The organism is Rhodococcus sp. KRD197, from assembly GCF_017168235.1.
GTDB lineage: Bacteria > Actinomycetota > Actinomycetes > Mycobacteriales > Mycobacteriaceae > Rhodococcoides.
On the sequence record NZ_JABFAO010000011.1, the window covers coordinates 814,796 to 872,466 of the forward strand.

Below are 57,671 nucleotides of genomic sequence, written 5' to 3' on the forward strand. Positions count from 1 at the left end.
GGGGTCAGCGGGAATACCCGGCGATGATCGACCCCAACGCATCGAGTTGCGGGGTGTTCACGAGCCCGAGGTGATAGAGGTGCAGCTCGTCGGCGCCCGCTCCGACGGCGGCGGCGACGTGATCGCCGATCTCGTCGAGCTTCTTGGGCGGCAGTACCGAAACGTAGGCACCCACCGCGACCCCGCCGCCGACCTTCGCACGTGTGCGCTCGATGACGGACACGGTTTCGGCGGTACTGGGCCACGCCGAGACGAGAACCGCGTCGACCTGGTCCGCAGCACTGTCCGTGAGCGCCGGGGACGGGCCTGTCTTCCACGGGTCCGGGTGTCCGTGCAGGGTGACGCGGGCCGAGGGCGCCTCGAGCCGCACTGCCGTCAGGACCTCCCGACGCAGGTGGTCGGCATCGCGGTGGCGCGTGGCGAGCACCGCGCTGGCCTCCTCGGAACTGAGCACGTCCTCGATCGTCGACCCTGGGTCCATACTGCCCCCGGTCAACGCGTCGACACCGTCGCGCAGCTTGGATACGACCTTCTCCGCGTCGACCCCACGTTCGGACCAGGCAGCGAGCTGCCGGGGCGCACAGTCGATCGACATCAGAGTGTCGCCGATTCCCGGGTAGGCGCCGTCGGTCTTTTCGTGGGGGCCGACATGGGCGATCCCGAGTTGACCGCAGGCTTCGATGGACACACCGCGCACCTCGACGCCGCGGACGGCCTCGGCTGCGAGCGTGCGGGCGTAGGCGATGATGTCGGGATGGCCGGGCGCCAACGCATACGGGTAGCGATCTCCGAAACAGTTGACGACGGTGGCACCTGGATGCGCGTGTCCGAGGATCGTGCTGTGCGAGAGCACGATCCACGCATGAACATCGATTCCCGCCGCCACGAGCACACGAGCTGCGTCCCCGAAGGCGTCCTCGGACCCAGCCCAGGTCGCGGTTCGGGCAGTGATCGGGAGTCCGGTCCACGCCTCGTCGCGGAGGGGCCGATACAGCGCCGCATGGTGAGCATCGACAACCTTGTGCCGTGGGTGCAGCGGCGTTGCAGCTCGGGTGGAGTGGTAGCTGGCGGCGAGCGCGATTTCGCGAACCCCCAGCTCACGCGCTCGCTCGACGAACTGCGGATCACCGAGCACGTCCCACGGATAGGCGTGCGCGACGATGCGCTGAACGGGATTCTCGGACATGGGCGCCCTCTCGGAGTAAATTCAACCGGCAGAATGGAGTTCACACATGGGAACACATGAGCTGTCGAACTGTCCACGGTCGACCCTTCGCGACCGTGCGAGCCGGGCCCTCGGCGTGCGCCCCGAGATCGGCATCCAACCCCCCGGTGTCACGCACGGACGTACGTGGAACCGCGGCGCAGTGGACGGCGTCGAGCTCTCCTGGGGGACTCCAAGAACGCAGGCCTGGCTGCTCCGCCCCGCCGGGCACACCGGACCCGATCTGCCCGCCGTCCTCCTGCTCCACGGGCACGACGGGGTGAAGTTCTACGGCAAGGAGAAGGTGGCCGACGGCCCGGACGGCATCGCATCAGGGACAGCCGCGTTGCGCAGACGTGGCTACGACGGACGATCCGTCGCCGAGGGGCTGGTCGAGGCAGGCTTTGCCGTCCTGGTCCACGACGTGTTTCCGTGGGGTAGTCGCCGAGTCGACTGGCAGGATTTCCCTGCCCGGGCCCAGCGAGCAGGCCTTGCCTTCGAGAACGAGAGCGAGCGCTACGAAGCCGCCGCCCGGGAGCACGAGCACGGCCTGGCCAAGGCTGCGATTCTTCGAAACATGCCGCTGGCAGGGACGATTCTGCGTGAGGATCTTCTCGCCCTCGCGGTGCTGCGCGCCACCGCCGGCATCGACCCGAACCGCATCGCCATCTCGGGCTTCTCGGGCGGAGGCGCGCGCGTGGTGCATCTGCTCACCTGTGCCGATGTCCAGGCCGCAGTGATCACCGCGATGATGAGTACGTTCGAAGACATCGCGGACGGTCACGCCGACGACACCACCTGGGCGATGATCACCCCAGGACTACCGGCCGTGGGCGACTGGCCGGACATCGCCGCTACTGCAGCTCCGATGCCGATGCTCGTTCAATTCGCCGAGTACGACTCGCATTTCGGTATCGACGGTATGCGCGAGGCCGAGCGCGCCCTCGAGCGCGCGTACACGGGTTCGGATTCGTTGAGCACCGAGTGGTACGCCGATCGCCACAGATTTTCGGCGGCAATGCAGTCAGCGGCGGCTCGCTGGCTCGTCGACAATGTTTGACAGCACACGCTTGACACCGCGTGTGACTGCGGTCATAGTAAAGCCAGAAATTCACATAGTAGGCATGCGTTCATATACGTGAACCCGCTTACGCGGACCGCGAAAGAAGGCGACCACGACACGAACCCAGCGCACGCAGCCTGGTTCGTGACGCAAGAGCAACCGACCTTTCCGCCACGCTGAATCTTCCTCCACCGCAGAGCTTTCACCCGCTCGAACCGCTAAGACCCAGACCCGCCGGCCACACCCGGCCCGAAGCCTCGGAGCGTCCCCCATGGTCACCACAACTCCGCCCAGATCGGGAGGCAAGCAGGCGCCCGACGCCGCGGCCTCCGGTCGCACCCGTCGCAGGCGCCGCAGATCCGCGCCCTATATTTTGATCGCGCCGGTCGTCATCCTGCTGGCCGTCTTCATCTTCTACCCGGTCGGCAGCGTCTTCTACTACAGCCTGCAGTACTACAACCCCACGACGCCGTGGGACAACGGCTTCGCCGGCCTGGACAACTTCCGACTCATGTTCGCCGACGACATGTTCTGGAACAGCCTGGTCGTCACTGCCAAGTGGGTCGGCGTCCAGGTCGTCTTCCAACTCATCCTCGGCCTCGGTCTCGCATTGCTGGTCAACGAAGTGTTCCGCGGACGCGGCCTGGCCCGCGCCCTGGTGTTCTCCCCCTGGGCCGTCTCGGGCGTACTCACCACCGGAATCTGGCTACTCATCTACAACCCGTCGACCGGATTGTTCAAACTTCTCGGCGAGATCGGCATCGGCGACGGAACTGCCGCCCCCATCGCCGATCCCGACACCGCCTTCTGGGCCACCAGCGTTGCCGAACTCTGGCGCGGTGTCCCCTTCTTCGCCATCCTCATCCTCGCCGAACTCCAGAGCGCCCCCAAGGACCTGTACGAGGCCGCGAACGTCGACGGCGCCAACCGCTGGCAGCGATTCCGGTTCGTCACCCTCCCGCACCTCAAGGCCGTGATCATCCTCTCGACCCTGCTGCGAGGTGTGTGGGAGTTCAACAACGTCGACCTGCTCTACACCCTCACTGCCGGTGGCCCCGCCGACGTCACAACGACACTGCCGCTGTATGTCTCACAACTCGCCACCACCGCCCAGGACTTCGGATACGGCTCGGCACTGACCACCGTGGCATTCGTGATCCTGCTGTTCTGCTCCATCCTCTACTTGCGCCTGAGCAAGTTCAACAGCGACAAGGCCTGAGAACATGACTACTACGACAGAACGTCCGCCGACGCCCATTGCGTCCCCGAAGGCCCCGGGCGAACCTCGTTTCCACCGGAAGAGACCCCGTGTCTTCAGCGTGGGTCTTCCACTCGCGCTCTATCTTCTGTTCACCCTCGTGCCCTTCTACTGGATGATCGTCTTCGCCTTCCGGCCCGCCGACTCGACTTCGATGCTTCCGTGGCCCATCACATTCGATCACTTCGACACCGTCTGGAACACGCTCGGTTTCAGCTTCTTCTTCAAGAACAGCCTGATCGTCGCCGCACTGTCGCTGGTGTTGACCACATTCGTCGCACTTGCCACCGGATACGCATTGGCACGCTTCAAGTTTCGAGCAAAGATCCCACTCGTGATGGCGCTGCTGTGCAGCCAGTTCGTTCCCGGTGCAATGCTGCTCATCCCACTTTTTCAGGTCTTTCGAGAAATGGGACTGGTAGACAACCTGTTCGGTCTCATCGTCGCCGATACCGTCTTCCAACTACCGCTTGCTGCCATGTTGATGGCCGGATTCATCTCGCAGATCCCCGTCGAGCTCGAAGAAGCCGCGAGGGTCGACGGATGCTCCCGTATGCGGGCCTTCCGCATCATCATGTTGCCCCTGCTGCGTCCCGGGCTGATCGCAGTCGGCTCGTTTGCCTTCATCGGCAGCTGGAACAACTTCCTGTTCGGACTCATGTTCATCAGTAGCCAGGACAAGTTCACTCTCCCAGTCGGATTGAGCTACACCATCGGCTCCTACAACGTCGACTTCGGTGTCCTCGCCGCCGGTGGGCTCATCGCAGCCGTCCCCGTCGTCGCGGTCTTCGCGATCATCCAGAAGTACCTTGTTCAGGGCCTCAGCGCCGGAGCGGTGAAGGGCTGATCATGAACCATGGAAAGAGCACACGCATGAATCGAAGAATGCTGTTGCGCACAACTCTCATCGGAGCCGTGACAACTCTCGTGTTGACCTCGTGCGGTTCCGAAACAGCATTGCCCGACGGCGCCCTCGGGGACCCGAACAGCGGCACTCTCACCTTCTGGGACAACAACGCCGGACCGGACCGGACCCCGCTGTACGAGGAGTTGATCCGGCGCTTCGAGACTGCCAATCCCGGTATCGCCATCCAATACGTCGGATTGCCCTCGGACAGCGCTCAGCAGAAGTATCAAACTGCACTCGCCGGCGGGTCGGCACCCGACCTCGGGATCGTGTCCACCGCGTACCTGGCCCCGCTCGTCGCGCAGGATGCCGTGATACCGCTCGAGGACTTCGTGGCAGCGTCGCCGCAGCGTGACGACTACGACCCCAAGATCCTCGAGTCCGCCATCGAATCCGGTGGTGGTGACCACCTGTACGGCCTGCCCTACACGAGCAACAACGCGACGCTCTGGTATCGCGCCGACTGGTTCGACGAGGCTGGAATCGAACCACCCGAAACCTGGGACGAGTTCTACGACAGCGCAGCGGAACTCACCGACCGATCCGAGGGCCGATACGGGTTCACCATTCGCGGCGGCGGTGGTTCGATCTACCCACTGCTGCAGCATATGTTCGCGACCACCGGCATCGACGAGTTCTTCGACGGCAGCGAATCCACCCTGAACCGACCCGAGATGGTCGCCGCGATCGAACGTTTCGCGGCACTGTACGACGTCGAAACTCCCACCGCAGACGTCAACAACGGGTTCCCGCAGATGGTCGCAAGCTTCGGCGGCGGTTCCGTTGCGATGATGCAGCACAACCTCGGTTCGCTGAGCAACCACCGCAAAGCCCTCGGTGATGCCGTCGGCGCCGTCGCACTTCCTGTTGCCGACAACGGCGTACGCACGGTGATGACAGACCCGTTTCCGTCGTACACGGTGTTCAAGAGCAGCAAGCATCAGGCTGCCGCATGGAAGTTTCTCGAGTTCATGACCTCGGCGGAGTCGCAGACCTACTGGAACGAGAACGTCGGACAGATCCCGGTCAGCGTATCCGCGCGGTCGGCGCCGTCCTTCGCCGCGATGCCCTCCGTCCAGGCGGCACAGGATGTTCTCGACGACCCGTCGTCGGTGTTGGTCACTCCCCCGGACTATCTGCCGGATTTCGGCAAGATCGTTCAGGTGCAGATGCTCGGTCAGTGGCAGAAGGTACTGATCGGCCAGCTCAGCGCCCAGGATTTCGCCGACGACTTTGCCGAGAAGCTCAACCGTTCCAAGGCCAAATACGATGCCCGTCAGGGCAAATAGGGGATCGCCGACTATGTCCAGCGTGATCGAGAACGTATCCGTACAGGTGTTCAAGACGGAGGCGCGCACCGCAGTCGACTCGTACGGGCACCGTCACCCCGGGCCTTCCGTGCAGTCGACCCAGGCTCTACTGGAGATCACCGACTCCGACGGGGTGCGCGGCTACGCACTCGGAAAGCCCAACTACCTGCGCCAGGACCAGGTCGAGAACTACTTCCGGACGACATTGATCGGACGGGACCCTCTGGCCCGAGAGGCCATCGACAGGGAGTTCGCGATCCGGCAACGGACGAGGGCCGTCGAACTGCCGGAGCACACGCTGAGCTACGTCGACCAAGCGTTGTGGGATCTGGCGGGCAACAAGTTCGACACACCCGTGTGGAAGCTGCTCGGCGGGGCGCGATCGCAGGTCAAGGCGTATGCCAGCACGATGTGCGGTGACAACATCGAGGGCGGTCTGTCCTCACCGGAGGACTACGCCGCGTTCGCCGTCGCGCTCAAAGCCAAGGGCTACCAGGGCATCAAGCTGCACACCTGGATGCCGCCACTACCCGGAGCGCCGAATCTTCGACGCGATATCGACGCCTGCGCGGCGGTCCGCGATGCCGTCGGGCCGGGTTTCTCGCTGATGCTCGACGGCTACCACTGGTACTCGCGTACCGAGGCGCTGACGTTGGGGCGCGAACTCGACCGGCTGCGGTTCGATTGGTTCGAGGAGCCGATGGACGAGTTCTCGCTGCGGTCCTACAAATGGCTCGCCGATCAGATCGATACGCCGGTGATCGGACCGGAAACCACGCCCGGCCGTCACCGGTCGAGGTCCGAGTGGATCGTGAACGAGGCCTGCGACATCCTGCGCGTCGGGGCGATGAACGGCGGGGGGATCACCCCGGCGCTCAAGACGGTGCACATGGCCGACGGATTCGGTCTCGAATGCGAGATACACGGCAACGGTGCCCCCAACCTGGCGCTGGTCGGCGGTGCGCCGAACATTCAATGGTACGAGCGCGGACTGTTGCACCCACACACCGACTACGACTGGGTGCCCCCGCACCTCGAGGCCATCGTCGATCCGATCGACAGCAACGGCATGGTCGTCATGCCCGAACGTCCGGGCCTGGGGGAAGCGATCTCGCATGAGTACATCGAAGCCAATCTCGTCGAGAAGTACTGACGCGTGAAGGCAGTGGGTGGTACGAAGTTCGACATGAGGGACAATGTCGTCATGGTGAACGATGTCATTCCCGGCGCCGTACCGGAATCCCAACCGGTGAAGTCGGCCGAGCGCACCATTCACATCCTCGAGACTCTCGCAGCCTCGCCGACGCGAATGAGCCTCGCCGAACTCCAGGCGGTGTGCAAATACCCACGATCGAGCCTGCACGCGCTCCTGCGCACCCTCAAGGACCTGCGCTGGATCGAGGCCGACGAGTCGGGTTCGAGGTACGGCATCGGTACGCACGCGCTGCTGGCGGGCACGTCGTACCTCGACAAGGACTCCGTCGTCGAGCGCGCGGACGAAGTCCTGGAATCACTTCGGTCCGATGTTCGGCACACCGTCCACTTCGCGCGACGCGACGAAAGCAGCGTCATCTACCTCGCGAGCCGCGGCTCCACCCTGGCAACTCGGCGGACACACCGAGTCGGCCGCAAACTGCCGAGCCACGTCACCGCGCTGGGACAGGCGTTGCTCGCGGAACTGACCACCGACGAGGTGGTGCAGCTTCTCCCCGCCCAGCTCGAGCGGTACACACCCAACAGCATCGTCGACCGCGACGCCCTGATCGCCGAGCTGGCCGAGGTACGCAAACGCGGGTGGTCCCTCGAACAGGAGCAGGGCACCGTCGGTGTCGTGTGCATCGCCACGGTGGTGCCCTACCGAATTCCCGCCACCGACGCGCTGAGCGTGTCCATGCCGGCCGAGGTGACCTCGTACCCCGGCGAAATCGAGCGCATCGCCGGAGTGCTGACCCGGCACGCCGAATCCTGGGCGCGCGAGCTCCGCGCCGAGGGAGTGCGTTAGAGGCCTTCCGTCAGATCCCGCACCTCGGCGTAGCGCTCGCGGATGGCCGGGGTGGGGTCGGCCTCGTAGGTGCGAGCGGGCGCCGACGCCCACTGCGGTGGTTCCGCCGACTGAGCCAGTGCCCACGCAGCCTGACGGGCAGCGCCGTCGGCGACGTACTCGCCGGGTTCGGGAACGACGACGGGTGTGCCGAGTATCGCCGGTGCGAGCTCGCGCAGCGCCGCCGACTTCGCGCCGCCGCCGATCAGCAACACCCGACGCGTCTCGATCCCCTGCCGCCGAAGCGCGTCGATGCCGTCGGCCAGACCGCACAGCAAACCCTCCACGGCTGCACGCGCCAGATGGCCGGGCGTCGAATTACCAAGCCGTAGACCATGAATCGCACCGGAGGCATCGGGCCGATTGGGCGTACGCTCGCCCTCGAGATACGGAACCAGCACCAATCCGTCGCTCGTCGTCGACAGCGCCAACCGCGACAGCTCGTCGTGGTCGACGCCCAACATCGACGCCGTCGCGTCGAGTACCCGCGCGGCGTTGAGGGTGCAGACCAGTGGTAGTTGCCGCCCCGTCGCGTCGGCGAAACCGGCGATGATCCCCGACGCGTCCGTCGCCGCGACGTCGGTGACCGCGGAGACCACACCCGAGGTGCCCACGGATACGACGACATCACCTACCTGCGCGGCAAGCCCGAGCGCCGCGGCCGCGTTGTCGCCTGTACCCGGTCCGATGATTGCTCCCGACGCCGTCTGGCCGATTCGCTCGGACGGTCCGGCCACTCTGGGCAAGCGCGGCCGACGCCCACGCAGAGCCAGCTCGAGCAGATCCTCGCGATAACTGTTTGTCGCCGCGGAGAAGTAGCCGGTGCCGCTGGCGTCACCACGGTCCGTCGCCAGAGTGTCCAGGTTCGCGGCACCGCCGAGGTGCCAACTCAACCAGTCGTGTGGGAGACAGACCGCTGCGGTGCGGTCCGCGTTGCCGGGTTCGTTGTCGGCGAGCCACCTCAACTTGCTCACGGTGATGGCGGCCAACGGGACGACGCCGACGGCGTCCGCCCAGGCCTGCCCACCGCCCTGTTCGGCGACGAGATCTTCCGCGGACTTCGCCGACCGGGTGTCGTTCCACAGCAACGCAGGCCGAACCACGTCCCCCGATTCGTCCAGGCACACCATCCCGTGCTGTTGTGCCCCGACGGCTACCGCGTCCACGTCGTCGAGACCGCCGGCGTCGGCGATAGCGGTGTCGAGCGCAGATCTCCACGCGGCCGGATCCACCTCGGTCCCGTCGGGATGCGAGGCTCGGCCACTGCGGACCAGCGCACCCGAATCGGCATCTCGGACAAACACTTTGCACGATTGCGTGGAGGAGTCGATTCCTGCGACGAGAGCCAAAGACTTGCATCCCTTCCGGTGGATAAGTTGTCCGCTCGACCCTACCGTTTCTATGCCTTCGAGCCCGGCGTACTCAGCGGTAGCAACCGAGCAACCGCAAACTGGACTACGTTCGTGCACTATGCGCGACTCCGAGGATTCCGATGCGTTTCGCTTGTCCGTGGCGAAGGCTGCCCTCGACCTCTTCGCCGCCAACGGATACGAGGCCACCTCCGTGGACGACATCGCCGAGGCCTCCGGGATCTCCCGCCGAACGTTCTTTCGCCAGTTTCGCGGCAAGGACGATGTCATCTTCGCCGACCACGAAATTCTGCTCGCGCGCGCCGCGGAGTTCCTCGAACAGACCCACCCCGACCCGTGGGTGGCAGTCTGCGATGCAGCCCAACTGGTGTTCGACCGCTTCTCGGGCTGGCGCGAGCACGCCGAGCTCCGATACAAGGTGGTGCACGAGAATCCGGCGCTACGCGACCGCGAAATCGTCACGGTGTTCCGGTACGACCGCCTGTTCGTCAACTACCTTCGCCGAGCGATGCCGGCGCACTCACACCTGCACATTCTGCAGTTCACCGCGTCGGTGACGGCGACGCACAACTACATTCTGCGGCGCATGATCCGCGACGGGGTCCCCACCAGCCGCGAAGACCTCCAGAGCGCCCTGCAGAAACTGCGCGCCGACTTCCACATCGGTACCGACCAGGTCGTCGTCGCCGTCTTCCCCCGCGGAACCTCGCTTGCGACCGTCGCCGACGCGCTGTCCGAGCACCTGGACTGACGGTTCCGCACCGCCCCCTTCCCGCACCGCCCCCTTCCCGCATGAATGGCACATTGCAAACGTCTAACCGTTGCGGTGGTCCATTCATGCCGAAGTAGACGGCCACCCGCTGGCACTCAGTGCCACTGGACCCTTGTCATCGCACTACCACCCGAGTATCATCGACCCAGGCGTGGCACCGAGTGCCGCGCACCGACACCGAGCCCCTAGGAGAGTGGCATCATGGCCGGAAATCCTGACTTCGATCTCTTTCAGCTACCCGACGAGCACAACGAGCTGCGTTCGGCCATCCGCGCGCTCTCGGAGAAAGAGATTGCGCCGTACGCCAAGGACGTGGACGAGAACTCGCGCTTCCCGGAGGAGGCGCTGACGGCTCTGAACAACTCCGGCTTCAACGCCATCCACGTGCCCGAGGAGTACGACGGTCAGGGTGCAGACTCGGTCGCCACGTGCATCGTCATCGAAGAGGTTGCCCGCGTGTGCGGCTCGTCCTCGCTGATCCCCGCCGTCAACAAGCTCGGCACGATGGGCCTGATCCTCGCGGGGTCCGACGAGCTCAAGAAGCAGGTCCTTCCTACCCTCGCCGGTGGCGCCATGGCGTCGTACGCACTTTCCGAACGTGAGGCCGGATCCGACGCCGCGAGCATGCGCACCCGCGCCGCGGCCGACGGTGACGACTGGGTTCTCAACGGCTCGAAGTGCTGGATCACCAACGGCGGCAAGTCCGATTGGTACACCGTCATGGCAGTGACCGATCCGGACAAGGGCGCCAACGGAATCTCCTCGTTCATCGTGCACAAGGACGACGAGGGATTCATCGTCGGCCCGAAGGAGAAGAAGCTCGGCATCAAGGGCTCCCCGACGGCCGAGCTGTACTTCGAGAACTGCAAGATCCCCGGTGACCGCATCATCGGCGCGCCCGGCACGGGCTTCAAGACCGCTCTGCAGACCCTCGATCACACTCGTCCCACCATCGGCGCCCAGGCAGTGGGCTTGGCCCAGGGTGCACTCGACGCCGCGATCGAATACACCAAGGACCGCAAGCAGTTCGGTCAGTCGATCAGCAGCTTCCAGGGAGTACAGTTCATGCTCGCCGATATGGCCATGAAGGTCGAGGCAGCGCGCCTGATGGTCTACCACTCCGCAGCACGCGCCGAGCGCGGCGAGAAGAACCTCGGCTTCATCTCCGCAGCATCGAAGTGCTTCGCATCCGATGTCGCCATGGAGGTCACCACCGACGCCGTGCAGCTCTTCGGCGGCGCCGGCTACACCACCGATTTCCCGGTGGAGCGAATGATGCGCGACGCCAAGATCACGCAGATCTACGAGGGCACCAACCAGATTCAGCGTGTCGTCATGTCCCGGGCGCTGCTCAAATGAGCGACATCAACCGCGTAGGCGTCATTGGCGGCGGCACCATGGGAGCCGGGATCGCCGAGATGTGCGCTCGCTCCGGTAGTTCCGTGCTGATTCTCGAAACCAGCCAGGCCACGGCCGACGCTGCCGAGGCGCGGCTGGACAAGTCTTTCGCTCGGGCCGTCAAGTCCGGTCGGATCGAGGCGGATGCAGCCGAAAAGGCACGCGCAGCAATCACATTGACGCTCGACATGAACGATTTCGCCGATCGCGATCTCGTCGTCGAAGCAGCTCCCGAGATCGAGTCGCTCAAGCTCGACCTGTTCGGCAAGCTCGATTCCATCGTCAAGCCCGAGGGAATTCTGGCGACCAACACGTCGTCGATTCCGGTCATCAAGATGGCCAACGCCACGAAGCGTCCCGACAAGGTAGTCGGGGTTCACTTCTTCAACCCGGTGCCGGTGCTTCCGCTGGTGGAAATCGTCGTCAGCCTCGTGACCAGCGAGGAAACCGTCGCCGCAGTCACCGACTACGCGTCGAACACACTGGGCAAGAAGACGATTCGGGCCGGAGATCGCGCCGGTTTCATCGTCAACGCACTGCTGATCCCGTACATGGTGTCGGCAATCCGGATGCTCGAATCCGGCTTCGCCAGTGCGGAGGACATCGACGACGGGATGGTCAACGGGTGCGCACACCCGATGGGCCCGTTGCGTCTGACCGATACGGTCGGACTCGACGTCACCCTGGCCGTCGCCGAATCCCTGTACGCCGAGTTCCGGGAGCCGCACTACGCGCCGCCCCCTCTGCTCCAGCGCATGGTCGACGCCGGGATGCTCGGACGCAAGTCCGGCAAGGGGTTCTACTCGTACTCGTAAACCCTCCCCCTGTTCGGCATGAATGGGCCATTGCAACGCCTAGACAGTTGCAATGGCCCATTCATGCCGTCGGGGAGGGGTAGTGCGCAATCAGTCCTTCGGGCCGCCTGCGGCGTAGACGACCTGGCCGGAGATGAAGCCCGCGCCCTCGCTGACGAAGAACGATGCGAGGTGCGCGATATCGTCGGGATGTCCGACACGGTTGACCGGAATCTGTGCGGCGGCAGCGGCTTTGAAGTCCTCGAATGGAACTCCCACGCGTTCGGCCGTGGCCGCGGTCATCTCGGTCTCGATGAATCCGGGTGCAATGGCGTTGGCGGTGACGCCGAACTTGCCGAGCTCGATCGCCAGGGTCTTGGTGAAGCCCTGCATACCGGCCTTGGCGGCGGAGTAGTTGGCCTGGCCGCGATTGCCGAGTGCCGAGGTACTCGACAGGTTGACGATGCGTCCCCACTTCGCGTCGATCATGTGCTTCTGGATCGCGCGGGTCATGAGGAACGATCCGCGCAGGTGAACACCCAACACGGAGTCCCAGTCGCCGACGGTCATCTTGAACAGCAGGTTGTCACGAGTGATTCCCGCGTTGTTGACGAGAACGGTCGGGGCGCCGAACTCGGACGCGATGCGGTCCACTGCGGCCTTGACCGAATCCTCGTCGGCGACGTCGGCGCCGATGGCGATGGCTTGACCGCCTGCGGACTTGATGGCCTGGACCGTGTCTGCGCAGGCCGCTTCGTCCAGATCGACGACGGCGACGCCGAAACCGTCCTGTGCGAGACGTCGGGCGACTGCGGCGCCGATGCCACGTGCGCTTCCGGTCACTACGGCGGTTTTGATTGCATCACTCATGGGCTGCTCCTGGTAGTTGCGATCGATGAGAACGTCCGAGAATTGTTTCTACCAATACCTGCGGCACGGTTCAGTAGGCGGCCACCGCGCCGTCCAGCGCCTTCTGCATTGCGTCTGTGACGACGCGGGTGATGGCGATCGGCTTGGCTGGAAGCTCGGTGATCGGGTTGTCGATGTAAACGCTGGCCGACTTGAGCCTTTCACTGCCGGGTCCGTAGCTCAGACCCACGCACACCAGCACCGGTTCGACGCCGCGTTCTCGAGCGCGTGCCACGATGTGGCCGAGTCCGCTGCCGACGTGCTGAACCTTGGTCGGGTCCTCGAGGTTGCACGTGCCCTCCGGGAAGACAGCGAGATCGTCGCCCCGCTGGAGGCGTTGGGCACTGACATCCATCATCGCCTTGCCTGCAGCGTTCACTGCGCGCATTCCGTGGTTCTTTCCGCGGAAGACCGGGATACCGCCCATCATGTCGATTCGCCTGCGCTGCTTGGGTTCTTGGAAGAGTTCATCCTTCGCCAACACCCGGGTCCTGCCGATCACAGCGCGCAACGGACTCGCCCACGCTGTCGCTGCAACCGTGTACGGATCGGTCTCGCTCAGGTGATTGACCGCGATGATGATCCTGGTGTCGTCGTAGATGAGCCGGCGCAGATCTTCTCGTGCACCGTCGGGATAACTCACCCGCGGTTTGAAGCGCTGGGCAAGTGCTGCGTAGGCGACCCGCGCCACCTGACGGTTCTGCTGATGGCGCAGGTAGAAGTCGTAGACGGCTTCCTCGTTCTCCAGTACTACCGCAGGTCGATCCATGAGGTGAGCTTAGCGCTACCGCTACTACCCGAAGAGCGGGAACTTGCGCTTGGCTGCGAGTGCATCCATGCCGTCCTGGATCCGCTCACGCACCTCGTTGTATTTCGCCTCGACGTACTCCTCGTTTTCGCACAGTTCGGTGTCGTGCTCGACGATGACCGGCGGCATGAAACGGGTACGGATCTTGGCGGGTAGCGGGATTTGCGGAAGTGCAGCCGGCGCGATGATCCAGGGCAGCGACAGTGCGATCGGAAAGACCTTCAAGCGAGCGAATCGGTCCAGCTTCAGCGTGCGCGCGAGCTTGTCGCCCCGAATGAGAACGGGCATCGCGTCGGCCCCACCGACGGTCGCGACGGGCACGATCGGCACCCCCATGCGGATGGCGAGACGGATGAATCCGGTGCGCCCACCGAGAGTAGCGACGTCGCGTTCGCTCCACGGCCGCAGCGAGTCCACCTCTCCGCCCGGCCAGACGATGACATCGCGTCCCTCGGCCAGGGCCGTCGCCATCGAGTCAGGCGCTGCAGGCAGCACACCCATGGATCGGAACACCCGTCCGATCACCGGAAACGCCATCAAAGCGTCGTGCGCCGTTCCGTGCAGGGTCCGTTTCTCACCGAATCGGCGCCACCATTGCGCACCGACAGTCCATGCGTCCCATACGAACGGCGCACCCGAGTGCACTCCGACGACCAGGACAGGCGGCTCGGGGATGTTCTCCCACCCGTCGATCTCCATCCGGAACCACTTGTCGGTAATGATCCGCCAGAACCTCACCTGACGGTCCATCGCCGCGGTGTTCTGATCCTCGAGACTCCAGTCGCCTGCATGCTCGGCGACATATCCCCCCAGTCCCCCACGTTGCTGCTCGCGCCGGTGTTTCATCTTCATCCTGGCCGCCGCGGCATGTCGTTGGGCCTGTTCACGCACACCGTCTGTCCGGTGATCTGCATCACTCATGACAGGCACGTACCCCTCCCTGGCCTCGATAAACCCGTACGGATGTACCGGCTTTTCTGGTCGGGCGCACAGTTCCACGGGTGGATTTCAAACCCCCCGCGACACCGTGCATGTTCGATAGGGTCGAATTTCGAGCCGAACGAACGAGGTAGTCATGGATCCGATCGAACCGGCATACGGTACGACCACTTTGCTGTTGATAGCTGCCGCCGCTGTGGCGGTCCTACTTTTCCTGATCATGAAGGTCAAGCTGCACGCCTTCGTCTCCCTCGTCCTGGTCAGCGCAGTCACCGCTGTCGTGGCCGGGATTCCCCTAGCCGACGTTCCGGACGCCTTGATGTCAGGCTTCAGCTCCACCCTCGGTTCGGTCGCGCTACTGGTCGCCCTCGGCGTCATGATTGGGCGACTACTCGAAATAACTGGTGGCGCACAAGTTTTGGCGGACACGCTGATCAACCGCTTCGGCGCGAAAAGAGCGCCACTGGCACTCGGTGTCGCAGCCCTCATCTTCGGCTTCCCGATCTTCTTCGACGCCGGGCTCGTGGTCTTTCTACCGATCATCTACACCGTCGCCCGACGCTTCGGCGGTTCCGTGCTGCTGTACGCGCTGCCGACAGCAGGCGCCTTCGCTGCCATGCATGCCATCGTTCCGCCGCATCCCGGTCCCGTCGCAGCGACGGAACTGCTCGGCGGCGACATCGGCACTGCGCTCGTCGTCGGTGTTCCGGTCGCCGTGGTGTCGTGGTTCGTCGGCTCCTACCTCGTCGGCACCGCGTTGGGACGACGCTTCCAGGTCACTACGGTCGATCTGTTCGCCGGCCCCATGACAGGTGGCGGCGGCGACAGTGACAGTGACGGTGACGGTGACGGAAGCAAGAACCCGAACGCACCGGTGCGATTCGAGCCGTCGCCGAAATTCGGCACCGTCCTGCTCATTCTCCTGACGCCACTTGTACTCATCTCGTTGAACACCGGCGTCAACACCCTGGCAGCGGCCGGCGTGGTGGACGGCGATTCGACATGGGCGGCCGCGCTCACACTCATCGGTCAGACTCCGATCGCCCTGCTCATTACCGTGCTGCTGTCGCTGTTCCTGCTGGCACCGGGCCGCTTCCCCGTGGCCGATGCAGCGAAGTACATGGATCAGGCTCTGGGACCGGTCTGCTCGATCATTCTCATCACCGGCGCCGGCGGCATGTTCGGCGGAGTCTTGCGAGCCAGCGGTATCGGCCAGTCGCTCACGTCCTCGCTCTCGGATCTCGGACTGCCGCTCATGCTGCAGGCGTTCCTCATCGCCACCGCACTGCGCGTGGCCCAGGGTTCGGCGACCGTCGCGTTGACCACCACTGCAGGTCTCATCGCAGTCCAGGTGGGCGAGCAGGATCTCAGCAATTTCAAGGTCGCGTTGCTGGTATTCGCACTCGCCGCGGGCGCCACCGTGCTCTCCCACGTCAACGATTCCGGCTTCTGGCTCGTCAGCCGGTTCTTCGGCATGGACGAGAAGACGACGCTCAAAACGTGGACGGTCATGGAGACGACGCTCGGACTGGCGGTGTTCGCTCTGGCTTCGCTGCTGTGGGTGGTGTTCTAGCGACTGTTCACACACCCAGCATTCGTTCACAACGCCACCGTCGGTTGAAAACACACGGTGGCGTTGTGAACGTTTCCGAATCAATCAGCGCCGCATCGCACGAACCCCGACGCCCAGGCCCACCGCGGCAACCGTCACCGCCGCGACGCCGCCGTGAAGTACCGTCGGACTCGCGAAGTCGCCTGCGAACAGCGCCCGTTCGGCGTCGACGACGTAGCCCAGCGGGTTGATGTCGACGAGAAACTGCATCCATCCGGGGGCATTGTCGAGGGGCAGCATGGTGCCGGACAGGATCAGCAGCGGAAACATCAGGGTCTGCTGTACTGCCCAGAAAACCCAATCCTGCGCCTGCACTGCGAGTGCAAGAGCATAGGACAGCGCACCGAGCCCGATGCCGAACACGCCCAGTATCAGGATGCCGATCGCCGCGCCGATCGGGTTGACCGACAGACCGAGCGGCAGCGCGACGAGAATGATCAGAACCGCCTGTGCAGCAAGCGGAACCAGTTCCTTGACGGCCCGGCCGATCAGCAGTGACGACCTCGGCAGCGGCGTGACGAGCATTCTCTCGTGCGATCCGTCGTGCAGCTCCGTCAGTAGGTTCGAACCCGTCATCGAGGTGCCGAAGATTGCGATCATCGCCAGCACCCCAGGGACGAACCAGTCCCAGACGTTTCCGTCACCGAGGCCGGGCACGTCGGTAAGCAGCGGCCCGAAGAGGGCCAGCAGTATCAATGGTTGGGTCAGACTGAATACGACGGTGAAGGGATCGCGCACTGTGGGGCGCAGTTCCCGGGTCATCACGATGGCACTTCCACTCAATACGTTCATGTTCTTCACCCCTACGCTGCTGCGGTTTCGCGGAGACTGCGGCCGGTGAGGCCGAGGAAGACGTCGTCGAGGGTCGGCCGAGACATGTCGGCAGCCTCGATACCGATCCCGTGGCGTTCGCTCAGCCGGATCAGCTCCGGTAATGCCTTCTCGGCCCGAGCCACGCGAATATTGAGCCGACTCCCCGACACCGTCACATCGCGCACGAGGTCGAGACGTCCCACGATCGACGCGAGGGACTCCGCGGCGTCTCTGCTCTCGGCGGTGAGTGTGACGAGATCTCCAGCGAGCTCGGCTTTGAGGGCATCGGCGGTGTCGTCGGCGATGACCGATCCCTTGTCGATGACGATGACCCGCTCGGCCATCGAGTCGGCCTCGTCCAGGTAGTGCGTCGTCAGCACGATGGTGGTGCCCATCTCCCGGCGAAGTCGAAGGATGTGCTCCCACAGGTTTGCTCGGCTTTGCGGGTCCATGCCGGTCGACGGCTCGTCGAGGAACAACAGGGGCGGTCGGTGCACCAGTCCGATAGCGATGTCCAGCCGACGACGCTGCCCTCCTGACAACGTCGATACTGTCCTTCTGCCCAGGTCGGACAGTTCCAGCGCAGCCAACAATTCGTCCGCTCGCGTGCCGGACTGTTGCTTCGAGAGCCCGTAGCACAGACCCTGCGTTATCAACTCGTCGCGGACTCGCTGATTGTGCCCACCGCCGTTGCCTTGTCCGACGTATCCCAGATTGCGCCGCACGGCGTCGCGCTCGGTGGTGACGCTGTGGCCTGCGACCGTCGCCGATCCCGATGTCGGTGCCAGCAGTGTCGTGAGCATGCGAAGCGTCGTCGACTTCCCTGCGCCGTTCGGCCCCAGCAGTGCAACCAATTCGCCCTTCTTCACGTGCAGATCGATATCGCGAACGGCCTCCACCGTCGCTTTTCCTCTGCTGAATGTCTTGGTCAACCCTGTCGTGTGGATCATCGTGCGCCTCGCCCCTCGTGCGTCGTGTTCTTCGGTACGACGGTGACGCTATGGACAATCGAGGTCAGGTTCGGTCCGCAATTGTCGACCCGATTCCTGTGCGAGGGCGGCGACCAATCGGTCTCCTCGCTCTCCAGAGAATCCGTCGCGGGCGCTCGGCGTGGTCGACGAGGCTCGACGATTTCTCCTTCAAGGCCGTCAGAAAGTTTCCCTTTCCAAAGATACGGGGAGGGGGTATGGTCCGACATGCGACGTAGATACCCCTAGGGGGTATGGCACCCTATGAAGGAGCAAGCATGACGAACACGAACTACCGAGTCAGCGGCATGACCTGCGGTCACTGCGAGGCATCGGTCCGCGAAGAAGTCAGTGCAGTGATTGGAGTGGAGTCAGCGACCGTATCGGCGTCGGCGGGAACGCTGACGGTGACAGGTGTCGCCGATCTAGATCAGGCGGAGGTCATCGCCGCCGTTCGTGAAGCCGGATACTCCGCCGAACCGGCCCCCGCAGATCCGCGCATCCCATAGCCATCGAACTAGTTGGACGGTTAGGACTCGTACGATGAACAACCACACAAATCCGGACGTCGATTCCGGACAGGCAGACCAGCCGAATACGCTGCAACACAGCGGGCATGAGGCAAGTCACGAAACACATAGCGCAGCCCACTCCGAACATGGCGAGCACACCGGCCACAGCGGTCATGATGGGCACGGTGATCACGTCGGCATGTTCCGACGGCTTTTCTGGTTCATGCTCGTCCTCGCCGTCCCGGTGGTCCTCGCCTCCAACATGTTCGCGATGCTGGTCGGCTACTCGCTGCCCGACGCGTCGTGGATCAACTGGATTTCCCCAGTCCTGGGCACAGTGATGTTCGCCTGGGGCGGATCGCCGTTCCTCACCGGCGCAGTCAGCGAGATACGCTCGCGTACACCAGGAATGATGCTTCTTGTCGGATTGGCGATCACGGTCGCATTCGTCGCGTCGATGGGAGCAAGCCTCGGCGTCCTGGACCATCAGCTCGACTTCTGGTGGGAATTGGCCCTGCTGATCGTGATCATGCTGCTCGGGCATTGGATCGAAATGCGGTCGCTCGCTCAGACCACCTCTGCTCTGGACTCACTGGCAGCGCTGCTACCCGACACCGCCGAACGGGTCGAAGGTGACGACGTGGTGTCGGTATCTCCAGACCAGCTGCAGCTCGGCGATGTCATGATCGTCCGCCCCGGCGGACGAGTGCCCGCCGATGGCACCATCGTTTCCGGAACGGCGAGCATGGACGAATCCATGATCACCGGTGAATCGCGCCCCGTCCGCCGCGGCGAGGGCGAGGCGGTCGTAGCTGGGACGGTGGCCACCGATTCCGGACTTCGTGTCCAGGTCACCGCAGTAGGGGAGGACACCACCCTCGCCGGGATCGGCCGCTTGGTCGCCGACGCCCAGAACTCGACCTCACGCGCCCAACGCATCGCGGACACCGCAGCGGGGTGGTTGTTCTGGTTCGCACTCGGCGCAGCAGTCGTTACCGCCACCGTGTGGACGCTGTTCGGAATGCCCGACTATGCGATCATCCGGACGATCACCGTGTTGGTCATCGCCTGCCCGCACGCCCTCGGCCTGGCCATTCCCTTGGTGGTCTCCATCGCCACCGAAAGAGCCGCCCGAGGCGGCATTCTGGTCAAGGACCGGCTGGCCCTCGAGACCATGCGGACGGTAGATACCGTGCTGTTCGACAAGACAGGAACACTGACCAAAGGCGAACCCACCGTCACCGCGATCGAGGTGACCGACGGCCGCACCGCCGATCAGGTCCTCGCGTGGGCCGCGGCAGCTGAGGCCGATTCCGAGCATCCTCTGGCACGCGCCATCGTCGACGCCGCACGGCAACGGCACTTGACCGTCCCGGACGCCTCCGACTTCCAGTCGTCGCCAGCTGTCGGGGTATCCGCTGACGTCGACGGAACCCGGATCCAGGTCGGCGGGCCGGCGGTTCTCGAGCAGGAGCATGCGGCCGAACTTGCGGTCGCTGATCGGTGGCGCGGCGACGGGGCGATCATCCTCCACGTTCTCGCAGACGGCGCCGTGATCGGCGCGCTCGCGTTGGCCGATGAGATCCGGCCGGAATCACCCGCGGCGATCGACGCGCTCCACGCCCGCGGGATCGAGGTGGTCATGATCACCGGCGATGCCGATGCAGTCGCGAAATCCGTCGCCAGCCAACTCGGTGCTGATCGCTACTTCGCGGGAGTCAAACCGGAAGACAAATCCCAGAAAGTCGCTGATCTTCAACGAGAAGGCCGGACCGTGGCAATGGTCGGCGACGGAGTCAACGATGCACCCGCGCTCGCGCAAGCCGACGTCGGCATCGCGATCGGCGCGGGTACTGATGTTGCGATCGCGTCGGCGGGAGTGATCCTAGCCAGCGACGACCCACGATCAGTGCTGTCGGTGATAGAACTCTCTCAAGCCTCCTACCGGAAGATGAAGCAGAACCTTTGGTGGGCTGCGGGATACAACCTCATCTCCGTTCCGCTCGCGGCAGGAGTGCTGGCACCGGTCGGATTCGTGCTGCCGATGTCGATCGGAGCGATCCTGATGTCGCTGTCGACGGTCATCGTCGCGGCCAACGCGCAGTTGCTGCGACGGCTCGACTTGACCCCAGGGTCCTTCGCTGAGCGTGCCGGCGCCGCCGACAAGCCTGCGTCCGGTGTGAGGATTCGGCGAAACAAGGCTGGCAACCGGCGCTAGTGGGTGGCAGCCGCTCGGGGACGAGCTTTCCCGAACGCCCCTCCCGGACCAAATACTCTGTCCGCGAAGCGCTTTCCCATGAGGGCGTGCGTGTCTGTGTCCGGGTGCAGGCCATCGGGGAGCGGATAGCACTGTGCGTCGCTTTCGCCGTAAAGTGCGCGACCGTCGAGGTAGTGCAGGTTCGGATCGTCGGACCTGCTGTCGACAATCTCCATCAAGGCGTCCCGAATGACCCGAAGTGTCAAGCGCCCCAGGGCGGTATCACCTTTCGATCCGGTCGCAACGAACTGCACCGAGTCGGTGCCCAGCGTGTTCGGATCGATCGCGCCGGGGCCTGGCGTGTCCTCGTGGATCGCGCACTGGATGGGTGAAATCAGCAGCAGCGGCGCGGTGGGGTGGCCGTCACGGATGGTGTCCAGGAACCCGTGAACGGCGGGAACGAAGCTGCGGAGCCTCATGGAGTCGCGGTTCACCACATTGAGTCCGAGTTTGGCGGTGATCATGGGGTGGGGAATCGCGATGCTGGCGGGCGCGAACAAGCGCGGCGTAGACAGCCGACCGGCTCAACCCGTAGAGATCCATGAGCGCAGCAGCACCGTATTTACCGGACTCGTAGTCTTCGAGGATGCGTTCATGTTGCAGCGCAGTAAGTTTGGGCTTGCGGCCGGTCATTCGGCCTTCCGCCTTGGCGATCGCGACTCCCTCGCGGGTGCGAGCACGGGTCAGATCGGCCTCGAACTCGGCCATAGCGCCGAGGACGGTGAAGAACATCCTGCTGATTGGATCGCCGGGGTTGTAGACCTGCCCACCGTAGATCAGACGCGCGCCTTTGGCGTCGAGTTCACCGACGATTGCATGCAAGTCGGCCACCGAGCGGCCTAGACGATCCAGTTTGGTGACTACCAGCGTGTCCCCCTCCTCCACTGCTGCGAGCGCGTCGGTCAGGCCGGGCCGTTTGCGGTTGCGTCCGGTGTAGCCGCGATCGGTGTAGATGCTGCCGGTGTCAACGCCGAGCTTGCGGAGGGCTGTGCGCTGCGCTCGCAGGTCCTGTCCTTGCGTGGAGCATCGGGCGTACCCGATCAGGTTTTCGTCCACCTGAAGCCCTCCGTCTCGAAATATGCGATCAAATCGGAATTACTTGCAACACTATCTATCAGGACACCGACAGGCTGGTCGGAGCGTCGACCGATTGTCAGTTTCAGAACACGAGTGCACGAGTTCAGAAGTGGACTGCACTGGACTCCCCTAGAGAATCTAGCTGTAAAACTAGATTTTGCTACTGAATGCTTCTCGGCGCGCCCGATCGGACATCCAAAGTCCACCCACTCCGACTATGCGTCTTAAACGTTCGTTTTAGACACGTCCTGGATTTGACACGGCAAGGACGATGAGCGTGTGTGTCAGAACTCATGTTCAAAACCGACACGCCGAAATGTGTCCCTACGACGAGTTGTGACACACTCGACCCTGTGGGAGAACTTCTGGGCTACGCGAGGGTGTCGACGACCGATCAGAGCGCCGACGCGCAGAGCGAAGCCTTGAGCGCTGCCGGGTGTTCGAGAGTGTGGACGGAAACTGCGTCGGGTGCGACGACGTCTCGGCCGCAGCTGTCGGATCTGTTCTCGCATCTGCGGCGCGGCGACACACTAGTGGTGTGGCGACTCGACCGTCTCGGGCGTTCACTCCCCCATCTCCTCGAAACGGTCGAGCAGCTCGACGTCGATGGCGTCGGATTCCGCTCGCTGACCGAAGCGATCGACACCACCACCTCCGGCGGAAAGCTGATCTACTCCATCTTCGGAGCATTGGCGGAATTCGAACGCAACCTCATCCGCGAACGCACCAACCTCGGACTGGCAGTGGCACGCGCCCAAGGGCGACTCGGTGGACGACCACCGGCGATGTCCGGGACGCAAATCAAACAAGCGAAGCGAATGCGCACCGGCGGAATGTCACTCACCGACATCCGAGAAGTGCTCGGAGTGTCGCGATCGACGCTGTACCGGCACTTGAAATAGCCCACCGCCAATCGCCGTTTCTCGCACATGGCCCGCCGGGCCGATGCGAGTCAACTTCCGAAGCTGCCACCGTGGGGGTCTCGGGCACATCGACGACTTTGAAAATCGATGGACGCATGATCAGCCACGAGAATTCGTCTGCTTCAATTCCGTCATGACCGAACCGGTAGAGATCACAACGACACCACCCACCATTGGTGGCTCTCCGCATTTGAGCGGGGCGTGTGCTGATTTCATGCTGCTGGTCTCTGCCCTCGGGTGAGGGCGATGTGGACCATGATGCGCCTTCGGTAGTTGTCCATGTTGGTGAAGCCGCATCCGACACGCTTGGTTTGCTTGATGATCCGGTTGAAGCCCTCGGTGCGGGCGTTGGTCACGTCCTCGGTGAGCGCGACGAGCACCGCTGGCCACCAGGTGTCGATCGTGGTCGCCAGGCGGCTGGTTTCCTCCATGTCGGCGCGGGCGGCGGCGTCGTAGAAGTCGTACAGCCTGCGCCGGATCTGGTGCGGCTGGTGTTCGGCCAGCAGCAGGCGCAGGCGTTCCTTGACGGCATGCGCGGCGGCGATCTCGTTGGTCGGATCCTCGGCGGCGAGGGCGGCGTTGAACCGGGCCTTTTGCTTCACGGTGAGGTGCTCGTAGCCGGTGAGCAGCAGTTGCCGGCTGGCCCAGACTTTGTCGGTGGCGGTGCCGCGGCGGCCGTGCAGTTGCCGGGTGATCCGTTGACGGACCTGGGTGACCATGAGGTTGGCGAGGGCGACGAGATGCCACTTGTCGACTGCGATCCGCGCGTCCGGCAGGGCGGTGCGGATCCCGGATCGACAGGTACAACAGCGCCCGCCCGCACACCCGCCTCGGCAACGCCCCACCCGCCGAGTACGAGGCAGCGCACTGCGCTGAGCCCACCAAGTCATCGCGACCGGCAATGACACCTGCATAGACGTGGCATCAACGCGTAGATGTTTCAGTTTCTTCTGTGCTGGGGCTGTGTCAGGTGCTGGACCGGGTGTAGGCAGCGGCGCGCACCACATCGTCGTCCTCCAGTCCAGCTCCTAGTGCTCCGCCCACGGTGGCCAGGCTGGCGGTGAGCCAGCTGATCTTCGCGTAGTCCAAAGCGTTCACTGGGTGACCGGCGACACCGGCCAGTACCTGCTCGTCGATGAGCAGCAGCGCGCCGACCCAGGACAGGATGAATAAGCCGAGGTAGAACACCACAACCCCGATGGCCACGGTCGCGGTGGTGGCCAAATTGAACAGGATCACCTGCTCACGTTGGGCTCGCCGCCGTGGGCGCTCCCACAAGTCGGCTCCCAGGATCAGGGTGGCACTCACCGCCCCGATCGCCATCACCGCCAGCAGGACCAGGCGCACCGGCCCGTAGGCCATGGCCAGTACCCATAGGTCCGAGGCCACCAATGTCAGCATGCCGGTGGCCGCTGCCACGACCATCGCCCGGGAGAGCCGGGCCACGAAGGCCCAAGGCTGGTTGGCGCGGATCATGCCCAGCAGCAACCGCACGTTGCCGCTCAGCACTCGGGCCGTGAACTGCACGACGTTGTCGTCCGGGCGTTCGTCGAGATCGGTGGACAGCTGGTGGGCTCTTCGAGCAAGATCCCGCTGGGCGTTGAGGTCTTCGGCGTCGTAGCCCAGGAGCTGCCCGACCACGTGCACGGTGGTCTCTTGCACCTTCTGCCGCACGTGCACGGCTCCCAGGGTTGGGACGGAGACCAGTCCTACCCCGTGCACGGGGTAGGACTGGGTGAGCACCGGACGTCGGCCGGTCTTCAGGGGGATCTCGGTGAGCACCACGGCCAAATCCCAGTTCTCCTCCAGCACGCGGTTTCGGGCCGCCTCCAGCAGGTCCAAGGTCTCGGTGGGTGGATCGACCAGCCGGTCTTCGGCCATCTTCAGTTGCCAGCGCACTCCCGGATACCGCTGCACCAAAATCTTGCGCACCGAGGTGGTGACCTCGGGGCCGAGCATCGCACTCAGGGATGGTGAGACCACCAGGCCGATGAGCAGCTCGGCATCGGAAAGGGGTTCGGCAGGATCGGCGGTGGATCGGCAACGCTTAGCAGTCACCGCTCCATGGTGAGGCAACCACGGGCCGATTGCCACTGGCTCGATGGAGCCCCAAGGTTTCGTGCAGCACCGCGGGCCGGATTCGGTGGTCGCCTCGATCCCGGAGAGAGCGGTGCTGCTCACTGCGAAATCCTCTCCCCGCCGACGCCGCCAGCGCGAAGACATCACAGCCAGCGGGCCCGGGACCTGCCGGTGTCGAGGACGGCTTCTCGATGATGCTGCAGTGACGGATCGGTTGAAGTGCTTCGGCGGTGTGGGAGCAGTGATCAGCGTGGGGGCGGTCGATTCCGTTCGGACAGGTGATGCATCGACTGCCCAGCGGCAGGTGCGGTACTGATGCGGGGGTACCCGGTGCAGGGGTGTCAAGGCCCAGCTCCGAAGACGGCAAGCCGGGCACGTGAAAGGCGAATTATGGCCCGCCGCAACCCGAGCGGGAAGGCATGTGTGGCACGAGGCGTGGCGATCGCCTCCGGCACCGAGACGATCACCCCGGAGTTGATCGCCGCGACCACCATCGACAATGCCGGCGAATCCGCCGCCCGCACGGCCTGACCCCACACCTTCCACCGCGCCCCCGGCGGCGCGGCTGAGGCCGATTCCCGGCGGTTACGACATCGACCGCTGGCCGATCACCGTCCCGATCCGCCCCGGCGAGGCCATCCCCGGATGGCTGCTGCATTTCGCCTCCCGGTACCAGCTGTCTCCGGCGCAGTTGTTGCGGGAGTTCGGCTTCACTTCCCGGCCCGCCACCGTCGACCGTGTACTGGACCAGGTCGCCGAGTGCTCGCGGGAGATCACCTGGTGCCTCGGCCTCGCGCCGCGGGCCTTGTCGCCGGCATTGTGTGGTTGGCCGGCCGAGGCCTCGCTCGGCCGCTACCTCGCGCACCGCCGCGGGATCCGGCACCACTTCAGCGGGTCCCGGTTTTGTCCACGGTGTCTCGCCGAGCCGGACTGCATCTGGCAGAGGCAATGGGCGCACCCGTTGCTTCCGATCTGCCTGCGGCACCGACTGCGGTTGCAGACCCGGTGTCCCGGTTGCGGGCAGGTGCCATTCTCCGACACCACCTGGCTCGGCAGCCACGGCCCGCCATGGCACTGCCCCCAACGGTGTCCGCGCGAGAGCGCCGATCGGAAGGTGCGTCCGTTCTGCCGGCACGACTTGCGCGACGCCACCGTAATCGAGGCCAACGACGACCTGTGCACGGCCCAGCGGTATCTGACCGCGCTGGCCGAGGCCACCGACATCGACGATCCCACCTCCCGATACGACAGGACGGCCGCGACGACCCGATTCGAGGCCCTCGCCACCCTCGGCGCCCATCAGGAGCGTCAGCAAATCCGATGAGCACAGGACAGTCCACCCAGTTCGTGGCTGACCCGAAGTTGAAGTTGGTATTCCCAATTTTGTGTCCCAAGGACACGCGGACGGTAATGCTGCTCAACGCCTGCGATACCCGCAACGCTGCGGGCCGGACCGCCCGCAACACAGATCCCGCCCGCCCCGTTTTGGTCGTTCTTGGAATAGTCGTTCAGCTGGCGGGGCGGTCTGTCACTGTGACCGAGATCTGCAGGGTCTCGCCACCGCGGAGCACGGTCAAATCGACTCGATCGCCCGGGTCGAGGGCACGGAGCGCCGCGATGAAGTCCTCCGCCGACTCGATGTCGTGGCCGTTGACCGCGGTGATGACATCGCCCGGCCGGATACCCGCCGTCGCAGCCGGACCGAGCGGGACGACCTCGAGGACGACGGCACCGCTGGTGCGGTCGACTGCCAGTTGTTCGGCGATCTGCGGGCTCAGCGCGCCGGGCTGAATGCCGACGTACGCATGCTGGGCAGTTCCCGAGGCCAGCAGTTGGTCTGCGACGTCGACGACATTCGCCGCGGGGATGGCGAAGCCCAGAGCCACCGCACCCGCCGACGGGGGAATGTAGGCCTGGCTCATCCCCACGACCCGCCCTTGTCCGTCGATCAGGGCACCCCCGGAGTTACCCGGCGAGATCGCGGCGTCGGTCTGGATCAGGTCGACCAGCGGCGCCCCGGTGGAAGCCGACCCGGGGATCTGACGGTGCAATCCTGAGATGATGCCCGAGGTGACCGTGGCCTCGAACCCCAGCGGACTGCCCACGACTACGGCGAGCGCGCCGACCTCTGGCAACGCTGTCTCGAACGTCGCCGCAGTCAGATCCGTGCGGTCCGCTTGAAGGACCGCGACGTCGGTCACACGATCGACGGCCCGCACGTTCGCGGACACCTGTTGCCCGTCCGCGAAGGCCACACTCACCTGCCGGGCACCCTCGACCACGTGGGCGTTGGTGACGACAGTGCCGTCGGTCTTGTAGACGATGCCGCTGCCCACGCCGGACCCGGTAAGCACGGTGACGACCGAGGCCTCCACCTGCCGGACCAGTGCCGGCAGGTCTACGGCAGGTCCCGCTGAGGGCGTCGAGGTGGTGGGAGCCGAGGCGCCGCATCCCGCGAGGAGGAGGACCACGATCGCGACCAGCGGCACCCAGATCGAGGAACGTACGGTCGACGGTACGCGCATCAGCCACCACCTCCGTGAGGAATCGGTCTCCTACTTGCACCTGCCGCGAGCGGGCCCACCCGATCAACATACCCCCGGCGGCGCCCGAGACCGGTCACCGAACCGCTTCGATGCACCCAGGCAACCGGCATCGACGAACGGCAGCGCGCATGCTCCACCACTGAGAGCCAAGATGCTTCGTATCTTGTTGCGCTGCCAACGTTTTCATACAATTCTAATCTGGAGCGTCTCCGATTCGGTTGCCGCCCAGTGGAATCCGGTGGGCATGGCTCCAGTGGATGGATAAACCGACCGTTTGGAAAATGGATTTCTCCCGCCGGTTTCTCTCGGCGCCAGGAACTTGTCGTTCCGCCATCGAGCACCTGCTCCTGTACGTGAGCATGAAGGAACGGCTATTGCCAGCGTGTCAGCGACTGTACTGTCATTGCGGAATTCGCTTCCCGCTTTCGACTTGTGCGGGCCTTGCCACTCACCGCGTCGGCTGCGAAGATGACTGCATCGGGAGTTCTACTCGTGGACGCACCGCAGTAGTGGCCGGTACCCGGAGTTGCGTGTACCGGTCGCCTCGATCGAGCGGGTTCCGGCGGACATCTATGCCCAGGGCAGGTATGGACGCCATTGCGCCTCTATTGTCGACGCCCGATAGGCGATTGCGTCGACCCCCGACAAGGGTTAGCGTCATCTCAGTGATTGCAAGCCAGGACTGTCGATAGGCGAATTGTGTTGACCGCCCGAAGGCGGATGAAGAACTCGCATTGCGGTTGGGCCGTTCGTGAGCCCAACCGGTTGACCGAGGGCCGGGCCGTACCGGTACGCACAGGCTCGGCGAAACCCCACAACATCGACGCCGAGGGGGCGTAATGTCAGAGTCCAGTGGCGGAACCTCCGCCGTAAGTCCACACCCACCTGCTCGCCAGGTGATTGCGACATTCGACACCTATGCCGACGCCGAGAGCGCCGTCGACTACCTCTCCGACCAGCATTTCACGGTAGACAAACTGGCCATCGTCGGTCGCGACATCGAGCTGGTCGAGCAGATCGTCGGCCGATTGAACTACGGCTGGGCCGCTCTGCGCGGCGCCGCCGCGGGCGCGCTGACGGGTGCGCTGTTCGGCTGGATCTTCGGGTTACTCGATTGGGTTCAGCCGCTGCTCACGGGCCTCGCGCTCGCCTTCTACGGGTTGGTATTCGGTGCCGTTGTGGGCGCTCTGCTCGGCCTGCTCATGTATGCGCTGCAGGGCGGCCGGCGCGACTTCACCTCAATCCAGTCATTACAACCACGTCACTACGAAGTCCTCGCCGATGTCGAGGTCGCGGACGAAGCCGTCCGCTTGCTCACCGGCCGGACCGATCGAAAGGAATGAGTCATGGCGACTGCTGTGGGTATAGACCTGGGCACAACCAACTCGGTCATCGCAAGCTGGCAAGGCGGCGAGCCGGTGGTGATCTCCAATGTCGAGGGAGCACGGACGACGCCTTCGGTGGTGGCGTTCACCGAGAGCGGCGAGCGCCTGGTGGGTCAGCTTGCCCGACGGCAGGCGATCTTGAATCCGAAGGGCACGATCTACTCGGCGAAACGCTTCATCGGACGTCATTACGACGAGATCTCCGAGGAGGCCAAAGCGGTCAGCTTCGACGTCGTGCCGGGTGACAATGGTGAGGCCCGATTCGACGTGCGGGGAAAGAAGTACGCGCCGGAGGAGATCAGTGCCCTCGTGCTGCGCAAGCTCGTCGACGACGCGAGCAAGTTCCTCGGTGAGAAGGTCAAGGAAGCGGTCATCACCGTTCCGGCCTACTTCAACGACGCGCAACGAAACGCCACCAAAGACGCCGGCCGTATCGCAGGCCTCGAGGTTTTGCGGATCATCAACGAACCGACCGCTGCGGCACTCGCGTACGGCATGGACAAACAGACCCACGAAACCGTACTGGTCTTCGACCTCGGCGGCGGAACCTTCGATGTGAGTCTGCTCGATGTCGGCGAGGGAGTGGTCGAGGTTCGTTCCACGGCCGGCGACTCCCACCTCGGCGGCGACGACTTCGACCGACGCCTGGTGGACTACCTCGCCGACGAATTCCAGCGCGCGGAGAACATCGATCTGCGCAAGGATGCGCAGGCATTGCAGCGCCTCTTCGAGGCCGCGGAGAAAGCCAAGGTCGAGTTGTCCTCGGTGACCCAGGCCCAGGTAAACCTGCCCTTCGTCACCGCTGACGCGAACGGTCCCAAGCACCTCACCACCACGATCATGCGATCGAAGTTCGATGATTTGACTGCCGATCTGGTGGAACGCTGCCTCGACCCCGTGAAGCAGGCCATGAGTGACGCCAAGGTCACCGCCAACGACATCGACGAAGTGATACTGGTCGGCGGTTCGACACGTATCCCGGCTGTACAGGCGCTGGTTCGCCGGCTGACCGGCGGCAAGGACCCCCACATGGGCGTCAACCCGGACGAGGTCGTTGCCCTCGGAGCCGCAGTCCAGGCAGGCGTGCTCAAGGGCGAGGTTTCCGATGTGTTGTTACTCGATGTCACCCCACTGTCCCTCGGCGTCGAGACGCAGGGCGGGGTGATGACGAAGATCATCGAGCGGAACACGACGATCCCGGCACGGCGCAGCGAAGTGTTCTCCACGGCGGAAGACAATCAGTCCGCCGTGGACGTCGTGGTGTTGCAGGGCGAACGCGAACGTGCGGCCGACAACCGGGTGCTGGGCCGGTTCCGGCTGGAAGACATCCGCCCCGCGCCACGTGGCGAGGCCCAGGTGGAAGTCATTTTCGATATCGACGCCAACGGCATCCTGAACGTCACCGCTCGCGACAAGGATACCGGCAAGGAACAGAGCATCACGATCAGTGAACAGGGCAACCTGGATCAGGGTGAGGTCGAGCGCATGTTGGCGGAGGCCGAACGGAACCGGGGTGAGGACGAGGCGCTGCGCAAGGCGGTCGACGCGCGCAACGGGCTCGATTCGGTTGCGTATCAAGTGGAGCGGCGACTCGCCGAACTCGGTGACAGTGCCCCGCCGCATGAGAAGGCGCGGGCCGAGATGCTGGTTGCCGACGCCCGAAAGGCCGTGCAGGACGGCGCTTCACCCGAAGAGGTTCAGCCACTCACCTCGGAGCTGCAACAGCTGCTCTACGGGCTCGCGCCGGACCAGTCGGACGACGGCCAAGCAGGCGGCGCTGATGCTGCGTCGTCGGATGACGACGACGTGATCGACGCCGAATTCGATCGAAGCTGAGGCACACGATGGAAAGGTCTGCAGATCATTCGACGACTGAGCCGACTACCAACAGCGCCGACACGGATCAAAGCAAGACCGAGTCCGATCGCGCCGAGACGGCAGACGAGCGGGCTCAACTCGAGGACCGTTGGCGCAGGGCCGTCGCAGATCTGGACAACCTGCGCAAGCGGTATGCCAAGGATCTGGATCGTGAACGCGCCGCGGAGGTGGCGAAGGTTTCGGCGGCGTGGCTGCCGGTACTGGACAATTTGGAGCTTGCGCTGGCCCATGCGGGCAGCGATCCGCAGGCCGTCGTCGAGGGTGTGAAGGCGATCCGGGATCAGGCGGTGCAGGTGCTCTCACGGTTCGGCTTCGAGCGCCACGACGAGGTCGGTGTGCCGTTCTCCCCGGAACTCCACGAGGTGGTCAGTGTGGTAACCCGACCCGACCTTCCGTCCGGGACCGTGGTCGAGGTCTTGCGCCCGGGTTATGGAGAGGACGGGCGACAGTTGCGGCCCGCCGCGGTGGTCGTCAGCCGCCCCGAGGGGTGAGCACCGATGGCGCGTGACTACTACGAAGTGCTCGGGGTCCCGCGGGGCGCCGGCACCGACGAAATCCAGCAGGCGTACCGCAAGCTGGCCCGCAAGTACCACCCCGACGTGAACAAGGATCCCACTGCGGAGGACAGGTTCAAGGAGGCCAACGAGGCCTATCAGGTGTTGTCCGACCCGGACACCCGGAAACGCTATGACCGATTCGGTGACGACTTCCGGCGTGTGCCCGAGGATTACGACGAACGGGTGCGGGCAAGCGCCGGTGGGTACGGCGGCGGGTTCGGCGGCGGCGGGTACGGCGGTGGGGGCGGGGGCAGAAGGGTGCACTTCGGTCACGGTGTCGGTGGCGAGGGCGGCGTCGACTTCGAGGACCTCTTCGGGCAGATGTTCGGCGGCGGTGGCGGGTTCGGGCCGATTCCCGGCGCCGATCAGGAAGCGGAACTGGAACTGGCTCTGGAAGAGGCGTATCGGGGCGGAAAACGCACTCTCAGACTGGACGGACGGCAGTATGACGTCGACATTCCGGCCGGTGTCCTGGACGGCCAGCGAATCCGGTTGGCCGGGCAAGGAGGCCGGGGCAACGGTGACGCGCCGCCTGGGGATCTGTACCTCGTGGTGCGGATCAAGCCGCATTCACGGTTCCGCGTGCAGGGTCGGGACATCTACGTCGATCTGCCCGTATCGCCATGGGAGGCGGTTCTCGGGTCGATAGTCGTCGTTCCCACCCCGGGTGGCGAGGCGAAAGTCAAAGTGGTGCCTGGCTCTTCGACTGGTAGGAAGCTGCGCTTGCGCGGAGAGGGAATGCCCAATCCGCGGGGCGCCAACGGCAACCTCTACGCCGAAATCAAGGTGATGGTTCCGTCGAAACCGACAGCACGTGAACGCGAGCTGTTCGAGCAGTTGGGCGCCGAATCGAACTTCGATCCGAGGAAAGAGACATGAGCACCCCGACCCCGGTCACCCAGTACGTATTGGTTCGCCGTGCCGGTTTGTCGCCAGATGCCTTCGCCGAACGTACCGGGCTGCACCCCGACCTGGCACGAAAGCTTGTGGCTCTCGGACTGCTCGACGCCCACCGCTACGCCGGCGGAGAGATGTCGTTCGACCCATCCGAAGTGACCCACGCCGCCCGCATCCAACGGCTGCGGACCGGCCTGGGCCTGAACTACTCGGCAATCGGGCTCGTGCTCGATCTGCTGGATCGAATCGAGAAACTCGAAACAGCGGCCCGCAGAAGGAGGACACCCCCATGGACACCGGCAGCCTGACCGAAAAGTCACGAGAAGCCTTGCAGGAAGCCCAGAACGTCGCGACCAGAATGGGCCACACCGAAGTCGACGGAGAGCACCTGCTGCTCGCGTTGGTCGATCAGCAGGAAGGGTTGGTGCCCCGACTGCTCGAGCAGGCCGGCGCGAACGTCGATGCCCTGCGATCCGATCTGGAACGTGAACTGTCGCGTAGGCCGAAGGTCAGCGGCCCCGGCGCGACACCCGGTCAGGTGATGTTCACCCAGCGTCTGGCCAAGCTGCTCGATGCCGCAGAGCGGGAGGCGAAGCGACTCAAGGATTCCTACGTGTCGGTGGAGCATCTTGTGATGGCCCTCTCCGAGGAGGGGTCGGCCAGCGCGGCCGGTCGGGTCCTCGCCAGTCACGGGGTCACACGGGACGCCTTCCTCACGGCGCTGACGAGGGTGCGCGGCAATCAGCGTGTCACGTCGGCAACCCCGGAGGGGGCGTACGAGGCATTGGAGAAGTACGGGCGCGACCTCGTCTCCGAGGGGCGGGCAGGCAAACTCGATCCGGTCATCGGCCGGGATGCCGAGATACGCAGGGTAACTCAGATCTTGAGCCGGAAAACGAAGAACAATCCGGTGCTGATCGGCGACCCCGGTGTAGGTAAGACTGCGATTGTCGAGGGTCTCGCCCAGCGGATCGTCCGCGGCGACGTGCCCGAGGGCCTACGCGACAAGACGATCTTCTCGCTCGACATGGGTTCTCTGGTGGCCGGTGCGAAGTACCGCGGCGAGTTCGAGGAGCGACTGCAGGCCGTGCTGTCCGAGGTGAAGGCTGCCGAGGGGCGCATCCTGTTGTTCGTCGACGAGTTGCATACCGTGGTCGGAGCGGGCTCGGTCGGCGGCGAGGGGTCTCTCGATGCCGGCAACATGCTCAAACCGATGCTCGCACGCGGCGAACTGCACATGATCGGTGCCACCACTCTCGACGAGTATCGCAAGCACATCGAATCCGATGCGGCACTGGAGCGTCGATTCCAGACCGTTCTCGTCGACGAGCCCAGTGCCGAGGATGCGATCTCGATTCTGCGCGGACTTCGAGAACGCCTCGAGGTGTTCCATGGCGTGAAAATTCAAGACGGTGCATTGGTGGCCGCCGTGACCCTCTCGCACCGGTACATCACCGACCGCTTCCTTCCGGACAAGGCGATCGATCTCGTAGACGAGGCATGCGCTCGGCTCCGCACCGAAATCGATTCGATGCCTGCCGAACTCGACGAGCTCACCCGGAAGGTGACCCGTCTGGAGATCGAAGAGGCCGCACTGTCCAAGGAAACGGACGCGGCCAGCAAAGCGCGCCTCGAAGAATTGCGCAAGGAGCTGGCCGACCTGCGGGCCGAGGCAGACGCCCGGCACGCTCAATGGGAGGCGGAGCGGCAGGCGATCCGGCGGGTGCAAGAACTGCGAGGAGATTTGGAACGGTTGCGCGTCGAGGCCGAGGCCGCCGAACGCAACTACGACCTCAATCGGGCAGCCGAGTTGCGATACGGCGAGATCACCGAGCTCGAACGCCGGCTCGAGGCGGCGGAGGAGCAACTGGCCACCAGACAAGGCCGAAATCCGTTGCTGCGTGAAGTGGTCACCGAAGACGAGATCGCAGAGATCGTGGCCGCATGGACGGGTATCCCGGTCGCCCGGCTGCAAGAAGGTGAGCGGGAGAAGTTGTTGAAGCTCGACGAGATCCTGCACGAGCGGGTCGTCGGTCAGGACGAGGCGGTGCAACTGGTCGCGGACGCTGTGATCCGGGCGAGGTCCGGTATCCGTGATCCTCGTCGACCGATCGGTTCGTTCATTTTCCTGGGCCCGACGGGCGTCGGAAAGACCGAGCTTGCAAAGACATTGGCCAGCGCCCTATTCGACAGTGAAGACAACATGGTGCGCCTCGATATGAGCGAGTACCAGGAACGGCACACGGTGAGTCGGCTCATCGGTGCACCTCCCGGATACGTCGGGTACGACGAAGGTGGCCAGCTCACCGAGGCGGTGCGGCGTAAGCCGTACTCCGTGGTGCTCTTCGACGAGATCGAGAAGGCCCACGCCGACGTCTTCAATACCCTGCTGCAGGTGCTCGACGACGGCCGGATCACCGATTCTCAAGGGAGGCAAGTCGATTTCCGGAACACGGTGATCATCATGACCTCCAACATCGGATCCCAGCATCTCCTCGACGGGGTCACAGCCGACGGCGAGATCAAGCCGGACGCCAGGGAACGGGTGATGGCAGAACTGCGCGGGCATTTCCGCCCCGAATTCCTCAACCGGGTCGACGACATCGTGCTGTTCTCCCCACTCACCCTGCCCCAGATCGAGTACATAGTGGAACTGCAACTCACCGACCTTCGAAACAGGTTGTCGGAGAGACAGATACACCTGGAAATCACGCCGGAAGCACGCCGGCTCATCGCCGAACACGGTTTCGACCCGGTCTACGGTGCGCGGCCGCTGCGGCGGTACATCGCCCACGAGGTCGAAACCAAGATCGGTCGTGCGCTGTTGCGCGGCGAGATCAAACCGGACGGCACCATCAGCGTCACGGTGGACGGCGGCGAGCTTGCCGTCGCGTATGCCGAACCCGCCGTCGCGGCGGCCTGAGAAGAGGTAACTGGTCATGGGATCCGACAAGGTGAAGTGCCCGCACTGCGGCAAGATCAACAAGGTGCCGCCTCGGACGGGTTGAACACGGTGACACTGGAGTCGATCGCCGCCGGCGGCCAAGCCAGTACCTCCTCCCGGATCGAGAACTACCTGGGCTTCCCGGCAGGGGTCTCCGGCGCCGAATTGGCCGAGCGCGCCATAATCCAGGCCGGGAAATTCGGCGCCCGCCTCCTGGTGTCGGCGGACGTCGCCGGCCTCGGCTCCGAGGCCGGGAACCATGTGCTCCGACTGGCGGACGGCGGGTCGGTGCACGCCCGGGCCGTCGTGCTCGCCACCGGGGCGCGATATCGCAAGTTGGCCGTTCCGGGGATCGAGGCACTGGAAGGAACAAGCGTGTACTACGCCGCGACGCATCAGGAAGCACGGATATGCGGCACCGACCCGGTGGCCATCGTCGGCGGCGGAAACTCCGCCGGACAGGCCACCGTCTTCCTCGCCGACCATGTCCCCCACGTTCACCTGTTCATCCGCGGCGGTGACCTCGGAAAGAGCATGTCCCGATACCTGGTCGACCAGATCGAGCGGCATCCGCGGGTCACCGTGCACCGGAACACCGAGATTCGTCAGGTCCACGGCGAGAAATACCTCGAAGCAATTGTGGTCGAGGACAATCGCACGGGCGACCAGGACACGATCCGGGTGCACGCCCTGTTCGTCTTCATCGGGGCGACGCCGCACACCGGGTGGCTGGCCGACACGATCGCACTCGACGACCACGGCTTCGTCCTCACCGGCATGGACGCGGTCCACGCCCGAGGAGACGGCAACCGGCCGATCAGCGCCGGGCTGTCCAGGACGCTCGAAACCAGCCTGCCCGGCCTGTTCGCGGCGGGCGACATCCGCCGCGGTTCGGTGAAACGAGTCGCATCCGCCGTCGGTGAAGGAGCGATGGCCGTACGCCAAATCCATGAATACTTCGAAAGGAGCTGACGACATGCCAGTGATGGGCACCGTGAAATTCCAGCGGTTCTTCAGGGCAGCGGCCGGACTACAGGTCGACCGGAACGACCTCAAGCGCTATACCGATTTCATCGACGACAAGATCTACGACCTGATCCTGATCGGGAAAGCCTCCGCGAAAGCAAACTTGCGCGACGTGATCGAACCGTGGGACCTGCCGATCACCAAGGGGCTGCAGGAAAGCATCCACCGGTTCGAAAAACTCGACGAGGAGATCGAACTTCAACCGCTGCTCGATCAGCTCACGGCCCGGCCACCCTTGGACGTGGCTCTCTCCGAGGAGACCGAGCAACGACTGCCGCTGATCGCCGGAGGCCTGAGCGTGGCGCTGGCGCATACCTTCGTCACGGTCGAGCCGGACCGCAAGAACCCCGGGACCGCCGAATGGAGCGTCGCCTTCGACATCTTCCACCTACTGCTCTGACCCCGGGCGGCTGCCGGGGGCGACAGAGATCGATTTCCCACCCCACTGCGACGTCGGCGACTACACCGTCACCCAAATCGCAAACGTGCAGGACGTGTGCGGGTCCATCTCGGCCTTGGCCGTAGCGGGAAGTCCAGCTAGAGCGCACGCCTGAGAAGCGAGCGGGAGTGAGACGCCGTGCCTGGTGCGAGAGAAATTGGGGCGGATTCAGAGCAGGTGTTCGGTGGGGAGCCGCAGCGGGTCGGCAGCTTCCGATTCTTCCTCGACGGTCAGCGGTGGGAATGGTCCGACGCCGTCGCCCAGATGCACGGCTACCGGCCCGGGGACGTCACGCCGACCACCGAACTGCTGCTGTCCCACAAGCATCCCGAGGATCACCGGCGCGTCGCCCGCGTCCTCGAACGGATGATCAGTGACGCCGAACCGTTCAGCAGCAAACACCGCATCATCGACACCGCCGGCAAAGTTCACCTCGTCGTGGTCGTCGGCGACCTCTTGCACGACGACACAGACGCCGTGATCGGGACCACCGGCTTCTACATGACATCACCCAGTCCTACCGCAGCGATGTCAAGGAGTCGGTCGACGCGGCGGTCGCCGAACTCGCCGAGTCACGGGCGGTAATCGAACAGGCCGCGGGCGCACTGATGCTGGTCTACGGGATACCCGCCGACCGCGCCTTCGACGTTCTCACCTGGTGTTCCCAACAGACCAACACCCGACTTCGCACGATCGCCGAACAACTCGTCACCGGATTCGTCGAGTGCGAACCCGCTGCGGACCTACGGACCCGGTTCGACCACCTTCTGCTCACCGCCCACCAGCGAACCCGGCAACAGGGCTGAGTGAGTGACAGTCCCGCGGGGTGTAGGGAGTCAAACGAAACCTGGACCGGGCTGCCGACCGGTCGAGCACCTGATCTGGCACCCGCGCATCCGGGGACGGCTGGGTCGCGCGCGCTGCGCCGGCAATGATCATCCCGCCTCGTTCGACGGTTGTCGCGTCTGCTCGATGCGTTGCCGCTGCCGGACCCCGTACGCCGCCTCCCTGACGGCGGCGTCGTCCTCGAGACCCGACCCGAGCGCCCCACCGATGGTCGCGATGGACGCCAGTAGCCAGGCGAGGGTGAGGTAGTCGGAAAAATTCACCCCGTGCCCGAGAATGCGGGACAGCAGTTCCGGGGGAAGAGTCAGACACGCGGTGAACAGCAGCAGGCCGAACAAAGCCACGTGGAGGACGATCACGCCGATGACCAGGGTGACGACGGTGGCGGTGTTGTACAGCACCGAACGATCGCGCTCCTCCGGCGACTTCGGTCGTTCCCACAGTTCGTGTTCGACGAGCAGCCAGAGAATCATCGCCACGATCGACAGGACCGTCGCCGCACTCATCCGTCATGGGCCCATCGTGTCGGCGAACAACCAGATCGTGTTGGTGGCCAGTGCGATCGCACCCGTGGCGAAGGCGCCGACGAGCACCTTCGACAGTCCGGTGACCAGTCGCCACGGCCGGTTGGCCCGCACCATCCCCGACAGCAGTCGCAGTCGCCGCAGTCCCGAGGGCGCCAAGTATCGGATGCCGTCCTTGATCTGCACACACGGGTACCGTCGCGCCGCGCCGGGAGGCATGAGTTCGGGTTCACCGAGAACGCGGGCGAGCGCGAGTTCGGTGACGGTGCGGATGCGGCGCTCGATCCGGACGCCGCCCACACCGGCGACCGAGATGGGTGCGAATCTGTGGTCGACGCTGACGTCGGCCACCACCGGCAGGGTGTCCTCCCGGCGCGGCAGATCGGTGAGATACACGACGATGTCTTCCTGTTCGGAGGACGGATCGACCGTGTCGATGACATCGGTGAAATCGGCTTGCTCGTCCGGCAGGTACGGTTTGCGGCCACACAGGTCGTCCACCGGCGCTCGGGCCGGTCAGGGCTTTGCAGGCGTTCCGGCAGGTAGTCGGCGATGCGTTCGGCAAGAGCCGCTGGTTCGCCCGGATCCGCGATCAGCAGCACCGAAACCTGCTCACCCGCGGCACCGGAGTGCCCCGCCTGCAGATGCTCGTTCGCCGTCACCGCCTTCGCGTACCCGCCCGGTGTGTCCCCAAACTCCAGGCTGTGGGTGCGAGTCGATCACAGCGCCCGCCACGGATATCGGCTGCCAGTCCGTGTCCGGTAGACACCCCGCAGCGTCTGAGGATGCACCGCGGACACGACCACAACCCGCGGGATCTGGTCCGCTCGGTGCACCCCGCTGATCGATCCATTAGGGGCAAACGGGCCAATGACTGGGCATCGATCTCCTTACGGGATAGCGACCGGGCTGAGGATTCTGACAAGTTCGTGGGAATAAGGCACTGACACGACGGCGAGAACCTGCAGGTCGGAGATCCGCGAAGTGACACCGATCCGCGGAACCTACAGTCGCCGCGCGTGCATCGCAGACGACCCCGCTCCATCGGGCGAGAGCTATGTCGGCGGATGGTGCAACGGGATCCCGTGGTCGAGGAACAGTTGCACCGTCTCATCCAGCTCCGCCGCGGTGCGGCACCCCATGCGCAGGAAGTTGTACAACGAACTGGCGGATGCGGGATCGACGCGCGCTGCCGCGATGGCGGCCTCGGCCGCAGCGTGCGCGTCAGCCCATAAATCGCGCTCGGGTGCGGGGTAAGACGAGCGCGTCGGAGCTGTCCCGGGATCGACCGGCTCATGCGGTCGTGGGCTCAGCAGAGATGCGTGCGCACCGCCGGCATCGATCTCACCGCTCTCGACCATCGCAATGGCGATCGCCGCGGCCTTGAGGACTTTCGCCTGCTCGTCCCAGTGCAGGTCCTCGAACGGAACCCACGCGGTCCGCAACGGGCGAGAACGACCGGCGGCCTTCCAGATCGCAACGAGCCTCGTCGCCCACCGTCCGGTGCGAACCAGTGGCGTGGACACTTCGTCGACGACGGTGCGCAGAAGCCGGAACCACACTGCGGCATGTACCCGGCCTGGGCCGAGTTCCACCCATCCCGTTGTCAGAGCCTCGGTGCTGCGCCGATCGAGGTCCGTGACCGCTGAGGGAACCGGAACGGGCGAGACCCGTTCGTCCGAACCGAACCGGACCTGATCCCAGAAAATTGCATGACCAGGGAAAGCAGAGCAGGGTTCGAGTCGACAACGGTGGTCGAGGCAGCTGCTCAGCACCGGATATTGATGCAGCAGAGTCATGTTGATATCAGCAGTGGATTCGAGGCTGTCGATACATTCCGGGCATGCCCGACTGCGCGGAGTGCTCGCCCACGGCAACCATGCTTCGCTCGTGGGTGTGCGGCGTCGTCGATCCTCCCTCGCGAGGTCGGCCGGTAGCAGGATCGAGAATTGGTGGACGTAGGTGTCGAAGTCGCAGTCGGCGGGGTCGGTGCTGTCGAGCAGCCACGGTGTCCACCCCGCCAACGTCATCATCCGCACCCTCTCTACCGGGACTGCGCCGCGACCGGCCAGCTCGGCAAGTATCGGCTCCGGTGTGTAGCGGTCGAGATCTTCGACAGAACAATCGATTTCGAGTTCTGCAAGAAGGTCAGAGGGCCTGATGTGCGGATACAGCTCGCATATCCGGGCCAACCATGACGAGAGGACCTCACCTGGCAGTGGCTGCGGGTGCAGCGGCCACGGGCGAACGTACGCATCACCGGGCATCGGTGCGAGCCGCGCGTTCATGCGAGGTGGCGTTCGAACTGGCGGCGTCGCTCCGTGGGGCCGAGGTACGGAGTGCGCGTGAGCACCGATGAGGTCATCGCTTCCTCTCCGCTGTCGACGGCGGTCACTGCTGCGGCTGTGAGCAGCGTTGCCAGTTCACCGATGGTGCCCTCGGAGCGAGTGAGGAGGTAGTCGGTCATCTCCAGTGATGTCACGTGCGAGGGTTTGCGGAGGGGGAAGCTCGTGCTGAAACTGGCCAGCAGTGATCTGGTGTCGGCAGTGTTGGTCCAGACCGGCAAAGTGATGGGGTGGAATCGATTCTCCAGCTGCGGATCGGTCCGGATGGCGAGGTAAGCGTCGCGGGTTCCGACAGCGACGAGAGGAATGCGTAGTTCGTTGCCCAGGAACCGCAGCACGTTCAAGAATTCGCGGCGGACGTTGTCGCGGCCGGCGAGAACATTGTGGAGCTCGTCGATGATCAACATCCGTACGCCGGTGGCGCGGAGCAGCATCAATGCTTGCTGTTCGAGTTCGTGGACCCGATTGCGGGGCCTGGTCGGTGTTCCCAACGCTGTGAGCAGTGCGAGGTAGAACCGGCCGGGTGACGGGTCCGGGGCCTCGACGCGAAAGACCCAGTGGAACAACCCGGCACGAGAGGTCGGACGATCACCCACGCCCGCACTCCACTCGAAGCCGCACAACCAAACTCACAGCGACGCCATCAGTTGATCGGTGCATTCGGGTTAAGCGGTCGTGCCGACGCCGGTCGGTGACGACCTGTCCTTGGTATCGGATATTCGACTCGAGCTCGCTCAGACGTCGGCGGGCTTCGTCGGCGGCGGGTCCAACGAGATCGGTGTGTTCGTGGGCATCGATCATTGCCATCAGACCCTCCCCTCGGGCAAGGGCCTCCTCTGACTCGACTTCGGCGCGGAAACCGCTATCCGATGTGCCGGCGTAGCCCTCGAACATCTGGACAGCTTGGTGGCGATATTGAATTGCCCCGGCAATGGATCCGCCGGGTTGGCGTGCGATGAACCAGGCGAGTGTTCGTCTGAACTGGCGGGTTGTCAGCCGCCACGTTTGGGCATTCACAGCCGGAATGTCCTCTGCGAGATCATGTGCGCGACAATAGCCATCGATCCAGGACACCAGATTGTTGATGTGGTCGTTCGTGGTCTTGGTCAAATTGACGTGGGCGGCGGTTTTGCCGATCCGCACAGCGGTGCCATGAGTTGAGGGTGCGAACAGCCGGGTTTCGTTACGGGGTTGGAGGAGTTCGAGGACCGCCACGGCGCGGGCGGCCGGAGCGCCGACAACCCAGGTCGCTTGCACTCCGGTGGGGTCGCGTTCACCTTTGAACGCCAGGCTGGTGATCATCCACCGGTAGGGCCTGCCGTGAGGGTCACGTTTGACGCTGATGCAGCCCCGCTGCAGATGCTTGATCTCGCTGTCACGCATGCCGGACAGGAACGCGATGATCACGTAGCAGGCTGCGCTCAGCGCCGACAGCAGGTGCAAGATCCCGGCCTGCCGATCACGCCGATTGAACAGGATGCGGTCAATCCAGGGGGACCCGTTGATCCGTCCGTTGATCACCACGTCACACGAGACATCGTTGTCGACCCCGACCAGTCGAGCTGTGTCCTCGATGAGGTCATGGTAAGTCCGCAAGGTCGAGCGATCGCATCCAAGCAGGCGGGACAGGTGGCGAAAGCTCGGTTGGCCGTTGTGTCCCGGTAGTGGGCGTTCTGCGTCACGGTATTCAGCTAACAGATGGACCAGATCCTTCTCTACCCAACGCCTTGCCTCGGGCGGAACTACCCCTTCTTGCAATCGAACTCGTCGCCACTCGCGGTCTGCCGCGAGAATGTCCGATGCAAACTCATCGACGAACCGCAGACTCCAGGTGAGTAGGGGTCCGAGCACCGCCTCCGGAATTCTGGCGGTCGCGTTGTCTGGCCCGCTCCTGTCGCCGGACTCGCTCCAACCATCGATGTGGTACGGGTCGAAAGTCAGCTGATCGGTAACCATGAGTCCGCGGTAGCGATAGAGCGACCGAACCGAACTGCGATAGCGATCACGAACCGTGAGAGTGGGTTGCGTCGCGAGCAAATGCAGTTGGTACGCAATCAAATCGGAAGGTTGCAACTCCGATAGCAGCGGCTGGCGCAGGTTGGGTCGCGAAGCGAGCCAGGAGAAGAAGTGGCGGAGCGTGGGCAACATCGAGGCAATCGTCGCTACCTTCGGTAAGCCGCGTCCTCTGGCGGGTGCAGGCCCGCCCAGCAGCCCGATGAAAAGTTCTTTGGCCACGGTGCGATAGACAGACGGCACGGATGTGAAGTCGAGGATCAGAGCAACATGATGTTGCTGAAAGAAAGCTGGACTGAGATCCCAGACGTCCTCTACGAATCGGGAAGCTCGGCTGAGTTCTGTCTCCGGGCGCACCGGCCGCCCGTTCAGTACGCATCGTTCGTCGAACGGGTGCGACGTCGACGGTTGAGGGTGGGCGTTGGTCATGTTTGCTCCCATGGTGATTCGACGAGATCGAGAAGTGCATCGGTGGGTTTGATCTCCGTTGCCGCCAGGATCTCGGACCGATTGAACTTCGAGAGAACGTCATGGCGGATGGCCGCCCACGTCGGTCCGTATCGGACCCACCAATCGGCCTCCGACAGCTGATCGCGGCGGGCCGCCAGCGCATCGAGCAATCCGAGCAGTCCAGGAAGGTGATCAGGCGTGATCACGCAGTTTCCGCAGTGAAAGCAGTCGAGAAACGATGCGCGACAGCTTCTCCCGGTGGCGGGATGGTGGTCGTGATCCCGGCACGCTGACCAGGCGGTATCGGCTGCGTCTGTGTGCGTCGGCGGGGTATCCCCGTGAGGATTGGTGGCGGAGCGTTCCGGCTGCACGTTCAGTGTGCCTCCTGCAACGTGCAGCGCCCGTCTGTGTGCTGCCAGAGCGCTCGATTCGGCGTCGCTGACGGCAGCCGCAACAACGGTGTGTGCCCATTCCTGTGTTGTCGGGTCTCCGCGTAGATAGTTCCGGAACAGAACCGGGATGGTGTTGCTCCGGGCAGCGGACGGGAGGTGACCGCCGATCTGTTTGGTACGGCGCACGTCTGCCGTGGTCTTGATCCGGTTGCCGGTGACCGCAAGCGGAGCCGGGGGCGTTCCGTCGACGACGTCAGCGTGGAGGCAATGCCGGGTGCGCCATCCGGCAAGGTTGATTGCTGTCGCGGTCAGTTCGCGAGCGAATGGGTCGAAATGTTCTTCGATACCGCGAAGGCCGGTGTTGTGGCCGCTACGCCAGATCGACCAAACGGATGCGCTGCCAGAAGTGTTCCTGCTGCGAGTGGTCAGTTCGTGTAGCAGTAGGTAAAGACCGCCGGGATAGTGCAGTTCGCGACCCGGTGGCCCGATCTCCCACGTCGCGGTCTCGAACCATCGGTGATTGCCGCGGCGGCGTTTGATGACACGAACTTCGACGGCGCGTGTCTCCAGGATTCGGTGTTCCCAGGGGAGCTCTTTGATGGTTTCGATATTGCGGCCGGTCAGCGCCACCATCAACACGAGCATTGGCGCGAGGTCCCGGATCGTCATATAGAGCCGGCTCGCAAGCTCCAGTCTGACGACGTGCGCGCTGAAGCTCCGGCTCGGGGGTACGACTCCTGATTCCGCAATCGCGACGAGCTCTTTGTCGCCCTCCAAGCCTTCCTGTTCACCCGTTTGTCCTATTGCAGCTTCCGAGAGTCGAATTCGATCGCGCAATGCGGTGATGTCTGACCGAGCGGCTGAGAGAATACGATCGAACTCTCCGTCCGAGTAGCCAGGTTGGCCAATCCGGGTCTGCCCGATTTGGCGGCAGGTGTAGTCGATCACTGATGAATTCACCGTATCGACCAGCGGTGGCAACGTCAGGAACTGTCCGAAAAGTGCGATGCCTCGCCAGGCGTAGACGTCCTTCTGCGTGATTCTGCGCTGGTTGTAGACAGATTGGAGGTGGGCGGTCTCCAGCAACGGTGGTCCGGTCGGTGGATCCGGCAGTTCCGAGAGGGATCGCAGCATGGATCGCACCCTCGTAACCAGTCCCTTCGCTGAGCTGAGCGTCCTGCTGCGTCCCGTCGCCCCGAGGGCAAGGGCCAGAGCCTCTGCAACTGCCGTGTGCCAACCGGGCAGCGCCATCTTCGCGACGTCCACCAGCAGAGTCCGGCCGTCTTCACCATCGAATCGGACCGTGAGGCCGGAGGCGATGGCGTGTTCGCCTTCGGTCGGTGTGTACGGGCCAGATGGGAGCATCGCGCGGCGCCCGGTGCCGGTACTGCCGCGACCGTTCACTGTGTTTTGTTCTCAGTGGCGACGTCGAAGACGTCGAGTGGAGTGTCGCGGGGATCTTCCCATGTGTTGGGCACCAACATCATTCGCGTTTCCATTTCCAATTCCGACAGCGCGTGTAAGTAGATCTGTGTTGTCACCACGGAGCGGTGTCCGAGGCGACGTCGCACCCAGTCCAGAGGGTCACCGAAGATCTGTGTCCATTGCCCTCGCTGTTCGGCAGTCATTTCGGTCATCGCGCTGATATGTCCGCGCTGTAGCTGTTCCAGAGTCACCACCGCGAACGTGTGCCGCAGGAGGTGAGCATGTGCAGTCAGAGGAACTCCTGCTCGACGACACCGTGTGTTGGCGACTGCGAACATGTCTTTCCAGGTCGAGACCGCGATGGGGGTGCCGAACTCCGACAGCCAGAACGCGGCCGGCGTCAAGCCATCGGGCCCGTCGATGAGCAAGCGGCGTCGTTCGTCGGCATCGAGGTTGGAAACTTTCACGGTCGATCGCAGACCGGACCGAGTCTGTACGACGACCGGCGAATGCGGATCAGGGATCACGAGCGGGCGGCGAACCTGTTCGTACCGTCCGCAGGCGCGTGCGCGGGCGATGACCTCCGCGCGATCGAGTGTCGCGTACCCGATCAGGTCGGCGATCACGGATTCAGGAACGTAGACTCGGCGGGCCGAACGACCTTTGGCGATGGCCGTCGGCAGCCAAAAACGTTGATAGCCCCCGAGACCGCGAGCTGTTGGCACATCGAATACCGTCAGCGCCGCTTGCTCGGACAACCGCATGCCGGTGCGCACCATCAAGTCGCAGAATGATGCATTGCGCGCCGCCCAGCGACCGCGAAACCCGGTGTCGTGGACACCGTCGGCGCGATATCCGCGAATCCCGACATCGCGCCATAAACGGTAGGACTGGGGTGGGAGCCACTCGATACGATCCGTCGCGGCATCGTGCGAGTAGGTTGCCGGTGTTGTGGTCGAAGAGTCATGACGGACGAGGCCCGCGCCGAACGGCATTGGTCGTCGAACTCTCTGCGGCACAGGGTTGTTCAATATATGGCCCGCGCGGACCTGCCATCGATAGAACTTGTCGACTGCGGCAACCTCTCGGTCCCATGTCGCACCTTGTATGTGCGGCCCTTGAGAGTCGATCCTGCGCCAGCGCCAGTACGCCAGATGGTCAGCCTCGTTGACGTCGCACCAACGAGCTCTGTCTCGTGAGACAGCAACGAAGTTCAAGAACGCGGCTAGATCGCGGGCGTAGCCCACCTGGGTGTGGCGCGCCTTCGCCTGCATATCGACTGATCTGAAGAAGGCATTCAACTCGATGTCATACTCAAATGATGGGTCAATGAGGAACGGCGTGCCGGCCACCAACTCTGGCCGCGCGAACCCAGGCCACTCCAAATTTGTGTCCGGCACCGCTGGCCGCGGCACCAACTCGTGTGGAGTGATACAAACACGCCAACCAGGTCTCGGCATGGTGGGCAACAGTACGTGGACATCTGTCCATCCGTGCACAAAACGTGGTGCCACCACAACGCGAGCCCACGTGAGTACGCTTTCACTGTGTTGGGGCTGAACGCGCACGCGACCCGAAGCCACTCCAGCCATTCCTCGACAGGGCCTACTACTGCGTGGTCGCGGTCGAGGACAGACCAGGTCACCCCGCCGTCCGGCAGTACCACCTTCTGCGTCCGAGCCATGACACCCACCTCCCGTACGGGTGTAGGCAACCATCAGCTCACGTGCAAACAAAGCCGACACGCCGACGCTCACATGACGTCGAAGACGCCTGGAGGTGGGGTGAGGATAAGCCGACCTGTTCGACTACATGGTCGAACTCGGCACCACGCAACGCGCAGCGTTCAACCGACTCAACGCTTTTCGGCAACCCTCCACATCCTGACCATCGGGCGGGGTGGTCCGTGTACGCGGACGACGGGCGGATGGCACTACGGTGCTCTGCGGGCCACAACCGAAAGACGAGGACAGTGACAACGACAGGTGAAAACGCCGAACAGACGCCACACGTAGCGTCAGACGGCATGAACGAGCCCACCACGCCCGCCGCCACTCTCGGCGCAGGCCTGCCCGCGCACGTTCGAGACCAGATCGCTGCAGTCGTCGACGCCTCCGGCGGCCTCGAGCACGTCCCGACCGGCAGCGGTGCGCTGACCGTGCAGGTGTGCTCGGCATCGGAAACCTCGTACGACGCCGCGACGTGGAGCACCCTGGGCACCTACCGCGCCGCTGACGCCGCAACTCTGGCCGAACGACTGCTCGACGCTCTCGGGGACAGTGCGAACATCGGAACCGACCTCGGCGTCCTCATCGTCACCCACACCCACACCGACAGCCTGGAGGCACCGGCCATGACCGCACCCACCGCACACGGAGCCGACGGAACCCCTGCGCCGGCCGCGCCGCTGCTCACCCTCGACATCGCCAAAGCCGACGTCCTCGACGACGACTTCGAGTGGCCCGAACCCGGTACCCCGCAAGCACTGTGGACGCCGCACTGGTTGCTGCAGGCCGCGATCAACTCCGGTGCCGTCACCTACGACCGGCGACTGTGGGGCGAGCTTGCCCTGTCGGCCGAGTTCACCGCCCCGAACCGGCACGAGCTCCACTTCGTGATCACCTACGAGATCGACGGCGCACCGAACATCGTCGACGGCGACACCACCGACTACCCGAGCGACTTCAACGAACTCTCCGACGACGAACAGAACGCCGTCCCGTCGACGCTGGTTCCGAATCCGGAGACCGCAGCGTCGTGGCTGACGTACCTCGTCGCCGCGTTCAACGCCGTGCACGCGAGCACCGACAAGCTCGTTCGCGGCTGGCCCCAGCACTAGAACCCGCTGTTTCTCGCGATCGGAGTGGTGTGGCTGTCAGTCCTCGCGGATCCTCCGCAAGACCTGTGCGAGAGCGAGCGCGGTGATCGGATCGTCGACGGTGGGGGCGGCCGCGACGACCACCTCGAGGTCACCCGAATCTTGCACCGCGTCGAGCAGATCGAGTGATGCGTCGACGGCGAAGTTCGGGCCCGAGAGCTCGTTGATGATCGCCAGCAGCTCGACGAACCGCGGCCCGGCCTCTGGGCGGACGGTGCTGTGCAGCATTTCGAACGTGGCTACCGCTTCCGGTGAGCGCAGTTCGGCGAGGATGTCGAGCTCCACGGCGTCGAGGTCGGACAGGGCGGGGGAGTCGGGTGTGCTCATGGTGTGGGTCCTTCGGTCGGTGCGTCGCCGGTGGCCGGAGACGTGGGAGGGACGAGAAACATTCGGGACACCGCGGCTTCGGTGGTCCCGAGATGGCCGGCGATGGTGGCCACGGAGTCGGTGGCCACCATCTCGGTGACCAGATCCCGATGGATCAGCGCGGCGAGGCGGTGCTGATGGGAAAGGTAGGCGAGCAGCTCGGAGGTGAGCAGTGCGGCACCGATCGGCCCGCCGTAGTCCTGCGCCCAGTCCTCGCCGTCGCGTTCGGGTGCGTACAGCAGCGATTCCGGCGCGCAGAGAACCTTGTCGAGGATCTCCGCAGTGATCCCGCACGCCTGGAGGCGCTCGATAACCCCGGGGATCTCGGTGGCCGTGCGGTGCCCGACGAGGCTGAGATACCACCCGACGTCGATCACGCCACTGCGTCCGATTCGTCGTCGAACGACCGGCGGGTATGGCTTTCCAGTATGTGGAGCTCGGCAGTGAGGCCGACCGCGCATTCGGCGTCGGCCACCGGATCGAGGGCAGCGATGTTCGCCCGCAGTTGCGTGATCCGGGTGTAGCGGGCGACAGCCGCGGCGTCGGCGTCGTCGACCTCCACCGGGTGTTCGACGACGAGCCGCCGTTGCCCTGGCACCGTCTTCACGGTCGCCTCGCTGTGGCCGCCGCTGCGCATCGTGATCTCGCGGGCGAGAGCGGCGGCGAAGATGTGCGCCGCGTGGGCAGGGAAGTCGCCGGCCACCGTGGTCGAGTCCGGCAACGGATCGGGCCGAGTCGAGCGCACCGTGACGTCGATCAGGTCGGCCGGGTCGACGCCGGGAAGCGGCTCGATCGGTGTGGCGGTCCAGACCCCGATCGAGGTGGTGACATAGCCCGGTGGCGGTAGTTCCGCCGAGCGGACACCCGGCGCGTAGACCGGGATCGAGGCGAGAGCGCACGCTATCTCGCCGGGTGTCCCGATGAGGCAGAGCGAGTCGTCGACGGTGTGGATGAACGTCGCGGCGACGGTATCGACCTGTCGGAGGTCCGCGACGGTTTCCGCTTGGCTCACCGCGAACCGGGCCGCGGTGGAAGGGGAGTGGAAGTGCCCGCGGGTGTGTACGAACCCAGGGTCGCCGTGTTGGTCGAGGGTGGAGATCTCGACCTCGATCAACGTACGAGTCGAGGGCGCGGCCAAGTGCGGATCTGTGGCCGGCGGGAGCGAGCGGGGATCTGTGGTGTCCATGAAGGTCTGCCTTCGGTAGGTCCGGGCAAGGAATCGGTTACGTGACGCGACGAGCGCGGGTGCAGCGAGGACGCACACCGCAGCGGCCGCAGACAAGTCGGTGGTGGTTCGGTTCATCGGTTCGCAGCCATCAGCTATAGCCAGGCGTAGCCCGGCTGCTCCTGCAGCGACGACATGACGAACACCGGTACCCAGGTCGAGCCGAGCGGGTATGTCATCGGTCAGCTCGCGTTCGCGTAGCTCTCACCCGGCGACTTCTGCTCAGCCTCAGTGCCGGTCGACTCGGCTGCGTCGGGCTCGGTTTTCGCCGCCGTCGACGATGGTTGAAGGCGAGGGGGCCGGGGCGTTGTCTTGGTGGCGGTCTTCTTGCCGGAGACGGCGGAGGTGGGGACTTTCAGTCCGGCCTTGCGGAGCTCGGGTGCGGACCAGCCGCCGTCGAGTGCGGCTTTGATCGCGGCCAGCTCGGCGGCGGCCGCCGCGCGTTCGGCGGCTTGCGCTTCGGCGACTTTCGTCGCGGCGGTAGCGCGTTCGTTCTGCGCGGCGACGATGGCATCGATCAGACCGAGACGGGTTTCGAGGGCGGCCTGTGCGGCGGCGCGAACGGTGTCGGGGTTGAGAGGGGCGAGCGACATGTGTGGAACCTTCCGGAGACGGCGTGCAGCGCGCGCCCATAGACTGCGCGGCGCTGATTGACAACGCGGTCTCGGGCGGCCCACACGCCGTCCGATATCCGAGGGCTACGCTATCGAATCGCTCCGACAGATGCACCCCAATGCACCTTTGACAAAGGTGGTGAATGTGAGGGGTCAGTTCTGGCGCACCTAGGTTGCCAGTGACGCGCGTAGGTCCTCCGAGCCTGCCCACCATTCTTCGGCGCGCTGCCTGAAATACGCACCGTGTTCGTCAGGTAGTGGGAGGACGACCGTCGTTGCGGCTCCTCCGACCCCATTCATGCTCGCCCCGAGCATTCGCACAGACAGCGGGTCGACGATGCATCGGTCGTGCAACATCCCTCGAGGTGCTTGGCGGATTGAAAAGACCTTCATTTCCGGGTGTGGCAAGTAGGACCTTCAGCTCAGCCAATGCGCCCTTGCTCATGTTGGGGCCGGTAGAAATGTCCGACGACAAGAGCACAGTCACCATCACCGACGCGTCGTTCGCCGACGACGTGCTGACGAGCGAGAAGCCCGTCCTCGTCGATTTCTGGGCCACCTGGTGCGGCCCGTGCAAGATGGTCGCTCCGGTTCTGGAAGAGATCGCCGCCGAGCACAAGGACAAGCTCACGATCGCCAAGCTCGACATCGACGCCAACCCTCAGGCCGCCCGCGACTTCAAGGTCATGTCGATTCCGACGCTCATCCTGTTCCAGGGTGGCAAGCCGGTCAAGCAGATCGTCGGTGCCAAGGGCAAGGCCGCGCTGCTCAAAGACCTCGAAGGCGTTATCTGATTCACCTCCGAATCGTGTGGATTGCAGCGGAAGGCAGTCTTTCTGCGACAATCATCTGATGTGCCGGCGCTGAGCGTCGGCACATCGTCCACGTCCAGTGGTAGGTGTTGTCAGAACGATCTGGAGGCTTTCGAGGATGCAGGAACTCAGTCACGGCGATTCCGGACCCGCCGTCGCCGAGGTCCGCGGCACTCTCTCGGCTCTGGGTTTTCTCCATGAGGCCGTAGTTCCTCCCGGTCCGATGGACGACGGACACTGGACTGCTCCGGGCTCGGTCTTCGATGCAGCTCTCGGCGGTGCGGTGCGCGCCTTTCAACAGCATCGCGGTCTGTTGGTGGACGGTGTCGTCGGGCCGGCCACGTATCGCGCTCTCAAGGAGGCGTCGTACCACCTCGGTGCCCGCACCTTGATCTACCAGCTGTCCGCCCCGCTCTACGGAGACGACGTCGCCACTCTGCAGACACGTCTGCAGGACCTGGGGTTTTACAGCGAACGCGTCGATGGCTTCTTCGGTCCTCGAACCCACGAAGGCCTGTCTTCGTTCCAGCGTGAGATCGGTCTTTCGCCGGACGGTATCTGCGGCCCGGCCACGTTGCGTTCGCTCGACCTCCTCGGCACCCGTGTCACCGGCGGATCACCTCATGCCATGAGCGAAGAAGAGCTCGTCCGTAAGTCCGGACCGCAGTTGACCGGCAAGCGCATCGTCATCGATCCCGATCTGGGTGGTGCCGACACCGGGCGCATCGTCGACGGCCCACTGGGTCGAGTCTCCGAATCGGAGATTCTGTGGGACTTGGCCAGCCGCCTCGAGGGCCGCATGGCCGCGACGGGAATGGATACGTTCCTCTCCCGCGCCCGTGGTACCAATCCCTCCGTGGCCGACCGCGCAGAGACCGCCAATGCCTGGGGCGCCGATCTGATGATCTCCCTGCGATGCGCGTCGAGCACCAGTCCGGTCGCCAATGGCGTCGCCAGTTTCCACTTCGGTAACTCGCACGGTTCCACGTCCATGATCGGTCAGGTTCTCACCAGCTATGTGCAGCGCGAAATTGTCGCTCGCACACCGCTTCTGGACTGCCGCAGCCACGGTCGAACCTGGGATCTGTTGCGCCTGACCAACATGCCGACCATTCAGATCGACGTCGGCTACCTCACCAACGAGTCCGACGTCGAGGTACTGTCCGACCCCCGATACCGCGACATCATCGCCGAAGCAATTCTGATCTCCGTCAAGCGCCTATACCTACTGGGTCAGGACGATCAGCCGACGGGAACCTTCACGTTCGCCGAACTGCTCGCCGAGGAACTGGCCGCCGCCGATCGTCCCTGACCGCATCGCGTGTCAGCGGGCACCGACCGTCGACTTCTGCTCGATGTCGACCACCGAGATGCTGGCCGCGATGAGCAATTGCTCCAGGGCGGATTCCACGTCCTGCTTCCAGCCGTGGTCTCGATCGAGTTCGAGTCGCAGCCTCGGAAACCTGTGGTGGGGTGCAACCACCTCGAAGCCGACCTTCTCGAGGAAGTCGGCTTCGATCATGCACGTCGATGCCGAGCACGTCACATGTGCGGTTGCGTTCGGAACCACAGGCGTGAGAACCCGATTCACGTCCGCGTGCTCGACGAGCTGCGCCAGGTGCTCGGCATGCAAATAGGGATCGACGATGTAGACCTCTTCGAGCTCGGCGATACTGCCAACCAGCTTTCCCCACGCAATTGGGTTGCGACCTTCCAGCAGAAGGCCGCCAGACTCGTCGACGTCGGCCTCCTCACTCTCATCGGAGTTGACAGCGCCCGACCGAGAGGTGTGACGGTAAGTCCCTTGTTGCTGCCCTTTTGCATCCAACCGAATCGCAGCAACTGTTTGGCGACATGCTCTGGTGGGCCGTCAGGGGCGTACTTGGCTGGGATCGCCGGTGTGGGTGCACTTCCTCCGGACATCGAGGCAATGCCTGTGGCCGCTCGAAAATCGCGGCCGAAGTCGAAGCCAAGAACGACGTAGTTTCTCTGGGTCTCTTTCAGGAAACTCATTATTGGAGTCTCGAAGGATGCGGAGAGAGACTGCATGAGGGGGGACGGGACTCCCGGCTTCGCCGGTATAGCGGGCCTGATCATTTTTCCAGGCTTGCCGGGGCGAGGGTCTGGCCGGTCGATCCACTCTCGAACTTCTTTGGCCGTCGGTTGACATCCGCCACGATTTGCGGCGATTACGAACCGCAGTGTGCGGCGCTGCAGTTCCGTGGTGATCGACATAGGCATTGCTTACCAGAAGGTTCGACCCGCATCAGACGCTCCGAATAGTCAGACGTTCAGGTCGGTAACGAGATCTCACTTGCCCGCTTCTACTCAGCGTGCCGGAAGTATGACGACGACCAAGGCAACATCTATGTGTTTCGCGTCGTCGTCGGCTGCGCTGAGGACGAAGTCGCGCCGTGTTCCGTTGGTGTGCGGGGCTTCATCAACGAATGTCCGATGTTTGCGCAGCTCGCCCGCGGCCTTGTCGATGATGTCTGTTGGTTTCCCGGCCTTGACGAACAGAATGAGCGCAGCTTTGGTGTCTCGCCACGTGACATACCCGTGTAGCTGATCGATCGCTCTACGAAAGCGCGCCGGGCCTTCCCAGAACTTGCATTCACCTATGAATGCGTTCTGGTCGTTCCAGCGTAGGAGGATGTCGGTCTTGCCGTTTCCATTGAAGACTTCACCAGCTGCTGCGCCACGATAGTTGGCGTTGAGGACGAACAAGATCAGGTCTCGGATCTCTTCTTCGCCGAGCCGAGCCGCTGTAGGGGTGCGTTCCATCGCGCGCGTCATCTGTTCGATGGTCTGCACGATGTCTTCGTAGATCTCGGTAGCTAGCGTCGCTTCGGTGGCCGATGCTTCGGGACGTAGTTTGCGGCGGACGATGCCGGGTTGTAGCGGCACCTGTTCCGCCTCGTCCACACGGAAGACCGGGACATCGGAACTGGCAGCAAAGCGCTTGGCCTCGTCGGCGACCATCGCGCGCTCCTTCAGAGTGCGGCGTATCTGAATCGAGAGTGAATCGTTCCATGTGTTGGTTTGATTTCCGCTCCAATTCACCATCTTTTGCAGCTGTTCGATGTGGGCGTCTCGGGTGTCCTGGACACTCTTCTGCTGTTCTGCCTGCAGGGCGAGAAGTCGTTCCTTGTCGTCGTAGATGTCGGTGGCGAGATTGAGGGCAGGGAGCTGCATTGTGATGATCAGATGGTCGTCGCCGCCCATCTTCGTGGTGAACAGGAAATCCGGGTTCAGATAGCTGTTAGAGGGTTCCTTGCTCCAGAGTTCCGGTGTTCCGGTGCAGGGCAGGCGGTAGCGAACAGGGAAGGCTCGCCGACCCATCACTACGGTGTCGTTGGAAGCGGCAAGTTGCGTCAATTTGTCTCGGTGCACCTCCAACGGTTCCACCCGGTACTGCTCGATGATGTTTTCGGCGAGGGCTTCAACCGTCGCTGTCGACATGTCCGCAGAGTGCGCCTCTTGCAGCGCTGCCTTGAGTCGATTTTCCAGAAACGTAGACAACTTCTGTGCCGGCGAAAACAGGGTCATGTCTACATCTTGCGGGACAGCTGACAGCGGTAGCGGCGGTTGCCCCCAACTGTGGATCGGACGTGGTCCTCATGTGGATGTCCGAGAGTTCCCAGGCCGCTCCGCTCGATCTCGGGCACCCACAATCGGGTCCGAAATCCACAACCGGGGACAACCGCCGGCCGCGCACCTGTGGCGCGCGGATTCCGAACTCGCGGCGCTCGTCCTGAGCGTCTTTTCTGGTGACCCACTACGCAGGCTCCGCGAGCCACCAACGTGCCCCGGCGGAGCAAGCTATAACTTAGGTGCCCTAAGTGTGGATTTCCTGACGGAAATCTGACACGCTGATCGCGTGGTCCCCAGGTCTGGGGTCGCTGCGCTGGGCCGAAGTGAGGTGCAAATGGGAGGAGCGGGTGATGGCAGAACGCAAAGCGGGGTGGCTGCGCACCCGTCAGTCGAACGTCGTCGGCGGCCGTGAGTACCGGCACGTGGTGAAGCTGACCGCCGAACAGGAGCTGGCGGTCCAAGCCGCTGCCCGCGTCCAGGGCGTGACGGTGGCCCGGCTGTTGATCGACTCCGCTCTCAAGGCCCCACGCTCGACGGTCTCGCGTGAGGATCTGACGGAGTTGTTCGCGGCGACGAAGCTCATCGCAGCTCTCGGACGGAACCTAAACCAGCTCGCGAAAGTGGCGAACGCGACGGGCGAGGTGCCACCGGAAACCATGGCAGCGATCGCGGCGGTGCGGCAGGTCTTCGATCGGGTGAACCGGTTGCCGCGCGATCTGGTGGGACGTTGATACCGAACATCACTCGGGGCGCGAAGATGACCGGGCTGGTGGTGTATCTCGCCGGTCCGGGTAAGTCGAACGAGCACGAGAACCCGCACGTCGTCGCCGGACACGAAAGCATCGTGTTCGCGGCCCCGGCGGGCGAGATGTCGCACGAGGACGCCATCGCCTTAGCGGGAGAACTGGACACTGCGCGTGTGGTGTTCGGTACCGAGGTGTCGGTGACCAGTCGACGCAAGATGAACGCTGCCATCGACGACGGTGTCCCGCGATCGGTGGCGTTGGCCGACGCCACATCGGATCAGAACGTGTGGCACTGCTCGCTCTCGCTCAAGCCAGAGGAGGGTGAGCTGTCGGACGAGAAGTGGGCGACGATCGCGGCCGACTTCATGAAGGAAATGGACTTCGACGACGCGGACTCACCACGGGCCCCGGCTCGCTGGGTGGCGATCCGGCACGGCAAGACCAAGGCCGGCGGCGACCACATTCACATCGCGGCATCCGCTGTCCGCGAGGACGGTACGAAGGTCAACACGTTCAACGACCGGAAGCGGGCGCAGGCCGCGTGCAACACCCTCGAACACCGGTACGGTCTCGATGTTCTGCAGTCCCGCGAACAGCAACTCGGCGGCCGCGGATCCAAGCCCGCCGAGCAGGGCCGTGCTGACCGAGCGCACCTGCCGGAGACCGGTCGAGATGTGTTGGAGCGCCGAGTGCGAGCCGCAGCTACCGCCTCGAAGACCGAAGCAGAATTCGTGCGTCGACTACGGGGCAGTGGGGTGCTGGTGCGGCCACGATTCACCAAGGGAACCACCGACACTGTCGAGGGCTACTCGGTGGCGTTGCGACCCAATCAAGGCGAGGGCCCGGTCGCCGCTGTTTGGTATGGCGGAGGAAAGCTGTCGAAAGACCTGACGCTGCCGCGCCTGCGCAGCGAATGGGACACCACCACCGAAGAATCGGCGAACGCCGTCGACGAATGGACTGCAGCCAAAGCAGGGAAGCCCGCCAAGCGGAGCGGACCGGAAGCTGTCGTGGCCGATCCGAAACTGCTCGCGCGAGCAGCGGAAGACCTCGAACGGTGGAACGAGTACCTCACGAGCATTCCGGTCACCGATCGAGCGCAATGGGCACGTGCGGCAGGCCGGACCTCTGGGGTGTTCGCAGCATGGTCGGCGAAGGTCGAGAATCGTCCCGGACCACTCGCACATGCATCCAAGCAGCTCGCACGCGCGGCGCAATTGCCCGCACACCAACGCGCCGCAAAGCCGGCCGGGGTGGTGTCGGCCGGCGGAGCGGCTTTGATCGTCATGGCGTGCAAACCAGGTCTCGACGCCACCACCGGATACATCCTGCTGCTGCGGCAATTGATGAAAGCAACCGAGGCCATCGCGGCCGCGTCACGCGCGGCCGGTAACGCCGAGTACGCACACGACCTCGAGATCGTCACCCGGGAAAGACTCAGTGAGGTACACACCCGACTCGAAGGCATCGAGCTCCCTTCGGCTGCGGATGTCTACCGCGAAGGCACGGCGGCCGAAGTAGATGCAACACGGGCGGCGTACACCGTTGACGAGCTCACGGACGCAGAATCCGCCCAGCGCGTGGCGCAAGTGATGGCCCCACCACCGTCGGCAAATACGCCAAGCAAACCGCGTACCAGCGAACAACCTCGCCGGGTTCAGCCCAAGAAACCTAAGAGGGAACGAGACTCAAGGGACGGACGGTAAGACCGCCCGCAGGACAGCGGCCGGTACGAGACGGAGGACCCGCGTTGAGCTTCAAATCGGACCTAGAGACCCAAGTCGACAGCCTCATCAATACGCCATTCAAGATTCGTGATGGCCGTGTGATCCCTACAAGCAGCTCGATAGGGCCGCACGACTACGTTGCGCTTTCCGATGTCGCGTACCTGTACACCGACATGGCGGACTCTTCCAGCATTCCGAGCCGCTTCGAGTACGACGAAGGTGCTCGCATACTGCGTGTATTTCTTACAACCGTATGCCGAGTGATCAGAGACCGAGGTGGTGAAATTCGGAGTTTCGACGGGGACCGAGTGATGGCAATGTTCAAGGGTGACGATGCCGCCAACGACGCGGTGGACGCGGGTCTGAGAATCAACTGGGCAATTTCGGTGCTCGCCCATGATGCGCTCACCCTGTACGAGCCGTACTGGAACGAGTTCTTGGAGAACGACTGGAAGTTGCGTCACCGAACCGGTATCGATATTGGGTTCGCGCACGTAGTGAGGGGCGGAGTGCGCGATCACAACGACCTGGTGAGTATCGGCCACGCGCCCAACACCGCCGCAAAGCTGAGCGACTACAAAGATGGTGGCGCAACCATCATCACCGATGATGTCTATGAGCTGCTCAGTGAGAAAAATCTTCGTAGCGAAAATTCTGAAAAGAAGGACGGCGTTGTCCGCGATATGTGGCAACACAAGGGCTATACCAAGATCGGTTCACGTATCGAGAACGTCTACACGTCCACGTGGTGGCGATCCTATTCATGAGCGCTGATCCGATCGAAACAGCTTGGAAGATCCATGCCGCACTGGTCGATTGGACCGGCAAGGTGGATACCAAAGCTTCGTTCGCGCTGACAATCGAGTCGGCGCTACTCGGAGGGGTAGTGGCGTTATCCGGCGATGGCCGCGTCTTCCATGATCTTGCTGGGGCCTCGGTCGTCTGGTACGTCCTGGGCGTCTTCACGCTTGCGTTGAGCGTGCTGTGCGTTGTCCTGGTTGTTCGACCTCGATTACGCAGGGGAGGAC

The 57,671-nt window shown here is 64.1% G+C and carries 49 protein-coding genes and 5 pseudogenes (1 of these 54 cut by a window edge); 30 read left to right on the plus strand and 24 right to left on the minus strand.

Translation table 11 applies throughout. From position 1 onward, the window contains the following. Positions 1–4: 4 nt before the first annotated feature. Positions 5–1,186 (minus strand): hypothetical protein, encoded by a 1,182-nt coding sequence (locus J1M86_RS19605; protein ID WP_206511031.1) that lies wholly within the window; start codon positions 1,184–1,186, stop codon positions 5–7. 46 nt (positions 1,187–1,232) lie between these two features. On the opposite strand from J1M86_RS19605, the gene J1M86_RS19610 reads away from it, so the two are divergent. The 6 genes from J1M86_RS19610 to J1M86_RS19635 all read left to right on the plus strand — a co-directional run bounded on the left by J1M86_RS19610 (position 1,233) and on the right by J1M86_RS19635 (position 7,744). Then, entirely contained in the window at positions 1,233–2,264 is a 1,032-nt protein-coding gene (locus tag J1M86_RS19610; protein WP_206511032.1) for a S9 family peptidase, read from the plus strand. A 274-nt stretch (positions 2,265–2,538) separates the two neighbouring features. Further along, on the plus strand, positions 2,539–3,486 hold the full coding sequence (locus tag J1M86_RS19615; RefSeq protein ID WP_206511033.1) for a carbohydrate ABC transporter permease: 948 nt from the start codon (positions 2,539–2,541) through the stop codon (positions 3,484–3,486). Between the two features lie 100 nt (positions 3,487–3,586). Further along, positions 3,587–4,372, plus strand: coding sequence for a carbohydrate ABC transporter permease (locus J1M86_RS19620; RefSeq protein WP_269418155.1), 786 nt, complete (start codon positions 3,587–3,589; stop codon positions 4,370–4,372). A 26-nt stretch (positions 4,373–4,398) separates the two neighbouring features. Continuing rightward, complete coding sequence (locus J1M86_RS19625; RefSeq protein ID WP_241260212.1) at positions 4,399–5,721, plus strand: sugar ABC transporter substrate-binding protein; 1,323 nt, start codon at positions 4,399–4,401, stop codon at positions 5,719–5,721. 13 nt (positions 5,722–5,734) lie between these two features. Further along, positions 5,735–6,895: an enolase C-terminal domain-like protein gene (locus J1M86_RS19630; protein ID WP_206511036.1), complete on the plus strand. Its 1,161-nt coding sequence runs from the start codon at positions 5,735–5,737 to the stop codon at positions 6,893–6,895. 33 nt (positions 6,896–6,928) lie between these two features. Next, positions 6,929–7,744 carry an IclR family transcriptional regulator gene (locus J1M86_RS19635; RefSeq protein ID WP_241260213.1) on the plus strand — a complete coding sequence of 272 codons (816 nt, stop codon included), beginning with the start codon at positions 6,929–6,931 and terminating at the stop codon, positions 7,742–7,744. Here the strand turns inward: J1M86_RS19635 and xylB are convergent. Further along, positions 7,741–9,132, minus strand: coding sequence for a xylulokinase (gene xylB / locus J1M86_RS19640; RefSeq protein WP_206511037.1), 1,392 nt, complete (start codon positions 9,130–9,132; stop codon positions 7,741–7,743). The two genes, J1M86_RS19635 and xylB, sit on opposite strands and share 4 nt — an antisense overlap. Positions 9,133–9,253: 121 nt before the next feature. On the opposite strand from xylB, the gene J1M86_RS19645 reads away from it, so the two are divergent. From J1M86_RS19645 to J1M86_RS19655, 3 genes are all read left to right on the plus strand, one after another. Continuing rightward, positions 9,254–9,904: a TetR family transcriptional regulator gene (locus J1M86_RS19645; protein WP_075837809.1), complete on the plus strand. Its 651-nt coding sequence runs from the start codon at positions 9,254–9,256 to the stop codon at positions 9,902–9,904. Between the two features lie 222 nt (positions 9,905–10,126). Continuing rightward, a complete protein-coding gene (locus tag J1M86_RS19650) occupies positions 10,127–11,284 on the plus strand; it encodes an acyl-CoA dehydrogenase (RefSeq protein WP_206511038.1) in 1,158 nt (385 codons plus the stop codon). Between the two features lie 5 nt (positions 11,285–11,289). Continuing rightward, complete coding sequence (locus J1M86_RS19655; RefSeq protein ID WP_307786691.1) at positions 11,290–12,138, plus strand: 3-hydroxybutyryl-CoA dehydrogenase; 849 nt, start codon at positions 11,290–11,292, stop codon at positions 12,136–12,138. A 90-nt stretch (positions 12,139–12,228) separates the two neighbouring features. On the opposite strand, the gene fabG is transcribed toward J1M86_RS19655, so the two are convergent. The 3 genes from fabG to J1M86_RS19670 all read right to left on the minus strand — a co-directional run bounded on the left by fabG (position 12,229) and on the right by J1M86_RS19670 (position 14,755). Further along, positions 12,229–12,987 carry a 3-oxoacyl-ACP reductase FabG gene (gene fabG / locus J1M86_RS19660; RefSeq protein ID WP_206511039.1) on the minus strand — a complete coding sequence of 253 codons (759 nt, stop codon included), beginning with the start codon at positions 12,985–12,987 and terminating at the stop codon, positions 12,229–12,231. Between the two features lie 70 nt (positions 12,988–13,057). Beyond that, entirely contained in the window at positions 13,058–13,795 is a 738-nt protein-coding gene (locus tag J1M86_RS19665) for a 1-acyl-sn-glycerol-3-phosphate acyltransferase (protein ID WP_206511040.1), read from the minus strand. Between the two features lie 24 nt (positions 13,796–13,819). Further along, a complete protein-coding gene (locus J1M86_RS19670) occupies positions 13,820–14,755 on the minus strand; it encodes a lysophospholipid acyltransferase family protein (RefSeq protein WP_206511041.1) in 936 nt (311 codons plus the stop codon). A 154-nt stretch (positions 14,756–14,909) separates the two neighbouring features. Here J1M86_RS19670 and J1M86_RS19675 point away from each other — a divergent pair, with 154 nt between their 5' ends. After that, positions 14,910–16,346 (plus strand): GntP family permease, encoded by a 1,437-nt coding sequence (locus J1M86_RS19675; RefSeq protein WP_206511042.1) that lies wholly within the window; start codon positions 14,910–14,912, stop codon positions 16,344–16,346. A gap of 84 nt (positions 16,347–16,430) precedes the next feature. On the opposite strand, the gene J1M86_RS19680 is transcribed toward J1M86_RS19675, so the two are convergent. Together J1M86_RS19680 and J1M86_RS19685 are read right to left on the minus strand one after the other, a co-directional pair. Beyond that, positions 16,431–17,177 carry an ABC transporter permease gene (locus tag J1M86_RS19680; protein WP_075837887.1) on the minus strand — a complete coding sequence of 249 codons (747 nt, stop codon included), beginning with the start codon at positions 17,175–17,177 and terminating at the stop codon, positions 16,431–16,433. 11 nt (positions 17,178–17,188) lie between these two features. Next, positions 17,189–18,148, minus strand: a complete 960-nt coding sequence (locus J1M86_RS19685) for an ATP-binding cassette domain-containing protein (protein WP_206511043.1) — start codon at positions 18,146–18,148, stop codon at positions 17,189–17,191. 296 nt (positions 18,149–18,444) lie between these two features. Between J1M86_RS19685 and J1M86_RS19690 the strand changes: the two genes are divergently transcribed. Next, positions 18,445–18,675 carry a heavy-metal-associated domain-containing protein gene (locus tag J1M86_RS19690; RefSeq protein ID WP_075837888.1) on the plus strand — a complete coding sequence of 77 codons (231 nt, stop codon included), beginning with the start codon at positions 18,445–18,447 and terminating at the stop codon, positions 18,673–18,675. Between the two features lie 34 nt (positions 18,676–18,709). Next, entirely contained in the window at positions 18,710–20,896 is a 2,187-nt protein-coding gene (locus J1M86_RS19695) for a heavy metal translocating P-type ATPase (protein WP_206511044.1), read from the plus strand. Here the strand turns inward: J1M86_RS19695 and J1M86_RS19700 are convergent. Next, positions 20,893–21,354 (minus strand): hypothetical protein, encoded by a 462-nt coding sequence (locus J1M86_RS19700; protein WP_206511045.1) that lies wholly within the window; start codon positions 21,352–21,354, stop codon positions 20,893–20,895. The two genes, J1M86_RS19695 and J1M86_RS19700, sit on opposite strands and share 4 nt — an antisense overlap. After that, positions 21,299–21,991 carry a recombinase family protein gene (locus J1M86_RS19705; protein ID WP_206511046.1) on the minus strand — a complete coding sequence of 231 codons (693 nt, stop codon included), beginning with the start codon at positions 21,989–21,991 and terminating at the stop codon, positions 21,299–21,301. The genes J1M86_RS19700 and J1M86_RS19705 overlap by 56 nt, the downstream gene beginning before the upstream one ends. Positions 21,992–22,365: 374 nt before the next feature. Here J1M86_RS19705 and J1M86_RS19710 point away from each other — a divergent pair, with 374 nt between their 5' ends. Further along, a complete protein-coding gene (locus J1M86_RS19710) occupies positions 22,366–22,914 on the plus strand; it encodes a recombinase family protein (RefSeq protein WP_032375677.1) in 549 nt (182 codons plus the stop codon). A 233-nt stretch (positions 22,915–23,147) separates the two neighbouring features. Here J1M86_RS19710 and J1M86_RS19715 read toward each other — a convergent pair whose 3' ends face one another. Together J1M86_RS19715 and J1M86_RS19720 are read right to left on the minus strand one after the other, a co-directional pair. Beyond that, complete coding sequence (locus J1M86_RS19715) at positions 23,148–23,942, minus strand: transposase (RefSeq protein ID WP_116058458.1); 795 nt, start codon at positions 23,940–23,942, stop codon at positions 23,148–23,150. Then, positions 23,902–24,993, minus strand: a complete 1,092-nt coding sequence (locus tag J1M86_RS19720) for a hypothetical protein (RefSeq protein ID WP_182263509.1) — start codon at positions 24,991–24,993, stop codon at positions 23,902–23,904. The genes J1M86_RS19715 and J1M86_RS19720 overlap by 41 nt, the downstream gene beginning before the upstream one ends. Positions 24,994–25,513: 520 nt before the next feature. Between J1M86_RS19720 and J1M86_RS19725 the strand changes: the two genes are divergently transcribed. Then, entirely contained in the window at positions 25,514–26,338 is an 825-nt protein-coding gene (locus J1M86_RS19725) for a TniQ family protein (RefSeq protein WP_206511047.1), read from the plus strand. Between the two features lie 184 nt (positions 26,339–26,522). Here the strand turns inward: J1M86_RS19725 and J1M86_RS19730 are convergent, their stop codons facing one another. Further along, entirely contained in the window at positions 26,523–27,539 is a 1,017-nt protein-coding gene (locus J1M86_RS19730) for a S1C family serine protease (protein WP_206511048.1), read from the minus strand. 860 nt (positions 27,540–28,399) lie between these two features. Between J1M86_RS19730 and J1M86_RS19735 the strand changes: the two genes are divergently transcribed. The 9 genes and pseudogenes from J1M86_RS19735 (at position 28,400) to J1M86_RS19775 (ending at position 37,492) form a co-directional block, all read left to right on the plus strand. Beyond that, the gene (locus J1M86_RS19735) at positions 28,400–28,903 is read left to right on the plus strand and encodes a general stress protein (RefSeq protein WP_005203454.1); all 504 of its coding nucleotides are present in this window, start codon (positions 28,400–28,402) and stop codon (positions 28,901–28,903) included. 3 nt (positions 28,904–28,906) lie between these two features. After that, a complete protein-coding gene (gene dnaK / locus J1M86_RS19740; RefSeq protein WP_206511049.1) occupies positions 28,907–30,781 on the plus strand; it encodes a molecular chaperone DnaK in 1,875 nt (624 codons plus the stop codon). Positions 30,782–30,789: 8 nt separating this feature from the next. After that, the gene (locus J1M86_RS19745; protein WP_206511050.1) at positions 30,790–31,314 is read left to right on the plus strand and encodes a nucleotide exchange factor GrpE; all 525 of its coding nucleotides are present in this window, start codon (positions 30,790–30,792) and stop codon (positions 31,312–31,314) included. A 6-nt stretch (positions 31,315–31,320) separates the two neighbouring features. After that, the gene (locus J1M86_RS19750) at positions 31,321–32,259 is read left to right on the plus strand and encodes a DnaJ C-terminal domain-containing protein (RefSeq protein WP_206511051.1); all 939 of its coding nucleotides are present in this window, start codon (positions 31,321–31,323) and stop codon (positions 32,257–32,259) included. Next, a complete protein-coding gene (locus J1M86_RS19755; RefSeq protein ID WP_206511052.1) occupies positions 32,256–32,585 on the plus strand; it encodes a chaperone modulator CbpM in 330 nt (109 codons plus the stop codon). The genes J1M86_RS19750 and J1M86_RS19755 overlap by 4 nt, the downstream gene beginning before the upstream one ends. Then, on the plus strand, positions 32,567–35,200 hold the full coding sequence (gene clpB / locus J1M86_RS19760; RefSeq protein ID WP_206511053.1) for an ATP-dependent chaperone ClpB: 2,634 nt from the start codon (positions 32,567–32,569) through the stop codon (positions 35,198–35,200). The genes J1M86_RS19755 and clpB overlap by 19 nt, the downstream gene beginning before the upstream one ends. 69 nt (positions 35,201–35,269) lie before the next feature. After that, a pseudogene (locus J1M86_RS19765) lies at positions 35,270–36,193 on the plus strand (NAD(P)/FAD-dependent oxidoreductase); the annotation flags it as partial. Between the two features lie 13 nt (positions 36,194–36,206). Continuing rightward, positions 36,207–36,647 (plus strand): DUF1931 family protein, encoded by a 441-nt coding sequence (locus J1M86_RS19770; RefSeq protein ID WP_206511148.1) that lies wholly within the window; start codon positions 36,207–36,209, stop codon positions 36,645–36,647. A gap of 195 nt (positions 36,648–36,842) precedes the next feature. Next, positions 36,843–37,492, plus strand: a pseudogene (locus J1M86_RS19775) (PAS and ANTAR domain-containing protein). Between the two features lie 129 nt (positions 37,493–37,621). Here the strand turns inward: J1M86_RS19775 and J1M86_RS19780 are convergent. The 6 genes and pseudogenes from J1M86_RS19780 to J1M86_RS19805 all read right to left on the minus strand — a co-directional run bounded on the left by J1M86_RS19780 (position 37,622) and on the right by J1M86_RS19805 (position 46,081). Further along, positions 37,622–38,718: pseudogene (locus J1M86_RS19780) on the minus strand (hypothetical protein). Positions 38,719–39,111: 393 nt separating this feature from the next. Further along, complete coding sequence (locus J1M86_RS19785) at positions 39,112–40,344, minus strand: TniQ family protein (protein ID WP_206511054.1); 1,233 nt, start codon at positions 40,342–40,344, stop codon at positions 39,112–39,114. Next, positions 40,341–40,946, minus strand: a pseudogene (locus J1M86_RS19790) (TniB family NTP-binding protein); the annotation flags it as partial. The gene J1M86_RS19785 and the pseudogene J1M86_RS19790, both read right to left, overlap by 4 nt. Positions 40,947–40,989: 43 nt before the next feature. Then, entirely contained in the window at positions 40,990–42,843 is a 1,854-nt protein-coding gene (locus tag J1M86_RS26475) for a hypothetical protein (protein ID WP_241260214.1), read from the minus strand. Further along, on the minus strand, positions 42,840–44,621 hold the full coding sequence (locus J1M86_RS19800; RefSeq protein WP_141215008.1) for a hypothetical protein: 1,782 nt from the start codon (positions 44,619–44,621) through the stop codon (positions 42,840–42,842). Before J1M86_RS19800 ends, J1M86_RS26475 begins: the two co-directional genes overlap by 4 nt. A gap of 35 nt (positions 44,622–44,656) precedes the next feature. Then, on the minus strand, positions 44,657–46,081 hold the full coding sequence (locus J1M86_RS19805; protein ID WP_307786684.1) for a site-specific integrase: 1,425 nt from the start codon (positions 46,079–46,081) through the stop codon (positions 44,657–44,659). Between the two features lie 626 nt (positions 46,082–46,707). Between J1M86_RS19805 and J1M86_RS19810 the strand changes: the two genes are divergently transcribed. Then, the gene (locus J1M86_RS19810) at positions 46,708–47,520 is read left to right on the plus strand and encodes a hypothetical protein (RefSeq protein WP_206511055.1); all 813 of its coding nucleotides are present in this window, start codon (positions 46,708–46,710) and stop codon (positions 47,518–47,520) included. A 36-nt stretch (positions 47,521–47,556) separates the two neighbouring features. On the opposite strand, the gene J1M86_RS19815 is transcribed toward J1M86_RS19810, so the two are convergent. The 4 genes from J1M86_RS19815 to J1M86_RS19830 all read right to left on the minus strand — a co-directional run bounded on the left by J1M86_RS19815 (position 47,557) and on the right by J1M86_RS19830 (position 49,743). Next, positions 47,557–47,886, minus strand: a complete 330-nt coding sequence (locus tag J1M86_RS19815; protein WP_206511056.1) for a hypothetical protein — start codon at positions 47,884–47,886, stop codon at positions 47,557–47,559. Further along, positions 47,883–48,302 (minus strand): hypothetical protein, encoded by a 420-nt coding sequence (locus tag J1M86_RS19820; protein ID WP_206511057.1) that lies wholly within the window; start codon positions 48,300–48,302, stop codon positions 47,883–47,885. The genes J1M86_RS19815 and J1M86_RS19820 overlap by 4 nt, the downstream gene beginning before the upstream one ends. Next, positions 48,299–49,228, minus strand: coding sequence for a methyltransferase (locus J1M86_RS19825; RefSeq protein WP_241260216.1), 930 nt, complete (start codon positions 49,226–49,228; stop codon positions 48,299–48,301). Before J1M86_RS19825 ends, J1M86_RS19820 begins: the two co-directional genes overlap by 4 nt. A 104-nt stretch (positions 49,229–49,332) precedes the next feature. Further along, entirely contained in the window at positions 49,333–49,743 is a 411-nt protein-coding gene (locus J1M86_RS19830) for a hypothetical protein (RefSeq protein WP_206511058.1), read from the minus strand. Positions 49,744–50,225: 482 nt separating this feature from the next. Between J1M86_RS19830 and trxA the strand changes: the two genes are divergently transcribed. Both trxA and J1M86_RS19840 read left to right on the plus strand, forming a co-directional pair. Continuing rightward, positions 50,226–50,558, plus strand: coding sequence for a thioredoxin (gene trxA, locus J1M86_RS19835; protein ID WP_037152116.1), 333 nt, complete (start codon positions 50,226–50,228; stop codon positions 50,556–50,558). A gap of 136 nt (positions 50,559–50,694) precedes the next feature. Then, positions 50,695–51,888 carry an N-acetylmuramoyl-L-alanine amidase gene (locus J1M86_RS19840; RefSeq protein WP_206511059.1) on the plus strand — a complete coding sequence of 398 codons (1,194 nt, stop codon included), beginning with the start codon at positions 50,695–50,697 and terminating at the stop codon, positions 51,886–51,888. A 12-nt stretch (positions 51,889–51,900) separates the two neighbouring features. Here the strand turns inward: J1M86_RS19840 and J1M86_RS19845 are convergent. Then, a pseudogene (locus J1M86_RS19845) lies at positions 51,901–52,101 on the minus strand (GNAT family N-acetyltransferase); the annotation flags it as partial. Positions 52,102–52,904: 803 nt separating this feature from the next. Continuing rightward, positions 52,905–54,125 (minus strand): hypothetical protein, encoded by a 1,221-nt coding sequence (locus J1M86_RS19850; protein ID WP_206511060.1) that lies wholly within the window; start codon positions 54,123–54,125, stop codon positions 52,905–52,907. A 395-nt stretch (positions 54,126–54,520) separates the two neighbouring features. On the opposite strand from J1M86_RS19850, the gene J1M86_RS19855 reads away from it, so the two are divergent. The 4 genes in view from J1M86_RS19855 to J1M86_RS19870 are tightly spaced (at most 44 nt apart) and all read left to right on the plus strand, a layout consistent with a single transcriptional unit that may run on beyond the window. After that, positions 54,521–54,901: a plasmid mobilization relaxosome protein MobC gene (locus J1M86_RS19855; RefSeq protein ID WP_094662918.1), complete on the plus strand. Its 381-nt coding sequence runs from the start codon at positions 54,521–54,523 to the stop codon at positions 54,899–54,901. Positions 54,902–54,927: 26 nt separating this feature from the next. Next, positions 54,928–56,622 (plus strand): relaxase/mobilization nuclease domain-containing protein, encoded by a 1,695-nt coding sequence (locus tag J1M86_RS19860; RefSeq protein ID WP_206511061.1) that lies wholly within the window; start codon positions 54,928–54,930, stop codon positions 56,620–56,622. A gap of 44 nt (positions 56,623–56,666) precedes the next feature. Beyond that, complete coding sequence (locus J1M86_RS19865; protein ID WP_141215092.1) at positions 56,667–57,410, plus strand: adenylate/guanylate cyclase domain-containing protein; 744 nt, start codon at positions 56,667–56,669, stop codon at positions 57,408–57,410. After that, positions 57,407–57,671, plus strand: the 5' portion of a protein-coding gene (locus J1M86_RS19870) for a Pycsar system effector family protein (RefSeq protein WP_176457858.1). 227 nt of this gene lie beyond the right edge of the window; 265 of the gene's 492 nt are visible here — the first part of the coding sequence; the start codon lies at positions 57,407–57,409; its stop codon lies off the right edge, out of view. The genes J1M86_RS19865 and J1M86_RS19870 overlap by 4 nt, the downstream gene beginning before the upstream one ends.

Coding starts and splice junctions, on each gene's coding strand:
- J1M86_RS19685 (WP_206511043.1), bottom strand. CDS start 18,148: ATGATCCACACGACAGGGTTGACCAAGACATTCAGCAGAGGAAAAGCG.
- J1M86_RS19785 (WP_206511054.1), bottom strand. CDS start 40,344: ATGAACGCGCGGCTCGCACCGATGCCCGGTGATGCGTACGTTCGCCCG.
- J1M86_RS19850 (WP_206511060.1), bottom strand. CDS start 54,125: ATGACCCTGTTTTCGCCGGCACAGAAGTTGTCTACGTTTCTGGAAAAT.
- J1M86_RS19770 (WP_206511148.1), top strand. CDS start 36,207: ATGGGCACCGTGAAATTCCAGCGGTTCTTCAGGGCAGCGGCCGGACTA.
- J1M86_RS19830 (WP_206511058.1), bottom strand. CDS start 49,743: ATGTCGCTCGCCCCTCTCAACCCCGACACCGTTCGCGCCGCCGCACAG.
- J1M86_RS19730 (WP_206511048.1), bottom strand. CDS start 27,539: ATGCGCGTACCGTCGACCGTACGTTCCTCGATCTGGGTGCCGCTGGTC.
- J1M86_RS19755 (WP_206511052.1), top strand. CDS start 32,256: ATGAGCACCCCGACCCCGGTCACCCAGTACGTATTGGTTCGCCGTGCC.
- J1M86_RS19725 (WP_206511047.1), top strand. CDS start 25,514: ATGCCGGCGAATCCGCCGCCCGCACGGCCTGACCCCACACCTTCCACC.
- J1M86_RS19675 (WP_206511042.1), top strand. CDS start 14,910: ATGGATCCGATCGAACCGGCATACGGTACGACCACTTTGCTGTTGATA.
- J1M86_RS19800 (WP_141215008.1), bottom strand. CDS start 44,621: ATGCTCCCATCTGGCCCGTACACACCGACCGAAGGCGAACACGCCATC.
- J1M86_RS19625 (WP_241260212.1), top strand. CDS start 4,399: ATGAATCGAAGAATGCTGTTGCGCACAACTCTCATCGGAGCCGTGACA.
- J1M86_RS26475 (WP_241260214.1), bottom strand. CDS start 42,843: ATGACCAACGCCCACCCTCAACCGTCGACGTCGCACCCGTTCGACGAA.
- J1M86_RS19670 (WP_206511041.1), bottom strand. CDS start 14,755: ATGAGTGATGCAGATCACCGGACAGACGGTGTGCGTGAACAGGCCCAA.
- J1M86_RS19610 (WP_206511032.1), top strand. CDS start 1,233: ATGGGAACACATGAGCTGTCGAACTGTCCACGGTCGACCCTTCGCGAC.
- J1M86_RS19700 (WP_206511045.1), bottom strand. CDS start 21,354: ATGAGGCTCCGCAGCTTCGTTCCCGCCGTTCACGGGTTCCTGGACACC.
- J1M86_RS19645 (WP_075837809.1), top strand. CDS start 9,254: ATGCGCGACTCCGAGGATTCCGATGCGTTTCGCTTGTCCGTGGCGAAG.
- dnaK (WP_206511049.1), top strand. CDS start 28,907: ATGGCGACTGCTGTGGGTATAGACCTGGGCACAACCAACTCGGTCATC.
- clpB (WP_206511053.1), top strand. CDS start 32,567: ATGGACACCGGCAGCCTGACCGAAAAGTCACGAGAAGCCTTGCAGGAA.
- J1M86_RS19750 (WP_206511051.1), top strand. CDS start 31,321: ATGGCGCGTGACTACTACGAAGTGCTCGGGGTCCCGCGGGGCGCCGGC.
- J1M86_RS19680 (WP_075837887.1), bottom strand. CDS start 17,177: ATGAACGTATTGAGTGGAAGTGCCATCGTGATGACCCGGGAACTGCGC.
- J1M86_RS19690 (WP_075837888.1), top strand. CDS start 18,445: ATGACGAACACGAACTACCGAGTCAGCGGCATGACCTGCGGTCACTGC.
- fabG (WP_206511039.1), bottom strand. CDS start 12,987: ATGAGTGATGCAATCAAAACCGCCGTAGTGACCGGAAGCGCACGTGGC.
- J1M86_RS19745 (WP_206511050.1), top strand. CDS start 30,790: ATGGAAAGGTCTGCAGATCATTCGACGACTGAGCCGACTACCAACAGC.
- J1M86_RS19735 (WP_005203454.1), top strand. CDS start 28,400: ATGTCAGAGTCCAGTGGCGGAACCTCCGCCGTAAGTCCACACCCACCT.
- J1M86_RS19860 (WP_206511061.1), top strand. CDS start 54,928: ATGACCGGGCTGGTGGTGTATCTCGCCGGTCCGGGTAAGTCGAACGAG.
- J1M86_RS19855 (WP_094662918.1), top strand. CDS start 54,521: ATGGCAGAACGCAAAGCGGGGTGGCTGCGCACCCGTCAGTCGAACGTC.
- J1M86_RS19695 (WP_206511044.1), top strand. CDS start 18,710: ATGAACAACCACACAAATCCGGACGTCGATTCCGGACAGGCAGACCAG.
- J1M86_RS19650 (WP_206511038.1), top strand. CDS start 10,127: ATGGCCGGAAATCCTGACTTCGATCTCTTTCAGCTACCCGACGAGCAC.
- J1M86_RS19605 (WP_206511031.1), bottom strand. CDS start 1,186: ATGTCCGAGAATCCCGTTCAGCGCATCGTCGCGCACGCCTATCCGTGG.
- J1M86_RS19715 (WP_116058458.1), bottom strand. CDS start 23,942: ATGTGGTGCGCGCCGCTGCCTACACCCGGTCCAGCACCTGACACAGCC.
- J1M86_RS19635 (WP_241260213.1), top strand. CDS start 6,929: ATGAGGGACAATGTCGTCATGGTGAACGATGTCATTCCCGGCGCCGTA.
- J1M86_RS19840 (WP_206511059.1), top strand. CDS start 50,695: ATGCAGGAACTCAGTCACGGCGATTCCGGACCCGCCGTCGCCGAGGTC.
- trxA (WP_037152116.1), top strand. CDS start 50,226: ATGTCCGACGACAAGAGCACAGTCACCATCACCGACGCGTCGTTCGCC.
- J1M86_RS19630 (WP_206511036.1), top strand. CDS start 5,735: ATGTCCAGCGTGATCGAGAACGTATCCGTACAGGTGTTCAAGACGGAG.
- J1M86_RS19825 (WP_241260216.1), bottom strand. CDS start 49,228: ATGAACCGAACCACCACCGACTTGTCTGCGGCCGCTGCGGTGTGCGTC.
- J1M86_RS19615 (WP_206511033.1), top strand. CDS start 2,539: ATGGTCACCACAACTCCGCCCAGATCGGGAGGCAAGCAGGCGCCCGAC.
- J1M86_RS19810 (WP_206511055.1), top strand. CDS start 46,708: ATGAACGAGCCCACCACGCCCGCCGCCACTCTCGGCGCAGGCCTGCCC.
- J1M86_RS19815 (WP_206511056.1), bottom strand. CDS start 47,886: ATGAGCACACCCGACTCCCCCGCCCTGTCCGACCTCGACGCCGTGGAG.
- J1M86_RS19665 (WP_206511040.1), bottom strand. CDS start 13,795: ATGGATCGACCTGCGGTAGTACTGGAGAACGAGGAAGCCGTCTACGAC.